At 44.5% G+C, this 57,671-nt stretch carries 54 protein-coding genes and 1 tRNA gene (1 of these 55 running past the window's edge); 19 read left to right on the top strand and 36 right to left on the bottom strand.

From position 1 onward, the window contains the following. Positions 1-1,885, top strand: partial view of a phosphoenolpyruvate synthase gene (gene ppsA / locus JC525_RS15710; protein ID WP_198816670.1) — the 3' portion only. The gene continues 488 nt to the left of window position 1, outside the view; the window shows 1,885 of its 2,373 coding nt (coding positions 489-2,373); its start codon lies off the left edge, out of view; the stop codon is at positions 1,883-1,885. 291 nt (positions 1,886-2,176) lie between these two features. Further along, a complete protein-coding gene (locus tag JC525_RS15705) occupies positions 2,177-2,326 on the top strand; it encodes a hypothetical protein (RefSeq protein ID WP_198816669.1) in 150 nt (49 codons plus the stop codon). A 668-nt stretch (positions 2,327-2,994) separates the two neighbouring features. Here JC525_RS15705 and JC525_RS15700 read toward each other — a convergent pair. From JC525_RS15700 to JC525_RS15690, 3 genes are all read right to left on the bottom strand, one after another. Beyond that, a complete protein-coding gene (locus JC525_RS15700) occupies positions 2,995-5,256 on the bottom strand; it encodes a molybdopterin cofactor-binding domain-containing protein (protein ID WP_198816668.1) in 2,262 nt (753 codons plus the stop codon). Continuing rightward, on the bottom strand, positions 5,253-5,759 hold the full coding sequence (locus tag JC525_RS15695; protein ID WP_198816667.1) for a (2Fe-2S)-binding protein: 507 nt from the start codon (positions 5,757-5,759) through the stop codon (positions 5,253-5,255). The genes JC525_RS15700 and JC525_RS15695 overlap by 4 nt, the downstream gene beginning before the upstream one ends. 380 nt (positions 5,760-6,139) lie before the next feature. Continuing rightward, complete coding sequence (locus tag JC525_RS15690) at positions 6,140-6,355, bottom strand: PGPGW domain-containing protein (protein WP_198816666.1); 216 nt, start codon at positions 6,353-6,355, stop codon at positions 6,140-6,142. A gap of 331 nt (positions 6,356-6,686) precedes the next feature. Here JC525_RS15690 and JC525_RS15685 point away from each other — a divergent pair, with 331 nt between their 5' ends. Further along, a complete protein-coding gene (locus JC525_RS15685; RefSeq protein ID WP_198816665.1) occupies positions 6,687-7,103 on the top strand; it encodes a DUF4826 family protein in 417 nt (138 codons plus the stop codon). A 48-nt stretch (positions 7,104-7,151) separates the two neighbouring features. On the opposite strand, the gene JC525_RS15680 is transcribed toward JC525_RS15685, so the two are convergent. The 7 genes from JC525_RS15680 to JC525_RS15650 form a co-directional block, all read right to left on the bottom strand. Then, the gene (locus JC525_RS15680; protein ID WP_198816664.1) at positions 7,152-7,610 is read right to left on the bottom strand and encodes a GNAT family N-acetyltransferase; all 459 of its coding nucleotides are present in this window, start codon (positions 7,608-7,610) and stop codon (positions 7,152-7,154) included. Between the two features lie 9 nt (positions 7,611-7,619). After that, positions 7,620-8,786: a cupin domain-containing protein gene (locus JC525_RS15675; RefSeq protein ID WP_198816663.1), complete on the bottom strand. Its 1,167-nt coding sequence runs from the start codon at positions 8,784-8,786 to the stop codon at positions 7,620-7,622. Between the two features lie 268 nt (positions 8,787-9,054). Next, positions 9,055-9,858: an adenylate/guanylate cyclase domain-containing protein gene (locus JC525_RS15670; protein WP_198816662.1), complete on the bottom strand. Its 804-nt coding sequence runs from the start codon at positions 9,856-9,858 to the stop codon at positions 9,055-9,057. 103 nt (positions 9,859-9,961) lie between these two features. After that, a complete protein-coding gene (purB, locus tag JC525_RS15665) occupies positions 9,962-11,329 on the bottom strand; it encodes an adenylosuccinate lyase (RefSeq protein WP_198816661.1) in 1,368 nt (455 codons plus the stop codon). Between the two features lie 13 nt (positions 11,330-11,342). Beyond that, positions 11,343-11,969, bottom strand: coding sequence for a high frequency lysogenization protein HflD (gene hflD / locus JC525_RS15660; RefSeq protein ID WP_198816660.1), 627 nt, complete (start codon positions 11,967-11,969; stop codon positions 11,343-11,345). Continuing rightward, a complete protein-coding gene (mnmA, locus tag JC525_RS15655; protein ID WP_332874123.1) occupies positions 11,969-13,078 on the bottom strand; it encodes a tRNA 2-thiouridine(34) synthase MnmA in 1,110 nt (369 codons plus the stop codon). Before mnmA ends, hflD begins: the two co-directional genes overlap by 1 nt. Before the next feature lie 427 nt (positions 13,079-13,505). Further along, positions 13,506-14,048 (bottom strand): pseudouridine synthase, encoded by a 543-nt coding sequence (locus JC525_RS15650; RefSeq protein ID WP_198816658.1) that lies wholly within the window; start codon positions 14,046-14,048, stop codon positions 13,506-13,508. A 516-nt stretch (positions 14,049-14,564) separates the two neighbouring features. Between JC525_RS15650 and JC525_RS15645 the strand changes: the two genes are divergently transcribed. Beyond that, on the top strand, positions 14,565-16,784 hold the full coding sequence (locus JC525_RS15645) for an NADP-dependent isocitrate dehydrogenase (RefSeq protein WP_198816657.1): 2,220 nt from the start codon (positions 14,565-14,567) through the stop codon (positions 16,782-16,784). A gap of 584 nt (positions 16,785-17,368) precedes the next feature. Here the strand turns inward: JC525_RS15645 and cspD are convergent. Then, positions 17,369-17,587 (bottom strand): cold shock domain-containing protein CspD, encoded by a 219-nt coding sequence (cspD, locus tag JC525_RS15640; protein ID WP_105931148.1) that lies wholly within the window; start codon positions 17,585-17,587, stop codon positions 17,369-17,371. Positions 17,588-17,806: 219 nt separating this feature from the next. On the opposite strand from cspD, the gene clpS reads away from it, so the two are divergent. Beyond that, positions 17,807-18,127 carry an ATP-dependent Clp protease adapter ClpS gene (gene clpS, locus JC525_RS15635; RefSeq protein WP_014949331.1) on the top strand — a complete coding sequence of 107 codons (321 nt, stop codon included), beginning with the start codon at positions 17,807-17,809 and terminating at the stop codon, positions 18,125-18,127. A 23-nt stretch (positions 18,128-18,150) separates the two neighbouring features. Next, positions 18,151-20,427, top strand: coding sequence for an ATP-dependent Clp protease ATP-binding subunit ClpA (clpA, locus tag JC525_RS15630; RefSeq protein WP_198816656.1), 2,277 nt, complete (start codon positions 18,151-18,153; stop codon positions 20,425-20,427). A 90-nt stretch (positions 20,428-20,517) separates the two neighbouring features. On the opposite strand, the gene infA is transcribed toward clpA, so the two are convergent. The 4 genes from infA to trxB all read right to left on the bottom strand — a co-directional run bounded on the left by infA (position 20,518) and on the right by trxB (position 23,286). Next, a complete protein-coding gene (gene infA / locus JC525_RS15625) occupies positions 20,518-20,736 on the bottom strand; it encodes a translation initiation factor IF-1 (protein ID WP_008844395.1) in 219 nt (72 codons plus the stop codon). A 75-nt stretch (positions 20,737-20,811) separates the two neighbouring features. Then, complete coding sequence (locus JC525_RS15620; protein ID WP_332874124.1) at positions 20,812-21,534, bottom strand: arginyltransferase; 723 nt, start codon at positions 21,532-21,534, stop codon at positions 20,812-20,814. Beyond that, positions 21,531-22,277, bottom strand: a complete 747-nt coding sequence (aat, locus tag JC525_RS15615; RefSeq protein WP_198816654.1) for a leucyl/phenylalanyl-tRNA--protein transferase — start codon at positions 22,275-22,277, stop codon at positions 21,531-21,533. The genes JC525_RS15620 and aat overlap by 4 nt, the downstream gene beginning before the upstream one ends. 43 nt (positions 22,278-22,320) lie before the next feature. Next, positions 22,321-23,286 (bottom strand): thioredoxin-disulfide reductase, encoded by a 966-nt coding sequence (gene trxB, locus JC525_RS15610; RefSeq protein WP_198816653.1) that lies wholly within the window; start codon positions 23,284-23,286, stop codon positions 22,321-22,323. Positions 23,287-23,950: 664 nt separating this feature from the next. On the opposite strand from trxB, the gene yfbV reads away from it, so the two are divergent. Then, positions 23,951-24,400 carry a terminus macrodomain insulation protein YfbV gene (yfbV, locus tag JC525_RS15605; RefSeq protein WP_198816652.1) on the top strand — a complete coding sequence of 150 codons (450 nt, stop codon included), beginning with the start codon at positions 23,951-23,953 and terminating at the stop codon, positions 24,398-24,400. 57 nt (positions 24,401-24,457) lie between these two features. Here yfbV and JC525_RS15600 read toward each other — a convergent pair whose 3' ends face one another. The 3 genes from JC525_RS15600 to JC525_RS15590 form a co-directional block, all read right to left on the bottom strand. Beyond that, the gene (locus JC525_RS15600) at positions 24,458-24,949 is read right to left on the bottom strand and encodes a SprT family zinc-dependent metalloprotease (RefSeq protein WP_198816681.1); all 492 of its coding nucleotides are present in this window, start codon (positions 24,947-24,949) and stop codon (positions 24,458-24,460) included. Positions 24,950-24,988: 39 nt separating this feature from the next. Further along, positions 24,989-26,854: a signal peptide peptidase SppA gene (gene sppA / locus JC525_RS15595; RefSeq protein ID WP_198816651.1), complete on the bottom strand. Its 1,866-nt coding sequence runs from the start codon at positions 26,852-26,854 to the stop codon at positions 24,989-24,991. 205 nt (positions 26,855-27,059) lie between these two features. Continuing rightward, on the bottom strand, positions 27,060-27,236 hold the full coding sequence (locus JC525_RS15590) for a hypothetical protein (protein WP_198816650.1): 177 nt from the start codon (positions 27,234-27,236) through the stop codon (positions 27,060-27,062). 43 nt (positions 27,237-27,279) lie between these two features. Between JC525_RS15590 and JC525_RS15585 the strand changes: the two genes are divergently transcribed. Both JC525_RS15585 and JC525_RS15580 read left to right on the top strand, forming a co-directional pair. Beyond that, complete coding sequence (locus tag JC525_RS15585) at positions 27,280-27,888, top strand: HvfX family Cu-binding RiPP maturation protein (protein ID WP_198816649.1); 609 nt, start codon at positions 27,280-27,282, stop codon at positions 27,886-27,888. Positions 27,889-28,071: 183 nt separating this feature from the next. Then, positions 28,072-28,623 carry an NAD(P)H nitroreductase gene (locus JC525_RS15580; RefSeq protein ID WP_198816648.1) on the top strand — a complete coding sequence of 184 codons (552 nt, stop codon included), beginning with the start codon at positions 28,072-28,074 and terminating at the stop codon, positions 28,621-28,623. Between the two features lie 80 nt (positions 28,624-28,703). Here the strand turns inward: JC525_RS15580 and JC525_RS15575 are convergent, their stop codons facing one another. From JC525_RS15575 to JC525_RS15500, 16 genes are all read right to left on the bottom strand, one after another. Next, positions 28,704-29,543, bottom strand: coding sequence for a DUF2797 domain-containing protein (locus tag JC525_RS15575; protein ID WP_198816647.1), 840 nt, complete (start codon positions 29,541-29,543; stop codon positions 28,704-28,706). A gap of 80 nt (positions 29,544-29,623) precedes the next feature. Continuing rightward, complete coding sequence (ansA, locus tag JC525_RS15570) at positions 29,624-30,631, bottom strand: asparaginase (RefSeq protein ID WP_198816646.1); 1,008 nt, start codon at positions 30,629-30,631, stop codon at positions 29,624-29,626. Positions 30,632-30,916: 285 nt separating this feature from the next. After that, a complete protein-coding gene (lipA, locus tag JC525_RS15565; protein WP_105931160.1) occupies positions 30,917-31,879 on the bottom strand; it encodes a lipoyl synthase in 963 nt (320 codons plus the stop codon). Continuing rightward, positions 31,872-32,543 carry a lipoyl(octanoyl) transferase LipB gene (gene lipB, locus JC525_RS15560; protein WP_198816645.1) on the bottom strand — a complete coding sequence of 224 codons (672 nt, stop codon included), beginning with the start codon at positions 32,541-32,543 and terminating at the stop codon, positions 31,872-31,874. Before lipB ends, lipA begins: the two co-directional genes overlap by 8 nt. Further along, positions 32,544-32,807, bottom strand: a complete 264-nt coding sequence (ybeD, locus tag JC525_RS15555; protein WP_198816644.1) for a DUF493 family protein YbeD — start codon at positions 32,805-32,807, stop codon at positions 32,544-32,546. It lies immediately after the preceding gene. A 101-nt stretch (positions 32,808-32,908) separates the two neighbouring features. Then, positions 32,909-34,093 (bottom strand): D-alanyl-D-alanine carboxypeptidase family protein, encoded by a 1,185-nt coding sequence (locus JC525_RS15550; RefSeq protein ID WP_198816643.1) that lies wholly within the window; start codon positions 34,091-34,093, stop codon positions 32,909-32,911. A gap of 392 nt (positions 34,094-34,485) precedes the next feature. Continuing rightward, positions 34,486-35,439 (bottom strand): septal ring lytic transglycosylase RlpA family protein, encoded by a 954-nt coding sequence (locus JC525_RS15545; RefSeq protein ID WP_198816642.1) that lies wholly within the window; start codon positions 35,437-35,439, stop codon positions 34,486-34,488. Between the two features lie 5 nt (positions 35,440-35,444). Further along, the gene (gene rodA, locus JC525_RS15540; RefSeq protein ID WP_198816641.1) at positions 35,445-36,560 is read right to left on the bottom strand and encodes a rod shape-determining protein RodA; all 1,116 of its coding nucleotides are present in this window, start codon (positions 36,558-36,560) and stop codon (positions 35,445-35,447) included. After that, positions 36,557-38,473, bottom strand: coding sequence for a penicillin-binding protein 2 (gene mrdA / locus JC525_RS15535; RefSeq protein ID WP_198816640.1), 1,917 nt, complete (start codon positions 38,471-38,473; stop codon positions 36,557-36,559). The genes rodA and mrdA overlap by 4 nt, the downstream gene beginning before the upstream one ends. 30 nt (positions 38,474-38,503) lie before the next feature. Continuing rightward, entirely contained in the window at positions 38,504-38,974 is a 471-nt protein-coding gene (rlmH, locus tag JC525_RS15530) for a 23S rRNA (pseudouridine(1915)-N(3))-methyltransferase RlmH (RefSeq protein ID WP_198816639.1), read from the bottom strand. A gap of 116 nt (positions 38,975-39,090) precedes the next feature. Beyond that, on the bottom strand, positions 39,091-39,408 hold the full coding sequence (rsfS, locus tag JC525_RS15525) for a ribosome silencing factor (protein ID WP_198816638.1): 318 nt from the start codon (positions 39,406-39,408) through the stop codon (positions 39,091-39,093). Positions 39,409-39,425: 17 nt separating this feature from the next. Next, on the bottom strand, positions 39,426-40,127 hold the full coding sequence (gene nadD, locus JC525_RS15520; RefSeq protein WP_332874122.1) for a nicotinate (nicotinamide) nucleotide adenylyltransferase: 702 nt from the start codon (positions 40,125-40,127) through the stop codon (positions 39,426-39,428). Positions 40,128-40,139: 12 nt separating this feature from the next. Next, complete coding sequence (gene holA, locus JC525_RS15515) at positions 40,140-41,168, bottom strand: DNA polymerase III subunit delta (RefSeq protein WP_198816637.1); 1,029 nt, start codon at positions 41,166-41,168, stop codon at positions 40,140-40,142. Between the two features lie 2 nt (positions 41,169-41,170). Beyond that, positions 41,171-41,698, bottom strand: coding sequence for an LPS-assembly lipoprotein LptE (locus tag JC525_RS15510; RefSeq protein ID WP_198816636.1), 528 nt, complete (start codon positions 41,696-41,698; stop codon positions 41,171-41,173). 11 nt (positions 41,699-41,709) lie between these two features. Then, the gene (gene leuS, locus JC525_RS15505) at positions 41,710-44,313 is read right to left on the bottom strand and encodes a leucine--tRNA ligase (protein WP_198816635.1); all 2,604 of its coding nucleotides are present in this window, start codon (positions 44,311-44,313) and stop codon (positions 41,710-41,712) included. Positions 44,314-44,592: 279 nt separating this feature from the next. Beyond that, complete coding sequence (locus tag JC525_RS15500) at positions 44,593-45,174, bottom strand: hypothetical protein (protein WP_198816634.1); 582 nt, start codon at positions 45,172-45,174, stop codon at positions 44,593-44,595. A gap of 264 nt (positions 45,175-45,438) precedes the next feature. On the opposite strand from JC525_RS15500, the gene JC525_RS15495 reads away from it, so the two are divergent. The 3 genes from JC525_RS15495 (at position 45,439) to JC525_RS15485 (ending at position 49,671) form a co-directional block, all read left to right on the top strand. Beyond that, the gene (locus JC525_RS15495; RefSeq protein ID WP_198816633.1) at positions 45,439-47,835 is read left to right on the top strand and encodes a Lon protease family protein; all 2,397 of its coding nucleotides are present in this window, start codon (positions 45,439-45,441) and stop codon (positions 47,833-47,835) included. Between the two features lie 118 nt (positions 47,836-47,953). Continuing rightward, on the top strand, positions 47,954-48,760 hold the full coding sequence (locus JC525_RS15490) for an alpha/beta fold hydrolase (RefSeq protein ID WP_198816632.1): 807 nt from the start codon (positions 47,954-47,956) through the stop codon (positions 48,758-48,760). Next, the gene (locus tag JC525_RS15485) at positions 48,757-49,671 is read left to right on the top strand and encodes a GGDEF domain-containing protein (RefSeq protein WP_198816631.1); all 915 of its coding nucleotides are present in this window, start codon (positions 48,757-48,759) and stop codon (positions 49,669-49,671) included. Before JC525_RS15490 ends, JC525_RS15485 begins: the two co-directional genes overlap by 4 nt. A 126-nt stretch (positions 49,672-49,797) precedes the next feature. Here the strand turns inward: JC525_RS15485 and JC525_RS15480 are convergent, their stop codons facing one another. Then, positions 49,798-50,574, bottom strand: coding sequence for a 3-hydroxyacyl-CoA dehydrogenase (locus tag JC525_RS15480; RefSeq protein ID WP_198816630.1), 777 nt, complete (start codon positions 50,572-50,574; stop codon positions 49,798-49,800). A 113-nt stretch (positions 50,575-50,687) separates the two neighbouring features. After that, complete coding sequence (gene yhbY, locus JC525_RS15475) at positions 50,688-50,981, bottom strand: ribosome assembly RNA-binding protein YhbY (protein WP_105931177.1); 294 nt, start codon at positions 50,979-50,981, stop codon at positions 50,688-50,690. A 95-nt stretch (positions 50,982-51,076) separates the two neighbouring features. Between yhbY and rlmE the strand changes: the two genes are divergently transcribed. From rlmE to JC525_RS15440, 7 genes are all read left to right on the top strand, one after another. Continuing rightward, a complete protein-coding gene (gene rlmE / locus JC525_RS15470; protein WP_198816629.1) occupies positions 51,077-51,706 on the top strand; it encodes a 23S rRNA (uridine(2552)-2'-O)-methyltransferase RlmE in 630 nt (209 codons plus the stop codon). 101 nt (positions 51,707-51,807) lie between these two features. After that, positions 51,808-53,754, top strand: a complete 1,947-nt coding sequence (ftsH, locus tag JC525_RS15465; RefSeq protein ID WP_198816628.1) for an ATP-dependent zinc metalloprotease FtsH — start codon at positions 51,808-51,810, stop codon at positions 53,752-53,754. A 183-nt stretch (positions 53,755-53,937) separates the two neighbouring features. Further along, the gene (gene folP, locus JC525_RS15460; protein ID WP_198816627.1) at positions 53,938-54,762 is read left to right on the top strand and encodes a dihydropteroate synthase; all 825 of its coding nucleotides are present in this window, start codon (positions 53,938-53,940) and stop codon (positions 54,760-54,762) included. Positions 54,763-54,771: 9 nt separating this feature from the next. Then, positions 54,772-56,115 carry a phosphoglucosamine mutase gene (gene glmM, locus JC525_RS15455; RefSeq protein WP_198816626.1) on the top strand — a complete coding sequence of 448 codons (1,344 nt, stop codon included), beginning with the start codon at positions 54,772-54,774 and terminating at the stop codon, positions 56,113-56,115. A gap of 95 nt (positions 56,116-56,210) precedes the next feature. Next, entirely contained in the window at positions 56,211-56,954 is a 744-nt protein-coding gene (tpiA, locus tag JC525_RS15450) for a triose-phosphate isomerase (protein ID WP_198816625.1), read from the top strand. Positions 56,955-56,964: 10 nt separating this feature from the next. Continuing rightward, positions 56,965-57,378 (top strand): preprotein translocase subunit SecG, encoded by a 414-nt coding sequence (secG, locus tag JC525_RS15445; RefSeq protein WP_198816624.1) that lies wholly within the window; start codon positions 56,965-56,967, stop codon positions 57,376-57,378. Between the two features lie 9 nt (positions 57,379-57,387). Then, a tRNA-Leu gene (locus JC525_RS15440) sits at positions 57,388-57,473 on the top strand. Positions 57,474-57,671 lie beyond the last annotated feature (198 nt).

Below are 57,671 nucleotides of genomic sequence, written 5' to 3'. Positions count from 1 at the left end.
TTTCAACGACCGCGCCATTTCTTACCGCGTACACCAAGGTTACGACCACAAAGGCGTAGCGCTCTCCGCGGGTATTCAGCGTATGGTGCGCAGTGATATCGCGTCGTCAGGCGTTATGTTCACCATTGATACAGAGTCTGGCTTTGAAGACGTAGTATTTATTACCAGCTCATTTGGACTAGGCGAAATGGTGGTGCAGGGTGCGGTTAACCCTGACGAATTCTACGTACATAAGCCAACCTTAGATAAGGGGTTACCGGCCATCGTTCGTCGCAACCTAGGTAGCAAGCTTACCAAAATGGTGTACTCAGACGATCAAGCACATGGTAAGCAAGTGTCTATCGTTGATATTGATGCCGCTGATAGCAAAACGTTCTCATTGACTGACGACGAAGTAATGGAACTAGCGAAGCAGGCACAAATTATTGAAAACCACTACAAGCGCCCTATGGACATTGAATGGGCGAAAGATGGCGCAGACGGCAAACTTTACATTGTTCAGGCTCGCCCTGAAACGGTACGTAGCCGTGAAGACTCGCAAAGCATAGAGCGTTTCCAACTGAAAGGTCAAAGCAACATCGTGTGTGAAGGCCGTGCAATTGGTCACAAGATAGGTGCTGGCGTCGCGAAAGTCTTAGACTCAATTGAAGAAATGGACAAAATTCAAGCGGGTGATGTATTGGTTACTGACATGACAGACCCAGATTGGGAGCCTATCATGAAAAAGGCATCTGCCATTGTAACCAACCGTGGCGGCCGTACGTGTCACGCGGCAATCATTGCGCGTGAACTAGGCATTCCTGCGGTTGTCGGTTGCGGTAACGCGACTGATAGCATTCAAACCGGTGACAAAATAACTGTGTCTTGCGCGGAAGGTGATACCGGTTTTATTTATGGCGATGAGCTTGAGTTTGATGTTGTGACATCACGTATTGACGCGATGCCAGACCTACCGCTTAAAGTTATGATGAATGTGGGTAATCCAGACCGCGCGTTTGATTTCGCTCGCTTACCCAACGCAGGTGTTGGTCTTGCTCGCCTTGAATTCATTATTAACCGAATGATTGGTGTTCACCCTAAAGCGCTACTTAATTTCGACAGTCAACCTGAAGAGTTGAAAGAAGAAATTAACGACATGATCGCAGGCTACGAGTCGCCAACGGAATACTATATCGAGAAATTAGTAGAAGGTATTGCGACGATTGGGGCTGCATTCTCACCTGAAAAAGTTATTGTTCGTATGTCAGATTTTAAATCGAACGAATATTTCAACTTGGTCGGTGGTTATCAGTATGAGCCTGATGAAGAAAACCCAATGTTGGGCTTTCGTGGTGCAAGCCGTTATATCTCTGAAGACTTCCGCGATTGTTTCGCACTAGAGTGTGAGGCTATCAAGCGCGTTCGTAATAAAATGGGCTTAACTAACGTTGAGATTATGATCCCGTTTGTTCGCACTTTAGAAGAAGGTCGTAGGGTTATAGAGCTACTAGAAGAGCAGGGACTTAAGAAGGGTGAAGATGGTCTTCGCGTTATTATGATGTGTGAACTACCATCGAACGCGCTACTTGCCGATCAGTTCCTAGACATTTTTGATGGCTTCTCAATTGGCTCTAACGACTTAACACAGCTGACGCTAGGATTAGACCGGGACAGTGGCTTAATTGCTCACTTGTTTGATGAACGTGATGAGGCAGTAAAAGCATTACTTTCAATGGCAATCCGAGCAGCGAAGAAACGTGGCAAGTACGTAGGTATTTGTGGTCAAGGCCCGTCTGATCACGAAGATTTCGCGGCGTGGTTGGTAGATGAAGGTATCGACTCGGTATCACTCAACCCAGACACGGTTGTAGAGACATGGCTCTACCTTGCTGAAAAGCACGGTTAACCACACGTTAGATGCCCGAATCAAACGGGCAATGATCTGACTTAGTTACAACGCGAATGCGATGATTAAAGAGACTTTTTAGTCTCTTTTTTTTTCTGGGTAACGTAACGCATTGAAGCGATTCAAAACTGTTCTGTGTCAGTAATACATTCCTTAAAAAAACTATGGTTATTTAGCAAAACTATACGATTTTTTCCACTGATGACATGACTTTATGTAATTAAAAATGTAATATTACAAAGTGACTTTCACATTGAATCTTAGATTAATAATTAACTTGGTTGAACTCTTATGGCACATAATGACAGCACAGTTTCAGTAAATACTTCTGAAGAAAATGTTATGCAATCACGCTCTGCGGCAGAGCTGCTGGCGGAAGCGCAAAAGGAAATTAACGAACTAAAAATGCAGTTGATGTGGATGGAACGCAACTACGAATAAATGCGGAGTTGATGTGCTCGGGCGCAAGTAGTCCGAGTTTTTGTGTGGGTATGAAATGATTTTTTGAAAGTTTACATTATTACTTTCATTTTCATTTTCTATGGCTTATCTACAAAGCATTGTGTTTCTTTCGCATTGCCTTCGATGTGCTAGTGTAATTACGTAACGTTAGCAGTATTTTGGGCGCAGGGAAGGAAACAAAAATTGCTTATCGATTCACGTTTTTTGACCAACCTGTAATCAGCAATATAAGAACCCTTTGTTAAGCAGCGCTAGTGTAATTCACAATCGGTCTAATATGCGCAGTTTTTACTTATGCAAGTTATGGTATTTCTATCCATTTTTTCGTTGCGTGCGTCATCATCTCCGTCGCATGTTTCTGCCTGAGTATCTACAACCGTTATTGCCTTTTCTCTCATCCTTAAAAGTTTTCAACTATTCCCTGAATCATTTGATTAGGATTTGGGTTTATTATTACTGTGAAAATAAGGGAATAAACCCAAGCCATCGTTATACTTGAAGCTGAAGATGTCACATAGGTACATTCATAAAAAAAGGGTAAACACATGTTGTGTCTACCCTTTTTTACTGAATTACAAGCACCGCTTTGACGTTTAATTTGCGGTGCTGGCAAGTGGCTCAGTTTTTAGGCCTTAGTACTTCTACCATTAGGCCTTTAGCTGGTTTCCGATAGGTAACTGACGAATACGCTTACCACATGCTGCAAATATAGCATTACAAAGTGCTGGCGCGTATACCGGTGTTGCCGGTTCGCCTACACCAGCAGGTGGTGCATCGCTTTCAACTATTTCTACTTCAACGTCTAACGGTGAATCGCTCATGCGCGGTACACGATAGTTGTGGAAGTTACTTTGCTGTACACGGCCTTTGTCGAAGGTAATACCGTCACTGATAGCGGTAGTGATACCGTACACCGAACCACCCTGGGTTTGGTTCTTAACGGTATCGGTGTTCACCACTGTACCTGCATCAATGGCAACCCAAGACTTAATAACATTAAGATCGCCAGTCTCAGTCACTTCTACTTCAACCACAGTGGCTACGTAAGTTAAGAAGCTGCGGTGTGCGGCAATGCCTAAGCCGCGCCCTTGAGGCATCTCTCGACCCCAGCCAGCCATGTCCGACACTTTTTCGATAACGTTACGTAGGCGGCCTGTGTCTAATGGATAGACCGACTTATCGCCCCAATAGTTGTTGTACTCGGCTTTCTGTTCGGTGACATCCAAAATTCGGTCAGGGCCGATAACTTCTAACAAGTAGTCTTTCGAATCTTTGCCTGCTTTGTGCGCCGCTTCATTAATGAACGACTGAACCGCAAACGCATGGAAGATGTTTGATACGGAACGCATCCATCCTATACGCGCTTTGGCGGGGGCTTCACCGCGCTCTAACTTCATGTTTGGCGTAAGAATAGGGTTGTCTGTAAAGCCCAAATCTAATTCAAAGCTGAACGGCGCGTTAGCACCTTCTTGAAAGGTAGAGGCAATCGGTGAAAACGCGGTTCTGTGGAGATAAGCGTCAATTTTTCCATTTTCATCAAGGGCTGCTTCAACGTGCTGAGCAGAGACTGCGTGATAGAAACCGTGCTGAATATCATCTTCACGGGTCCATTGAACGCGAATTGGTTTACCCGTTTTCATTGAAAGGTATGCCGCTTCAGCAGAGAAATCAGGTTTAGACTTACGTCCGAATGCACCGCCTAACATGGTAACGTGAACGTTGATTTTTTCTTTGTCCATGCCAACCATGGCGCCTACCGTTTCCATGTCAGCTTGTGGGTTTTGCGTTGCGGCCCACACGTCTACGCGGTCTTTGTAGTACATGGCTGTAGCGCATGGTGGCTCCATCGGCGCTTGAGCAAGATGCGGCACATAATAGTCAGCAACAAGCTTGTCGCTGGCCTTTTCTAAAACACTTAGCGCGTCACCTTTTTCTCTAACAAGGGCTTGGGGGGCATTTACCGTGCTAAGCAACTGCTCTTTAAAGCTTTCTGAGTTATAGTCGCCGTTTGCTCCGTCATCCCAGGTGACTTCTAGCGCTTTGCGGCCCTGCCACGCAGCCCATGTGTTGTTAGCAATGACAGCTATGCCACCTTTCGGTTGGAACTGAGGCGCACCTTTCGGCGCAGGTATTTCAATAATGTCGACGACACCTTTAACTGCTTTTGCTTTTTCTGCGTTAACGCTTTTTACCTTACCGCCCACTACAGGTGGGCGTTCAATGATTGCAACAAGCGCTTTAGGTTCACGAACATCAGCTGCAAACGTGGCTTTACCGGTAACGATATCTTGAAGGTCGATATGCGCCATACCTGTATTGATATAACGCCACTCTTTTCTGTCTTTTAGCTTCAGCTTATCTGCTTCTGGCGGCGTAATGGTAAGCGCATCGTCTATTAAGTCTTTATAGGCCAGGGTTTTACCTGATGTGTGTGTGACCACATGCTGCGCGGCAACACAGGTATTTGGCTCAACACCCCAACGTTTTGCTGCAGCGTGTTGCATCATATAGCGTACGCTTGCGCCCATTTCACGTAGACGCTGCATATTAAAGCGAATACTGCGAGAGCCATCCGTGTTTTGGTCACCGTATTTAGGGTCGCCTTTACCCTGAATAACAATCACTTTGTCCCAAGAAGCTTCCATTTCGTCTGCGACTATTTGCGCTATTGCGGTACGGATCTGTTGACCCATCTCACTGCGATGACAGGTTACTTCAACCATGCCGTCAGGGCGAAGTGCTATAAATAAGTTTGCACGCTTTGCGTTTTCAGCTGGTTTCGCCAAAACGCCAGCCATCGCTCGTGGCGCACTGCCCACAAAATAGGTGCCAAGAACCAAGGCGCCTGCCGCTGCTGTGGATTTCAAAAAGCTGCGACGATTCATATCAAAATAGGTATTCTCGCTCATGCTTCTTCTCCCATTTGGCTTGGGTCGAAGTAGCTAACACCTGCATTGCTACTCATGGACTTCGACGCAGCCTTAATAGCTTTGTGAATGCGAGGGTAGGTTCCACAACGACAGATGTTGCCAGACATGTTCTGAACAATTTCTTCGTCGCTTGGTGTTGGGTTGGTGGATAACAAACTCGCCGCCTGCATGATTTGCCCGCATTGGCAGAATCCACACTGCGGCACTTTATGCTCTACCCATGCTTTTTGAACCGGGTGGTCGCCATTCTCGCTTAGCCCTTCAATAGTGGTGATTTTCTTACCCTGAACGGCTGATACTGGCAATACGCAAGAACGCTGCGCCATACCGTCGATATGAACCGTACATGCACCGCACTGTGCCATACCGCAGCCAAACTTAGGTCCCGTAAGATTTAATTCGTCACGAAGGTACCACAACACGGGTGTTGATGGGTCACCAGAAAATTCGTGTTTGTTACCATTAACGGTAAACGTGATCATGGTCTTGTCTCCATAGGTAAGCGAAAGATATGTTTAGGACCAGATTGATTAAAATTGGCCTACCCAAACAGTGCAGCGTATTTAAACGCATAACACAAAATCATATCTATACGGTTACATTGCCTGATGATACGAACTATCAAAGATGCTGAGCATACAGAGATATACGCCACTATTTTTATTGTTAAAGGCTTCGCAATTAATACTTTAGATTACGTTAACACGCATTGCATTTTTACGCATTTACATAAGTTTAGTTGCCAACTTGCTGCGACAAAATAATGAGGAAATCTTGGTAGTTTCAAGCCAATAGCGCACTCAAGAACATGGTAGGCAAGGTCATGCTCGAAAAAGCACACGCGCGTTAGCTCAAGTGGGTATTAGCGAAGTTTTCTCATAAGAAGGAATCGGTCTATTTTACGCGCGCCTAACGTCATGGTTCGTTGGCTGTACTTTAACCATCGGCGGGCTCTAGGCCAGTCATAGCTCAATAGAACAAGTCCGGCAACAACGAAGAGAATTGAGCCAGGGAGCAATGTTAAAACAATTCCGCCAGCAAATAGTATTGCGCCAAGAGTAAGTCTTAGTATACGCATGTGTCTAAACTCGTCTTATAAGGCTAATTATTTATGTAGTGTCGCTTAACCTACTTTGTTTGCCAATAATAAAAATGTAAATGTTTGTACTGGATTTGTTTAGAGACAAAGGCACCTCGTGATTTTTACAATATTGGTGAATAAGTAATCGTTTGATTGCTAATGGGCAGACAATGATGCCTTCGCTGTGGAAAGCGCAGTAGAAATGCAGTACAAAGTAAGATAGTTGTAAGGGGTAAGATACACATGTTAATGCCCTTACAGTACAAAATTATGCGTGCATTACTAAAAAGTTCGCACAACTAAAATAACGACAAGAAAGAGAGTGAACATGGCTGAGCAACAAGAAAGACAACCTATCAGCGAAGAAGAGCGGGCTAATTGGGTAAGAGAGCAGTTTCAGAAAGCAAATAAGTTTCTAGCTGAAAATGGCGTATTGTTCGACACCGTGATTACTGAAGAAAGCCGTTACTTAATGCCTTATTTAGCCGTCTGGAAAATTAGAGCGATGGATAGCAAGCTTTATTGGGTAATCAGTGGAGATCTACCCACAGATTTTACTTCGGTAGAAAATGCTACAGACGCTAAAGAAGTATTGCGTCACTTCGCTATGCATTGGCAACTTAAGGCTGAAAACTTAATGAACGCTGAAGGGGCGGACGACAGTCAAAAGGCATTCGGGGAACTGCTAGTTAACCGTGCTGAAAGCTTATTTGCCATGCAAAACACTCCAGATTTTTGGGTTTAAACTGAGCATTAGGAAGGTAGTAAGTTTTAAACGCGCCTGTTCGAAGTACTAATGTAACTGCGTAAAGTCCGGCAGGGGAAAACGCTCTGCTGGACATTTAAGTCTTTGTCGTGGTACTCCTGCATCCATAAACACCTGACCGTCAGGGATAAATCCAAGTGAACGGTGGTATGAAACGCTTTCTAACGTGCATACGACTTTTATGATTGGGCAGTTGTTTCTCTTGGCCACATTTAATAAGGCTTCAAAGAGTAAGCGGTACACCACAAGGGTTCGATGGCTACGTTTGACGGCTATGCGGCCCAGTTCTCCTTTTTTTGTCAGCCGTCCCGTGGCGATGGGAATGTTTTTATCATCCACTATAAGCACGTGGCAAGCTGAACTGTCGTGCTCGTCGAACTCGCTTGACTCGGGTACCCGCCACTCTAGAACGAATACATGTTCCCTCAATGCCTTAAGTCGATTTTTATCCTTTTCCCAATCGACGTTGTGTACAGTAAACGCCATACGTACCTGTTATGCCTCGAACCATTCCCAATAACCGTTATTAATCAGTGTAGTCAAGGTTCTTAAAAATGTAAAAGAGGGAGCATCTTGACAGCATGTTTCATTCAAAACGCTACCTGATGCCAACACTTCAAACCACTCTTGATCGTTTTTCGCGAATTCAAATTGGCTTCCATTCACGAAGAGGGCCCGGGGAAGACCGCGTTTTCCGTCGCAAATTAGGGCACGCACGCCAGGTGCCGGCACAAAGCTAATACCTGAAGCAAACTCATTTGCAACTTGTTCTAGCGATACCTCGTTCTCTAGCGGATATTCGGGTATACCTTGTTCGCTCATAGCTTCTAAAAGTGCCAACGTAAAATCTTCGCCGTTAATGGCGTCGATAAGCTGCTGTTTTAGCGCTGAAACATCACTTGGGTTTACTACTGATCGGCTTCTTTGAAGTGTGCGTCCCGCATCAGTGAATCGATAATTATGGGCGCCTTTATCCAGCATCATGGCTAGACTTTCCGCTAACTGAAGATTGTCGGGTGCACGATAGCCAACTGAGTAAGTCAAACTATCCTCCACAGTTTCACCATCATGAGGCCAGCCTGGTGGAACATAAACCACATCGCCAGGCTCAACCACCACATCTATGACAGGGTTGAACCCTTCTATTTGTCTTAACTTCGGATGGGGAAACACTTCTTTGTATTCTGCCGGTTTACCCACTCGCCAGCGCCTTTTTCCTTTACCTTGAAGAAGAAATACATCGTATTGGTCGATATGAGCGCCCACGCCTGCACCGTTTGTGGCGAAACTCACCATCAAGTCGTCTAATCGCCAGTTAGGAATAAAAGCAAAGGGATCAAGAATTGGCGCAACGTCGGGTACGTATTTGTCTACTCCCTGAACAAGCAGCGTCCACTTACCCTGACATGCGTTATCAAAATCACTGATAGGGCCCTGTTCAACATGCCAGTTGCCTTGCACATTGCTAATGATACGCGCATCAATTTCAGATTCTTGTGCGAGACCCGCTAAATCGTTTTCATCAATGGGGTCAAAAAAATCTGGAAAAAAATGCTTTATCACCACAGGTTTTTGCTGCCAGTAGTGCTTTAAGAAGGTTTCTGCATTAAAGCCGTTACCAGTTTGTGCATCAATAAAATACGTGTTGTCGTTAGTGCGCATAGCATCTCTTTGTGTAAGGCAGTGTAATGGTGTCGACCTGCTGTTGCTGGTTTACATAGGGCACAATAAACATGCGACAAACGTAAGCTTTGAGCAAATAGCGGGGTGAAATTTTACGTTAGCATTATCGATTATTGAAAACATGATTGCTACCTTACCGCAGTAAAACCTTTATAAATTAACAGGTGAAGTCAAAGATAATTGTGCACACAAAGCGCGCTATTAGAAAATATAAGTAACCTGGACTTACTGCTAGCAGTATGAGTTCTTAGCAAATGTATGCAATTGACGATGTTGATTTGGTTTGAAGCTGAGTTCTATAAAACAATACACTCTGCGAGTATGTGTCTTTAAAGTATGTCTCGCATGTCGGTAACTTGTCGTCACGTTGTCCAGCGAGACTATTGTGCAGGGCTGCGTTGGTCCTGTTATCGGTTTCTGTAACGCCTGAGTGAAACGCGTGTTTTGAAAACAAGCCGTAGGTCTTTGCGCATACTGCAATTGTGTTTGGCGCAGTGAATTGCTCTAGCATTGCAGCTTGGTTAACCGTGCTACCCCAAATATCGAAGCCTGCGAACGAGCGGTTAGAATCTCCAGCAACCACAGAGCCCGTTGCAATACCTACCCGAAGCTGGCAGGACGACGAAAAGAGCACGGGGTTGCTACTAACAAGGTTGCGCGCTTTTAACGCAAACTCAATGGTATTCCTTACGCAGCGGGAGAGTGAAGTAGTAGAACTGGTATCGTCGGCACAAAAGCTCACGGCGATGTACTGATCGCCATTGGTTTTTAAAGGGGTAAGCTGCAAAGGTGAGGCAATGCCGTCAAACTGTGTAAATAGGCTCTCCACAATACTCGAACACGTTATGTCACCATATTGCGCTGTGAATTGTTGAAACTTAGAGAGATCGCAAAAGATAACTACGGCGGCTTTTACAGTGTGCTTGGCGCTTACACTTTTGTTTTGCTTTACCAGTGGTTTTGTTGAAATTTGTGAACATGGGGCTGATGTAGGGCGGCGATGCGCATCAAGAGCAAGGTTATATGAGCCCAATGTTTTGTGTAAATCCATCTACATGCTCCAGATCAGTATTTAATAAGCCTCTTACTAAGACCACAATAAAAAAACGCGGTCCCAGTGACCGCGTTTTTAATGTACTACAAAGCGATGATGCTTATAACTGATCGACTAGCCTGATTGCATCACCAATATACGTTGCTGGCGATAATGCTTTTAATTCAGCTTTTGCAGCATCAGGCATGTCTAAGTTATCGATAAACTCAGCAATAACCTCTGCGTTTACTTTTTTACCTCGGGTTAGCTCTTTAAGCTTCTCGTATGGCTTTTCAATACCGTAGCGACGCATAACGGTCTGAATTGGCTCTGCAAGCAGTTCCCAATTATTGTCTAGCTCGTTAAGCAGGCTTTTTTCGTTAACTTCCAATTTGCTAATGCCTTTCAATGTTGCTTGATAAGCAATCACCGCGTAGCCCACGCCTACACCTAGGTTGCGAAGTACCGTAGAGTCAGTAAGATCGCGCTGCCAGCGAGAAATAGGAAGTTTTGCAGCCAAGTGATCGAAGATAGCGTTAGCCAAACCTAAGTTACCTTCCGAGTTTTCAAAATCGATTGGGTTAACTTTATGTGGCATGGTTGAAGAGCCAATCTCACCAGCAACAGTTTTCTGCTTGAAGTGACCGAGCGCAATGTAACCCCAAACATCGCGATCGAAATCGATGAGGATGGTGTTAAAGCGAGCAATAGCGTCAAACATTTCAGCAATGTAGTCGTGGGGCTCGATTTGTGTTGTGAACGGGTTCCAAGTAAGACCCAGTGAGGTAACAAATTCTTCTGAAACCTTGTGCCAATCTACATCTTTGTAAGCTGACAAATGCGCATTGTAGTTACCTACAGCGCCGTTAATCTTACCAAGCAGTTCAACGCCAGCTATTTGACTACGCTGACGCTTTAAGCGCACCGCCACGTTAGCCATTTCTTTACCCATGGTGGTGGGTGATGCAGGCTGACCATGTGTTCTTGCCATCATAGGCACGTTTTGATAACGCTTAGCAAGTTCTATAAGCGCATCAATAAGCTTATCACAGTAAGGAAGGATAACTGTCTCGCGAGCTTCGCGGAGCATTAAACCGTGAGAAAGGTTGTTAATGTCTTCAGACGTGCAAGCAAAGTGGATGAACTCGTTTACCGCTGAAAGCTCACTGTTGTCGGCGACTTTCTCTTTCAAGAAATACTCAACGGCTTTTACATCATGGTTTGTAGTACGCTCAATTTCTTTGATGCGCATGGCATCTTCAACGCTAAATTCAGCGACTATTGTGTCAAGCAGTGCGTTTGACTTATCTGTAAAGGCAGGAACTTCTTCAATTTGTGGGTTAGCAGAAAGCATTTGTAACCAACGTACTTCTACTTCTACACGGTATTTTAATAAGCCGTACTCACTGAAAATACTGCGTAGTTCTACGCTTTTGCCAGCATATCGACCGTCGACAGGGGAAATTGCAGTTAACTGACTCAGTTCCACCTTAAGCTCCTCACTAGTTTATTAATCGTAGTGCTTTAACAGCACTGTTAAGAATGTGTTTGCGTTTAAATAAAATGTTTCTTCGTTTGCCGCCCATTTGACGCCACATTACCGCCGCCCTAACGCCTGCTAGTAATAGTGCGCGGACTTTGTGCTGAGTAGCAGGTTGGCTTAAATAATCTGGGTTGCCTGCAACTTGAATACGAGGGGCGAGAGGGCTGATGATATCGCTGTAAATACTCGCCAATGAGGCAACAATTTGTGGATTTTGAAAATCGACATGAGCAAGCTGGCGCTGAACATGAGAAATGCGTTCGCCAAGCTCTTGCATAGCTTTTGGTTTTCTCGCGAGCTTTCTTTCTAGGCCAAGAATGCTGGCAATGTAACGGGTAAGTTCTGTATCTTTCGTCGCTTGCTTATCTGACAATTGCGCCGCAAGCGTGGTGTAACCTGTTTTCAGGTTGCTCAGTTGTCCAAATACCTGCTGTGGCGTCTCTGGATCGGTAACAAGTATGCTTGATAAGCTGGACTCAATGGCCTCATTGTCTGCTGAGCCTCTTCGTGCAAGCTGCTGAACTAAGGCAGCAGCTTGGCATACCCCAGCTAGGGCGAGATTATTTTCTATGTCGGTATCTAGCATTAGCGAATGTAACTCTCAATAATACCGCCACCTAGGCATACTTCATCCTTGTAAAACACCGCCGACTGACCTGGTGTCACCGCTTTTTGCGGTTCATCGAACACAACTTCTATAGTGTCATTGTCCGTCGGCGTAATGGTACAAGGTATATCAGCCTGTCGATAACGGGTTTTAACTACAGCGCGCATAGGTTCAGTGATGCTCTTTCTATCTACCCAGTGTAGCTGCTTGGCTACCAAACCTTTTGAGTAAAGGCGAGGGTGGTCGGCTCCTTGACCCACAATGAGCACATTGCGAGCAACATCTTTATCTACCACATACCAAGGCTCGTCACCATATTTTGCCATACCACCAATGTGTAGGCCTTTACGCTGGCCCAATGTGTGATACATCAAGCCTTCATGTTGGCCAATTTCTTCGCCCTCTGCGGTTTCTATAACGCCTGGTTGAGCTGGAAGATAGCGCGCTAGGAAATCCTTAAATTTACGCTCGCCAATAAAACAGATCCCCGTAGAGTCTTTCTTATCATGCGTAATAAGACCTTGCTCTTCAGCAATTTTGCGAACCAGTGGCTTTTCAATGTCGCCTACAGGAAAGAGCGTTTTAGCTACGTGCTCTTCACCTAACGTGTAAAGGAAGTAGCTTTGGTCTTTGTTGTTATCCAGACCTCGAAGCATCTGCCACTTACCATCCACTTCACGTCGGCGCACATAGTGGCCGGTAGCGATATAGTCAGCGCCAAGATCTTCTGCTGCAAATTCGAGAAATGCTTTAAACTTGATTTCTTTGTTGCACATAATATCGGGGTTTGGTGTACGGCCTGCTTTGTATTCTTCTAGAAAATACTCAAACACGTTATCCCAGTATTCAGCAGCAAAGTTGATAGTGTGTAATTCAATGCCAAGTTTATCAGCAACCGCTTGCGCATCTTTTAAGTCATCTGCTGCTGCACAGTATTCATCGTTATCGTCTTCTTCCCAGTTTTTCATGAAAAGACCTTCAACCTGATAACCTTGCTGTTGAAGTAGGTAAGCTGAAACAGACGAATCGACACCGCCGGACATACCGACGATTACTTTTTTGCTGGCGTTAGATTCAATATCACTCACTGCGGTTTGCACACTCATTTATTTAGTAAAAAAGAAGCCAGTATTGTCGGAAACCTTTATGTTGTATTGGCATAAATAACACTCACTCATAGCGTCGCACAGCGCATATCAAATGGAGCAAGTATCTAAGACCAATCGCAGATGGATTTCGATTTAAGACATTACTTGGTCGGCCCGATTTCGAGGACGCGGATTTTATCAGATTACGATAGCTAATTCACATTTAATCCTTATCTGAATAAGTAATTAAATATGTATGGGTAGATTCGCGTCCCACAGTAGAGTTGAAAGTAAGGCCTTGAAAAGCAAATTCAAGTAAGAACCACGGTGTTGTAGTATCGTCATGTGCCATTTTTATCAACGCTTGCGGGGTGCGCTAGTTTAGCGCTCCCCTAGAGTTTTATGTCGCTGATTATGGACTTAAACATTAAAAGCTTATGTACTTACCGTTCTCAATACCATCGATTGTCCAGTTACCAACTCGGTATCTTATGAGCCGAAGAGTAGGGTAGCCAACATGTGCGGTCATGCGACGAACTTGTCGATTTCTCCCTTCAGTAATGGTTATAGAGACCCAGCTCGTAGGAATAGACTGCCTGAAACGCACGGGGGGATTTCGTTCCCATACATTAGGTTCATTCATGGACTTAACTTTGGCAGGTAACGTCATTCCATCTTTTAATTCGACCCCCTCGCGCAAAGATTGCATAGCCTTCTCGTCCATTACCCCTTCAACTTGTACCCAGTAGGTCTTGCTTGTTTTCGCCTCGGGATTAGCAAGTTTGTGTTGTAATTTACCGTCGTTGGTTAACACAAGTAGGCCTTCAGAATCTCTGTCTAATCGTCCGGCGGCGTAAACATTAGGTATATCGATATAGTCTTTGAGGGTTTCTCTTCCATCAGCGTCGGTAAACTGTGAGAGTACTTGGAAAGGCTTATTGAAAAGCACGACTTTAGCGTTCGATGACATGAGAAGTTCGCTTGATTGGGTTAATAAAATTTCAGCACAAGTTTACGATAAACGAAGCGCTTACGCTTAAGAAAATGTCTGCCATTTTATGATATGGGGCGCCAACTTTGCCGATAATTTCATTGATCTTATGTGTTAAGACAATGGTATGACTTGTAAGTCTAACTTTCGACCCTATACTATTGAACGCTCCCAATTTTATAAGAGAGTATACCTGCATAATTATTAGACAGTTTTAGCAGTGATAAGCCGGCTTGCTTGTACATCGCACTTTAATGTAGTTATTGGCTTAATAGTCAGCAAACACGACGTTGAAATGTATATTGCTAACATAGGGAATTGAATAATATGTGGGGAAGAAAACAGCAAGTGGCCTTGTGCTTTTTATAAGCAAAAGGTGGAAAACATCAAATACGTTTCGCAATGACTGTGGGCGCGACATTAAAATTTGTTGCGGGTCATTGCGACCTAATGGACTAAAACGGCAGTACCCTGTCGAAAAAATTGAGGTATATAATGACCAAGTCTAAGATCATTTACACGAAGACTGATGAAGCGCCAATGCTGGCGACTTATTCATTGCTTCCAATCATCCAGAAGTTCGCTGCAGCGGCAGATATCGACGTAGAGCTAAGCGATATCTCACTTGCTGCGCGTGTTTTGGCAAATTTCCCAGAGTATCTTTCTGAAGAACAAAGAGTGCCAGATGCGTTAGCTGAACTGGGTGAGATGACCCAAGACCCGAACGCTAACATTATCAAGCTTCCAAACATCAGTGCCTCAATTCCCCAACTTCGCGAAACCATCAAAGAACTTAATGCAAAGGGTTTCAACGTTCCTGCATTCCCAGATTCACCAAAGAGCGCGGAAGACGAAGAAATTCGCGAACGTTATGGTAAGGTATTAGGTAGTGCAGTAAACCCTGTATTGCGTGAAGGTAACTCAGACCGTCGTGCCCCAACAGCGGTTAAGAACTATGCGCGTAAACACCCTCATTCAATGGGCGAGTGGTCACAAGCTTCTCGTACACATGTCGCGCACATGCGTGGTGGTGATTTCTATTCAGGTGAAAAATCGGTAACGGTAGAAAAAGACGGTTACGTTAGCATTGAATTTACTGGCAAAGATGGTAGTAAGAAAACCCTTAAGCCGCGTGTAGATCTGCTTGCTGGCGAAGTTATCGACGGCATGTTCATGAGCAAAAAGGCACTGTGTAAGTTCTTCGAAGAGCAAATCGAAGATGCGAAAAATACCGGTATTCTTTTCTCTCTACACGTGAAAGCAACCATGATGAAGGTGTCTCACCCAATCGTGTTCGGTCACTGTGTAAAAGTGTTCTATAAAGACCTATTCGACAAATGGGGTGACCTTTTCGAAGAGTTAGGCGTTAACCCTAACAACGGTCTTGGTAGTGTTTACGACAAAATTTCAACCCTACCTGAAAGCCAGCGCTCTGAAATTCAAAAGGACATTAACGCATGCTATGCAGACCGTCCACCAATTGCGATGGTTAACTCTGACAAAGGTATTTCTAACCTACACGTACCAAGTGACGTGATCGTCGATGCGTCTATGCCAGCTATGATCCGAAACTCTGGCCAGATGTGGGGACCAGATGGAAAGGCACACGATACTAAAGCAGTTATTCCTGAAAGTACTTACGCCACCATTTACCAAGAAGTTGTTAACTTCTGTAAAACGCATGGTGCATTCGACCCAACAACTATGGGTACGGTACCTAATGTTGGTCTAATGGCGCAAAAAGCAGAAGAGTACGGTTCACACGATAAAACGTTTGAGCTAGAAGCAGACGGCGCGGTATCAATTGTTGACCAAGACGGTAACGTTCTTATTTCTCACGATGTTGAAGAGGGCGATATCTGGCGCATGTGTCAGGTGAAAGATGCACCTATTCAAGATTGGGTTAAGCTAGCGGTAACTCGTTCTCGTCAATCTGGTATGCCTGCGGTATTCTGGCTAGATGACGAACGTGCTCACGATGCGCAACTTATCAAGAAAGTTGAAAAGTATCTTCAGGATCACGATACAAATGGTTTAGACATTCAAATTATGTCTCCTGTACGCGCTATCCGTTACAGCATGGAAAGAGCAATTCGTGGCCTTGATACCATTTCAGTAACCGGTAACGTTCTTCGTGACTACCTAACTGATTTGTTCCCAATTCTTGAGCTTGGTACTAGTGCTAAAATGCTCTCAATTGTTCCGTTAATGGCGGGAGGCGGTCTTTACGAGACAGGCGCGGGCGGCAGTGCACCGAAGCACGTTCAGCAGTTTGTTGAAGAAGGTCACTTGCGCTGGGACTCACTCGGTGAGTTCTTGGCACTTGCGGTATCGCTTGAAGATGTTGCTATCAAGCACAGCAACACCAAAGCAAAAGTTATTGCTACAGCCCTTGATAAAGCAACGGAGAAGTTGCTTAACAATGGTAAGTCTCCGCTACGTAAAGCGGGCCAGCTAGACAACCGTGGTAGCCATGTTTACCTGGGTCTATACTGGGCTGAAGAAGTAGCGAACCAAACTGAAGATGCAGATCTTGCAGCGCAGTTTAAGCCAGTTTATGAAGAGCTATCAGCGAAAATTGATGATATCTTGGCTGAGATTGATGCGACCCAAGGCAGCGCACAAGAAATTGGCGGTTACTACTACCCAGACGAAGATAAGCTTTTTGCAACGATGTCTCCAAGTAAGACACTTAAAACAATCTTAGACGCGTAATCTTACGAAAAAATGCGTTAGTGCCAAGCAACTAACGCGATGCGATGCCATTGGATAATGGGTCGCCAATATTGAAGAGCCCGCTCACCGGTTGAGCGGGTTTTTTTATAGTTCTTTATCAGTTAGATCTAAATCAGCGGCGTATTGTATATTTCAAACTTATGGAAATACCAAGAAGACTTAAACGATTAGTAATCTTCCACCTGAAAATGACGTGTTTCAATTTTTATTGAAAGGCAAATAAAAGAAGTGGATTAATGAGCATCATCGCAAGTACTTCAAACTTAATGGTTCAGAAGGGTTTAAACATAAACTGCTATTAATACGGAATACAGAATAACTCAGAGGGAAGGGGACGGCCGGGAGCCGCTATGAAGATTGTAATACCAAACTACAGGAATTTGATGAGCGTTCACCCAACACATACGGTTAGCGCTTTTTTGCTTAAGAATATTTAAGCATTTGTTTGCTACTAGCAGAATTTAAGACGCCAAATCCCACACGCAACAGCGTGTTTTTAAAAAGCAAGAATCAATAAAAAGAAAAAGCCTGACTTTTTAATTCAGGCTTAATGAATTCTTTTATTAGCGCTCTGGTTCTTCTTTGAAGCCTATATTTTCAGCGTGAAGCCCCTTGGGCCCTTGCTGTACCTCATAAGTCACTTCCTGACCTGCTTTGAGTGAACGATAGCCTTCCATTTGAATTGTGGAGTAATGCGCGAAAATATCCTCGCCGCCATCCTCAGGTACAATAAATCCAAAACCCTTTGCGTTGTTAAACCATTTAACTTTGCCAACCGCCATACTTCGACTTCCTCTTAATCCTTGAACTCACGAGTATATGCCCCCATTATAGATCCGGAGACGCAGTGAATAGAGTATTGAATACAGTAATACTGTTCAGTACTTAAATTCACTTTACAAAATGTAGATTTTTTAACCATATTATGTCAAGGGCAAAAGTGAATAAATTTATTCGAAAGTTTGTACACATATATGCCAGTTAACCACTATTATTAAGTTATGAGTAAAGACAACGCTATTAGTATCGAAAAGGAAAAACAAAAAGACGCGCAGCGACAGAAGCCGCAGCCGCCTCCCATGTATAAAGTGTTGTTGAACAATGACGACTATACACCGATGGATTTTGTCATTGAGGTACTCATGCAGTTTTTCAATATGGACGCTGAGAAAGCCAACCAACTTATGCTGACCGTTCATTATCAAGGAAAAGCCGTGTGTGGCATTTTTACTGCTGAAATAGCAGAGACAAAAGTGATGCAGGTTAATCAGTACGCACGCAAACATCAGCACCCGTTGATGTGCACGATGGAGCAGGCATAAGGTTTTTTTAGAGGGCGAGCAATATGTTAAATAAAGAATTAGAACAAACGTTAAATGATGCGTTTGTATTTGCCAGAGAGCACCGTCATGAATTTATGACAGTGGAGCACTTGTTGTTGGCATTGCTTGATAACTCAGCTGCTCGCGACGCGCTTAAAGCATGTGGTGCCGATATTGAGGCGATTAAGAGCGAATTGCTATCGTTTGTTAAAGATACCACGCCTCTCATTCTTGACGACCAACTGAATGAACGTGAGACGCAGCCCACATTGGGTTTCCAACGTGTGCTGCAAAGAGCGGTTTTCCATGTACAGTCATCGGGCAAAGACGAAGTAACGGGCGCAAATGTACTCGTTGCAATCTTTAGTGAGCAAGAATCGCAAGCTGTTTATATCCTTAAAAAGTCTGACGTAACACGATTAGACGTCGTGAATTTTATCAGTCATGGAGTGAGTAAAGCAGAGGATGATACGTCTGTTAATCCTGAAGCTTCAGAAGAGGGTGAAGTTGGCGAAGAGAGTGGATCAGCGTTAAGTAAATACGCTACAGATCTTAATCGCCAGGCGAAAGAAGGTAAAATTGACCCGCTCATTGGCCGTGACGCTGAAGTTGAGCGCACGATCCAGATTCTGTGTCGTCGTCGCAAAAACAATCCATTGTTAGTCGGTGAAGCGGGTGTAGGTAAGACTGCCATTGCTGAAGGTTTAGCTTACCGCATTGTGAACGATGACGTACCTGAAGTTATTGCTGAAAGCACGGTTTATTCTCTTGATTTAGGCGGCCTGCTTGCCGGCACGAAATATCGTGGCGATTTTGAAAAGCGTTTGAAAGCGATTCTAAAAGAGCTGGGTAAAGATGAGCACGCCATCTTGTTCATCGATGAGATTCACACCATTATTGGTGCGGGTGCTGCGTCTGGTGGCGTTATGGATGCGTCGAACCTTCTCAAGCCTAAGTTGTCAAGCGGTGAGCTTCGCTGCATCGGTTCTACGACGTACCAAGAGTATCAAGGCATATTCGAGAAAGATCGCGCTTTAGCTCGTCGTTTCCAAAAAGTGGACGTAACCGAGCCAAGTGTGAGCGATACCACAAAAATTTTGTTGGGCCTGAAAAGTCGGTACGAAGAGCACCACAATGTGCGTTTCACCCAAAAAGCGATTCAAGCAGCAGCAGAGTTATCGGCGAAATACATTAATGAGCGTCACTTGCCTGACAAGGCGATCGACGTGATGGACGAAGCAGGCGCAAGTCAGCGTTTGTTAGCACCTTCGAAGCGTAAGAAAACGATTGGTGTGGGTGACATTGAGCAGATAATTGCGAAGATGGCGCGTATTCCTGAGAAGTCTGTATCGGCTTCTGACAAAGAAGTCCTTAAGAACCTAGGGCGAAACCTCAAGATGGTTGTATTTGGCCAAGACAAGGCCATAGAGACGCTCAACGATGCGATTTTGTTGTCTCGTTCTGGACTTGGTGCAGAAACTAAGCCAATAGGTAGCTTTTTGTTTGCAGGCCCAACGGGGGTAGGTAAAACTGAGGTTACACAGCAACTCGCTAAAATAATGGGCGTAGAGCTGGTGCGCTTCGATATGTCTGAATACATGGAGCGTCATGCCGTCAGCCGGTTAATTGGGGCCCCCCCTGGTTATGTTGGCTTCGATCAAGGTGGGTTATTAACTGATGCTGTGATTAAAAATCCTTACTCGGTGGTTCTGTTAGATGAAATTGAGAAAGCGCATAGCGATATCTACAATATTCTTCTGCAGGTTATGGATCATGGCACCTTGACGGATAACAATGGCAGAAAGGTCGATTTCAGAAATGTGGTGTTGGTAATGACGACAAACGCAGGTGTTCAAGAAACGGTGCGTAAGTCTATTGGGTTTAAGCAACAAGACCATAGTCATGATGCGATGTCTGAGATAAATAAAATCTTTACACCTGAATTTAGAAACCGTCTAGACGGCATTATTTGGTTCAATCACCTTGATCCTGAGATCATCTTGCAAGTGGTTGATAAATTCATTATCGAGCTACAGGCACAGCTTGATGTTAAAGGCGTTTCGCTAGAAGTCACCAGCTCAGCTCGTGCTTATATGGCTGAGAAAGGTTATGACAAGGCAATGGGTGCAAGACCAATGGCACGCCTTATCAAAGACGAGCTTAAGAAGGAATTGGCCAACGAACTGTTGTTTGGTGAGTTGTCTAAAGGCGGAAATGTCAAGGTTGACTATGTAGATGACAAGCTTACTTTTCAATACACGGGCGTTGACGCCACGTCTGCAGAGGCTGAGCCTAGCTAGCCAGACTTATAAAGTGGCGCCTGAGGCAGTAAAATGAAAAAGCCCGATATTAATCGGGCTTTTTTAATGCGTTACCGCTTAAATGGCTCATTATCTTGCGCGATAAATGATACGACCTTTAGTCAAATCATACGGAGTCATCTCAACGGTGACCTTATCGCCAGTAAGAATACGGATATAGTTCTTACGCATTTTACCAGAGATGTGCGCAGTCACTACGTGACCGTTTTCCAGTTCAACGCGGAACATAGTGTTAGGTAGTGTGTCTAACACAGTACCTTCCATTTCAATACAATCTTCTTTTGCCATGTAAAGCAGTTACCTCAGTAATTCAAAATTTTTGCCGCGCAGACCTTACCCAATCTTGGGTTCTCTGTAAAGCAATTAAGTGGGTATTTTACTATTTTTACTAAATAGATGCCATTGATTGTCACTAAATTGCTCGAATGGCAAAAACTTTTGTTTGTACGACATCTTATTACAGCCCTCTACGTAATAGCCTAAGTAGAGATAACGATAGCCTAACTGCTTCGCCTGCATAATTTGCATTAAGATCATCCAGGTGCCTAATGATGCTGAAGCATAGTCTGGGTCGAAAAACGTATAAAGGGCTGATAGGGAGCTCATTGGAACGTTTGCATCTACTATATCAGTCACAGCCACAGCAATTAGCTTATCGCCATCATAGGCCTCAAGGTAATGCGTCTTCATCCAGTCAGATTGTACAAAATTGTCAAACTGTGTCTGAGAGGCGGGATACATGCTGCCGTCAGAGTGACGTTCATTGATGTAACGCTCGTAGAGTGGAAAGTAGGTTTCCTTGATATTATCTGAAAACTGAACCTTAAAACCTCCGTTTACTTTAAGTATCCGTTTTTGACTCCGAGATGCAGTGAAATTGTCTACGGGAATTCGGATAGATTTACACGCATTACAATTCGGGCAGTGCGGACGGTATATTTGTTCGCCGCTGCGCCGAAAGCCCGCCTGAATAAGTTGTGAGTAGCGCAGACTATGAAGCTCACTATCCTCTGCGTAAACAAGCAGTTGCTCTTGTTCGTCGGGCAAATAGCTGCATGAAAAAGACTGGGTAATACCAAACTTCACGGTGTAATCACTCTTGGTTTCCATCGATCTAGATAGTCTTCTAGAAGACGCCCTTCGTTCGTTAAAGTTTGGTTGTTATTTTCTAATTTTTCAATAAATTCTGGCCTTGAAACAACCTTTGCACCCAGTGAAGCTAGGTGAACAGTAGGTAGCTGGCAATCAATGAATGCCATGTTCTGAGACTTCATGTGTTCAACTAACGCTAGCATCGCAAGCTTAGAGGTGTTGCTTTCAAGATGAAACATAGATTCGCCACAGTATACGTTGCCAATACCGACGCCATATAGACCACCGACTAATTCATCCCCGTTCCACACTTCTACAGAGTGAGCCAGCCCAATACCATTTAACTGTCGATAGGCGGCTATCATGTCGTCAGTTATCCACGTATCAATGCAAACACTGCCTGAAGTTGGATTTTTCCGGGGCGTGCTTGAACATGCCTTTATCACTCGGTCAAACGCATAGTTGAGGGTAACTTTATACTTTTGTTTACGAGCGAGCTTTTTGAGGCTCTTTGATGCAACAAAATCGTCGAGCTCTATTATCGCTCTTGGATCAGGTGACCACCACAATAACGGCTCTTCATCGCTAAACCAAGGAAATATGCCCTGAGAGTAAGCAGAATATAAACGCGCCGGACTGAGGTCGCCACCAAAAGCTAGCAGACCATTTGGGTCTTCTAGTGCAGTATCTACAGCAGGGAAGGGGGCGCCTTCTTCAATATAATGCAACGCTATCATAAATAAAAAGCCCTACCGAAAAGTAGGGCTGACAGGTCTGTTATCAACCTTGTTCAGGCATAGTACCGTCTAAGTACTTTTCAGCGTCGAGGGCTGCCATACAGCCTGTACCCGCAGAAGTGATAGCCTGACGATAGATGTGGTCGCTTACATCGCCAGCGGCAAAAACACCTTCAACACTGGTTTGCGTGGCATTGCCGTTGGTGCCGCTATTTACAACGATATAGCCGTCTTTCATCTCAAGCTGGCCGTCGAAAATATCCGTGTTCGGCTTGTGACCAATGGCGACGAATAGGCCCATTACGTCAAGCTCCTCTGTTGCTTCACCGTTGGTATCCTTAATGCGAATTTTAGTCACACCCATTTCGTCACCAAGCACTTCGTCTAACGTGCGATTAAGGTGTAATACAACGTTACCGTTTTCCGCTTTATCACGAAGGCGCTGCTCAAGAATTTTTTCACTTCTGAAGCTGTCTCTTCTGTGAACAACATGCACTTCTGACGCAATATTTGAAAGGTAAAGCGCTTCTTCAACTGCTGTATTACCACCACCGATAACCGCTACTTTCTGGTTGCGATAGAAGAAACCATCACAGGTTGCACAGGCAGAAACACCTTTACCCATGAATGCTTGCTCAGATTCAAGGCCTAAATATTTTGCAGATGCACCCGTTGCGATGATTAACGCGTCGCAGGTGTATGTTCCGCTGTCGCCATATAGAGTGAAAGGACGCTTGGTAAGGTCTGTTTTATTGATATGGTCGAAAATGATTTCAGTATCAAATTTTTCTGCATGCTTTTGCATACGAACCATTAAATCAGGACCAGTGAGACCTTCAGGGTCACCTGGCCAGTTCTCTACTTCTGTCGTGGTAGTAAGCTGTCCGCCTTGTTGAATACCAGTTAGTAATACAGGTTTGAGATTCGCACGTGCAGCATAAACCGCCGCTGAGTATCCTGCAGGTCCAGAACCTAAAATAAGTAGACGGACGTGTCTGCTTTCTGCCATTTTCCTCTCCAAATAATTCACCCGTATGGGCTACTTATATAATTTCTCTTAGAAGGCTAGGTAGGGGCGAAAATTTTTAAATCAAGCACAACACCTAGTTACTTTTATAATGGTTATCTGCCAGTGACATAGAAATGGTGTACAGGCCCTAAATCGTTCCTATAAAACGATGGGCTCTCGGGTTCGATATCACTCAGGCTTAGACGCATATGATGCCTCCAAGCGAAGAAAATGTCACTTAAAGATAGCGATAGCTTACATCATTTACTTCTATGCTTTACCCGCCGATGTATATGTAAACACTAGCTCTAATCGTATTGAAATAGAAATGCCACTTTAGTTAAATCTATTTTAATTGTGCGGATAAACCAATTGAACTAGCCCAAATAGTGAAAAGTGGCTTTTGCACAGAGAGTTTGTCAGGTCTGAAAATCACAAAGTGCACTGAAAACACCTTGCTACGACTATTTTTGAACATTAAACGATTTCAGCTTGTTTTAGTCGAAATGATTATTACAATTTAACTACGCGTGACTCATACTATTTGCGTACACTGTGAAAAAAGCATGAGCGCCGTTGAACGGGCACTCAGCTAGATACGTACTATAAAATATGAGCAGCGCTCCTAAATTTTAAAAGTAAACGGGTTAAAGAGAGGTGGACCATGTCTCAATCAGTAATGACGATGTTGAAAAACGGTCAGCAGTACATGAAGACATGGCCTGTGAGAAAAGAACTTTATGCATTTTTCCCTGAGTGCCGCGTTGTTTCTGCTACAAAATTTGCAATAAAAACTATGCCTCCCGTGGCACTGGTTTCCTGCGCACTGTTATTTCAAAACTTGGGTCCCGATTATTTGCCTCAAACTCTCGCGATAGGTGCATTTTTTTTAAGCTTGCCAATGCAAGGTTTATTGTGGTTAGGGCATCGCTCTGACCAGTACTTACCGCCGCAGCTAAAAAGCTGGTATCAAGAAATTCATTCTAAAATGCGCTCACAAGGTGCGAACATTGCCAATGCTAAGTCAAAACCCAAATATAAAGAGTTAGCACAGCTTCTTAAAACTGCATTTAACGACCTCGATAATGTGTTTACTAAGCACTGGTTTAACTAAAGACGCCCATTGTTGCTGAATAACATGTACGAGTGATTTCAATTTATCGGATTTAGTCTAAGCCATACGCAGAACGGCATTACACTTTTTACATTTATATTGTGCACCTTTTGAGATGTTGTTGTGCCTACGGGTACTTAACGCATGGGAATCGCAGTTACATTGGTATAGAAACGAGCGAGTGACGCGTTTTACGTCGAATTGGTGTGTAGCGTCAGGTTTGCGGCCAAACACATCAATCATAATTGACTGCCATTCCTTTCCATGAGGCTGCACTCTTCCAAAAAGCGCCCAAACCAAAAGATGGCTAACCTCATGTGGCACCACATCATCTAAAAACGCGTTTGTGTTTTCTTTGTACAAAATAGGGTGAAAATTGAGACGATTCTGCTGCAAGAAAGCGGTCCCCGCATTTCTTCCAGAACGTCGAAAGGTAACGGAAGGGTATGAGAAGGTTCGCGAAAAGTATTTTTCTGCTTGCTTATAGTAACGAAAAACAGCGTCGGTAACTACACGACGCTGTTCTTGGGTTAAATCATGTGTAGCGATATTACTATCTCTGAGACTTTATCTTGATCTTGCCAACTGCTATTTAACATCACAGGGCAAACACAGAACATACGTACCTTTAGGATCATTAAGCTTATTTACTATGTTTATTTCTCTTAGCACACGCTTAAACTCATTTACAAGCGCAGAGTCAGCGTGGGCGAACTGCCACTTTCCAACCACTGTCATTGCTTTCCCAAAAAATTCTTTCCAGAAAATTTCCTGGGCAGTCAACGTGCGCTTAACATAGAAAGTATCGTATTTTTCAAGTTCAGCCATCTCTGCTGCTGCAACAACGGCGTCATCAATCGTACCAAGTTGATCAACTAGACCCAGTTCAATAGCATCCGCACCAATCCACACGCGACCCTGTGCAACGCTATCTACTTGCTCTATCGACATTTCTCTTGCTTGAGAAACCAGCGACAAGAAATTGCCGTAGGTGTTTTCTACATTGCGCTGAAGAATTTGACCGAACTCAGGGGCTAGCGGACGAACAGCAGAAAACCCAGCAAGTTCGGTTGAGCCTACACCGTCACTGTGAATGCCTAAATAATCCAATGAGTTTTCATAGGTCATAAACATACCGAACACACCAATAGAGCCGGTGATAGTGCTTGGACTAGCAATAATCTTATCCGTACTCGCCGCTATCCAGTAACCGCCTGAAGCCGCATAGGTGCTCATTGATGCGATAACAGGCTTACCTGCTTGCTGAAGCTGCAATACTTCCTGACGGATTACCTCAGACGCAAAGGCACTGCCTCCTGGTGAATCTATCTGTAGCACTACTGCTTTTACCTTGTCATCTAAACGCGCCTTTCTCAAAAGTCGAGCTGTACTGTCACCACCAATGGTTCCCGCTTTTTGATTGCCGTATAAGATAGTGCCTTTTGCTACAACAATAGCCACTTTATCCATATCAGACTCAATCACAGGCATAGGTGGATTAACGACTTTTAGATAGCTATTAAATGACGTTAAATTAACGCCAAGCTCGTTGTCATCTTCACCCACCAGTTCAACAAGCTCAAGGCGCACTTCTTCGCGAGTTTTAAGTGCGTCTACCCAATTATTCTGAAGCGCATACTGAGCGAAATCACCACCTGCGGCTTCAAACTTAGACAGCAAACCTTCAAGCGTTTCATCGAAGTTAGATTCGTCGATGCCGCGAGCGGCTGCTACATCAGATTTGTATTGTGCCCAGTATCCATCTAGCCATTTTTTCTCAGCTTCTTTGGCTTCTTCTGACATGTCGTTGCGCATGATAGGTTCAACGGCTGACTTGTAGGTTCCCACGCGGAAGATGTGCGTGGTTACTTTTAGCTTCTCAAGCATGTCTTTAAAGTACATACCATAGCGGCCGTAACCTTCGAACATTAAGCCACCCATTGGGTTTAGGTAGATGTTATCGGCATGCGCGGCTAGGTAGTATTGATCTTGTGAAAAGTAATCACCAATGGCGTATACAGGCTTTTCAGATTCTTTAAATGCGTCGATAGCATTAGCAACCGTGCGAAGTTTATCTAAACCACCCCCGGTTAAACCTTGAAGGTCAAGCACCAATGCTTTTATACGACGGTCTTTCTTGGCGTTTTCCAGTACCTTTACCACATCGCGAACAAGTACTTCAGGATTTTCTGGTTCACTGCCCAGTGATTCTTGTAAGAACTGCTCAAACGGGTCAACACTCTCTTTTTCGATAACCAGTTTACCGTTCAAGGTAAGGAATAACGCACTGTCTTTGTTAACGGAGAGTTTTTCGTCATCCTGTCCCGATATCGCGATGATCAATCCAACAAAAATTACGATGAAAATTAAATTAAAGAAAAGTTTGCGGGTAAAGTTAAGCACCGTCCACAAGCCAATAAACAAGGATTTGGTCCAATTTCCTTTGGCTGCCATGTTGTCACTACCTTTTTTAATTAACTGATAAGAGCAAGGCGATTTTGACTTAGCTTACTCAATGTACTGCGTTCTATTATGTTACCTAAAACGTATAAGATCGCTAACTTAATTGTAATTTTTTGTGAGCGAGAAATTATTTTGGAAAATCTAATCGCGTCTACACGCATTATATACCATGTCAATGAAAGTGAGGTCACTACGCTTAAGCGCTGTTTTCGAGCCATTTACTGATCAATCTGGCTATTCGCTTATGATCATCTTCACTCATGCACATGAGCAACTCGCCGTTTCTTACCTTATAGCCAGTTTTCTGATGTCCGTTTCGCATGATCCTAGAAAATGGAGACGAGCTATTTTTCGGTGATGAAATTTTTTTCATGAAGTCTCGTTCTTTTTAGTAATCACAATAACCAGAGAATACCATGTTTCAGCTTTATCATCAGTGTGCGGCGCGGCTGTATTTAGTCGACGGTTTACCCTTACTTTTGTTGCGCTTATATTTGGCGCCAGTCATGGTTCAAGCAGGATGGAACAAGACAACGAGTTTTGACAATATTGTCGATTGGTTTGGCAATGAAGATTATGGTTTGGGTTTACCAGCACCTTTAGTAATGGCATTTTTGGCCACTGCTGCCGAATTGGTAGGCGGAATATTTCTTCTGTTTGGGGCACTTACTCGCCTTGTGAGTATACCTTTGCTAATAACCATGCTCGTAGCCATGTTTAGTGTGCATGCAAAAAACGGTTGGCTAGCCATTGCTGATGCATCATCTTGGCTAGCTGATGGTACAATTTTCTATAACCAAAGCGTTATGGAAGCTCCACAAAAGCTGAATGCAGCAAAATCGCTGCTACAAGAACATGGCTATTACGATTGGCTGACTTCGAGTGGAAACCTGGTCATTTTAAATAACGGCACTGAGTTCGCCGCTACTTATTTTATTATGCTTTTGGTCTTGCTAGTTTATGGAGGAGGGCGCTTTGTCAGCGTCGATTACTTCGTGAGCAAATGGTGTTCCTATCAAAAATAGTAGAAAAATAACAGTAATTTATCTTTGATAAGCTTTGCTAAAAAGCCGGAATATTCTGGTCTTTTTTGTTTGCGAACCGTAAGATCTTCACGTTACTCTGAGCGAGTTTTAAACATGATAATGGTTAGCGACAACACGATTATTGTGTTCGCGACCGTGTCATTCATAAAAGTAGGGACGTAAATGGACGCATTAACACTATTACTGAATCGAAGCTCTCAGCCACGTTTAGAATCTCCGGCGCCTAGCGGTGATGCGCTAGAAAATATTATGCAGGCAGCCTTGCGTGCTCCTGATCATGCATGTCTAACACCGTGGCGATTTATTGTTTGTACTGGAAAGGGGCTAGATAAGCTTGGTGCTTTGTACGAGCAATCTGCCATTGAAAACGATAAAACGCAGAAAGAGATTGAGAGGGCTGTTCAACTTCCCCATCGTGCTCCTATGGTTATCGTTGCCATCGCAAAACATATTGAACATGAAAAGGTTCCAAGGGTTGAACAGATAGCGTCAGCAAGCTGCGGCGTTATGGCAATGCAAATGGCAGCAGTCGCACAAGGGTTTAACGGTATGTGGCGCACCGGCAGCTACGCACAATGTGATACTGTAAGAAACGGATTAGGGTTAAGCGAAGAAGACGAATTAGTCGGGTTCTTGTACATTGGTACACCTACATTCGAACCGGCACCGAAGCCACAAAGAAATTCAAGCGATTACTTTGAGTTTTGGCAATAGCATCACTCATCATAGTTTCGCCGTTATTCTGCGTAGCCTGCTACTAGATAGAAAGTAGCAGGCCATGACATATGAGCATCTTAAAATGCTATTTGAACGTTGTATCCGGCAAATTTTCGAATATTAATAACGCGGTCTTCGTCTAGCATCCAATACTGCCCTTTCACGCCTTGTAAGATGCCTGAAAACGCTGGTGTCTTATCCAAATTAAGTGATTTAATTTTGACTGGGTAGTCTTCAACAGGGTAGTGAATATCGTGAACAGTACTGTTCACTTCTGATACGGCCTGAAGCCCTTTTTCCTGTTTCAATGCGTCTAAATCGTTTTCGATTTTTTCCATTAGTTCAGTTTTTACCTGCTCTAAGTCAACCTCATCAGGTTTGCCTTTAAGCATGGTACGCCAATTCGTTTTATCAGCGATATGGTCTTTACACAAAGTTTCAACCAATCCACTGGTAAGCCTATCAGGCACACGCAGCATAACAGTGGCTTGGGTTGCGCCTTGATCCATCCAGCGCGTTGAAACACCATCAGTAACCTGACGAGTGATGCCCACCTTTACTGTGCCAGTGTTTGCTAAGTAAACAAAGTGCTCACTAAAACAATGTGCTTCTCCCCACTCAGGCTCTCTGCATGTGCCCTCGTGATAATGGCATTTTTCAGGCTTAATGATACAACTGTCGCATTGGGCAAGTGAAATAAGGCAAGGATAGCAATAACCCTGGTTAAAGCTTTTTTTGGTTTTTCTGTCACAGTGCACACAATTTATTTCGCCGGAATAGGTCACGGTTATTTCTTTGCCGATAAGCGCGTTTATATCTATCAGCTCATCGCCAATTGGCAGTGTGTAGTTTACGGTATTATTTTCATCGGCAGAGGTGCGCATCTTTTTTAGCGCACCTGAGTATATAGTTGTCACGGTTATAACCTTTTCTCAAATTAACGTTATTTAAATCAAAACGTTTAAGACTGAATTGCGTGTCGTGAATAATCCAGGGATTAGTCGCTCAACTCACCGCGCAGGCTCTGAGTAAGCAATCGACACATCTCTTCAAAGGGAAGGCCTTTACTTAATAAATAATGAAGCTTGGCAAGCGCTGCCTCTGGGGTCATATCACTTCCAGAAAGTACTCCCACTTCTTGAAGGCCATGCCCTGTTGCATAACCGCCCATGTTAACCCGACCTCGCATACACTGCGTGCAATTCAATACAGGGATTTCCCGAGATTTAGCATATTTAAGCTGGGCGATAAGTTCAGGGTTTTGCGGCGCATTGCCTACACCGTAGCTTAAAAGGATGAGCGCATTAACCGGTTGCTGAAGGGTATTCTTTATCACCTCAGGTGCTATACCCGGGTACAGGCTTACCATCCCAATGGGCTGGGCTTTAACATTTGATACTGTTAAGGCGTTGTCAGGCGTGCTTGCCATCGTACCCGCCTTGAGACGAATGTTTATCCCTGCTTCTAAAAGCGGAGGGAAGTTCGGTGAATCAAAAGCACTAAAGCCGTCAGCATCGACTTTTCGACTGCGGTTTCCGCGCAGTAGCCTGTTGTTAAAGAAAAGTCCCACTTCAGCAATAGGAAAGTTGGCGGCGACATAAAGAGCGTTAAGTAAATTAACTTGGCCATCAGAACGAAGCTCAGCCAATGGAATTTGAGAGCCTGTGACAATAACCGGCTTTGACAAATTTTCCAGCATGAAACTTAGTGCTGAGGCGGTGTAAGCCATCGTGTCAGTGCCATGTAGAATGATAAAACCGTCATACTTATCGTAGTTGGCGGCGATATCATCTGCAATGCGTTGCCAATCAGAGGGGTCCATATCTGATGAGTCGATAAGGTTGTCGTACTCATGCAATGTGAAAAGAGGCATCTCAGTTCGATGAAACTCTGGCATCTTTTTCAATGTATCTGACAAGAAGCCGGCAGCAGGCACATAGCCTTGCTTGGAAGGCTTCATACCAATTGTTCCACCGGTATAGGCAATGTAGATATGTTTGCGCATTACGTGACCTTTAACACCTGTTTGAAAAAAATTTCAAAGGAGATAGCGAATTTGAGGGGCATTCTATCAATACCCACGGCGTTGTCACCCCGTTATACTTACTTAAAGTTCGTCGAGTAAGTGGATATACAACCCACTAACGACTGATGAAAGCTAGTATTTCGTGATCTCTAAGAAGAACTAAATACAAAAAAAGCGGTGATGATCACCGCTTTAGAGAGTATCGATTGTTTTCAGAGGCCACGTTTTTTATAGAAACACTAGCGACCTTGATAAAACCTATCGTTATTTAACTTCTTTGCCTGCTGCTTGCTGGTCGGCATGATAGCTTGAACGAACCATGGGACCACATGCTGCATGTTTAAACCCGATTTCTTTTGCATAGTCACCTAGGGCATCAAACTCCTTAGGGTGCACATAGCGTTTTACCGGATAGTGGTGGCGACTAGGTTGCAAATACTGTCCGAGCGTAAGCATATCAACGTCGTGAGCGCGAAGATCATCAAGTACACCTTGAATCTCTTCGTTTTCTTCACCCATGCCCATCATAAGACCTGATTTGGTCATTACGTTAGGATGTTGCGCCTTGAACTTTTTAAGCAAGTCTAGTGACCATTGGTAGTTAGCACCCGGACGACATTCTCGGTACAAGCGAGGGATGGTTTCTAAGTTGTGGTTAAACACGTCTGGAACACCGTTTTTGAAAATTTCCAACGCTCGGTCCATACGTCCACGGAAGTCAGGCACTAATACTTCGATAGTCGTGGTTGGGCTGTGTTCACGAATTGCATTGATACAGTCTACAAAATGCTGTGCACCACCGTCGCGTAAGTCATCACGGTCAACAGATGTGATAACCACATAACGTAGCTTCATTTCTGCAATGGTTTTTGCTAGTTTTTCTGGCTCTTCAGCGCTTGGAGGCAGGGGCTTACCGTGCGCAACATCACAAAACGGACAACGACGGGTACAGATATCACCTAAGATCATAAAGGTGGCAGTACCGTGGTTAAAACACTCAGCAAGGTTAGGGCAGCTTGCTTCCTCGCAAACCGAGTGAAGGTTGTTTTTGCGAAGCGTTTGCTTTATGTGATCAATTTTCTCGGTAGTACGAGGTAGTTTGATTTTTATCCATTCAGGCTTACGCAGCATCTCTTCTTTTTCAGAAGGGATAATAGTGACTGGAATGTGTTTTACTTTTTCATCATCACGGAGTTTTACCCCCGCTTGAGGTCGTGCGTTACTCATCAAAACCTTCTTTGTATGTTGGTTCCGCAATAGAAAGTGCTTCTAGTAATAAATGCGTTAATTCATTACCTGCAGTTTCAAGCGTAGTTGGACCATTGAGTCGTGCGGTATCTATCATTTCCATACCGGCATAACCACAGGGGTTAATACGCTGAAACGGTGATAGGTCCATATTAACATTTAATGCCAAGCCGTGAAACGAGCAGCCATTACGTATTCTTAAACCTAGCGAACAAACTTTTCTTTCATCAACGTAAACACCCGGTGCATCAGGCTTGGGATAGGCTTTTACGCCATACTTTGCAAGTAGTCCGACCACAGCCTCTTCCATAGCAGTGACCAAATGGCGAACCCCTAGCTTTCTACGTTTAATATTGAGTAAAAGATAGATGACTTGCTGGCCTGGCCCGTGGTAGGTAACTTGACCGCCACGGTCGACCTGTACTACCGGGATGTCACCAGGCATGAGTATATGCTCAGCTTTTCCCGCCTGTCCTTGAGTGAAAACGGCGTCGTGTTCCACCAGCCAAATCTCGTCTAACGTGGCTTCTCCACGTTCATCTGTAAAGCGTTTCATCGCTTCAAAGATGGGCTCATACGGCTGACGTCCTAGCTGACGAATAACAACGCCATTGGTGTCAGCTAACGTCGACTGCTCATTCACTTAAAGTACAACCCTAACAAGCTCTAATTTAGCCAGTTCCGTGTAAATAGTTTCCATGTGCTCCTTGCTCGTCACACGCACACTAACTGAAACCGAGTGATAAGTACCTTTACTACTTGGTTTTACATTAGGTGAATAGTCGCCAGGAGCATGTTGCTGAAGACAACTTACCACTTGTTCAGGTAGTTTCTCATGGGCAACGCCCATTACTTTAAACGTTTGGTGAGTTGGAAAATCTAGTAATTCGTCGAAACGGGTATCCATGCGATATCCTTGGTACTTAAAATATCATATAAAAAAACGGCCAGATTGTAACAAATCTGGCCGCTTCACAACTAGCTTTTTAACGTTTTCAGTGTATGAACTTACTCGTCGTCAAATCCTAGCTGAAGCATAATGTAATCTTTAGCGCGGTTAAAGAAGCTCCCCTCTTTAACTTCTTGAAGGGTGACTAGTGGGTAACTAGCTACATCTTCACCGTCTAGCTGTAGGTAGAGTTTTCCAACAACCTGACCTTTTGCCAGAGGCGCTTCAAGTTTGTCGTCAAGCTCAAAGTTAGCTTCTAAATTAGCAGCTTGTCCACGGGGAATAGTAATGGGGGTAGATTGATTAATTCCAAGGTCTACCGTTTCTCTATCACCCATGTAAATGCGGTGTGCAACAAAGCTATGCCCCGCCTGATAAGGAGTAAGCGTTTCATAAAAACGGAAACCGTATTTAAGCAGCTTTTTGTTTTCCACTTTTCGTGCACGTTCGCTGTCAGTGCCCATGACTACAGAAATAAGACGCATACCGCCTTGCTCTGCTGAAGTAATCAGGCTGTAACCTGCATCTGAAGTATGGCCTGTCTTTATACCGTCCACGTTAAGGCTTTTATCCCACAACAGGCTGTTGCGGTTGTACTGCTTGATACCGTTATACGTAAATTCTTTTTCGCTGTAAATTTTGTACATTTCCGGCGTTTCTGCAATAAGCGCGCGAGACAAAATAGCCATGTCACGTGGAGTAGTGTAATGGTCTGGATCGTGTAATCCATGTGCATTTACCCAGTGTGAACCTGTCATGCCAAGAGATGCACTATGTGCATTCATCATACTAGCAAATGCAGACTCTGACCCCGCAACGTGTTCGGCCATAGCAACGCATGCATCGTTGCCCGACTGCACCACAATGCCTCGCAGTAAATCTCTTACTGAAACCTGTGTGCCTACTTCGATAAACATTTTTGAAGAGTCGGGGAATTTTTTCGCCCATGCATTTTCAGAAATGGTAACTTCGTCATCCAAACTGATATTGCCCGCCTGAAGTTCTTTACCGATAACATAAATAGTCATAATTTTGGTTAAGCTTGCCGGCGCAAGCTGCATGTCCGCATTGTTTGACGCGATGACATTGCCTGTTTCATAGTCGGTAAGTAAAAAACCTCCAGCAGCAACTGATGGTGCAGGCGGTGTGACTACTGCAGCGTTCGCTGTTTGTAGTAAAGTGCCCATCACCAAAAAGGCAAATGAAAGTAATGACGGTTTAGCGCGTTGAATTATTCTGAGCATGGTTCTAATTTCTTTGACCGTTTTATCCGTGTGAGTTAAAGCTTACCCTATTGTTGCGGAGACCGCGAAGCGAATACCGCAAAACATGGCTACCCAAATTTAGCTTTTGTCCAGTTCGTAACCGAATCATTAATGCCAACCCTGATTTATCAAAGGGCTAAGTTAGATCCTAACGAAAGGCTACCTATAAGACTAGGTTTTATCAAAAAAGTTTACGTCTTAGTAGGTGTTAGACGAAGAAACCGTGATATTGCCTGCTGAATGACACAAAAATGCCATAATGTAGATGATTTAGTGAACAACCTGAAGTTTGCCGCAGAAATGGAAGAGGGAATGTGCTACTAGACTTGCGCTTCTCACGTTCGCATGTTGGTAAAGAGCCCGTGTTTTGCTTATAGCATTTGGGTGATAGCGTAGGCGTTCGGGTAGCCATTCTGTTTTAGCTGTTGCAACACTTCTGCAACCACAGCCTCGTCATGGATAGGGCCCAGTTGAAGTTTATAAACGTTATCGGCAACAGGGAGGTGAGCCGGAATTTGATATAGCGCAGATAAAACATTAGAAATAGATTTTGCTTTTTCAGCGTTAGACAATGCTGCGACCTGTATGTAGATACCGTTACCGACTTCACTACTGCTTTCTGTCGCCGCTTCAGGAGCGCTTGCATTCACTGCAACTTCAGGTGACGGCGCTACATCAATACCAAGATATTCGTCATAAGACACCGTGGGGCCATTACCTACGGTAACATTGTTGTGTTCGTCAAAATGGATAACCTCTAATTTGACCTTGGCCGTGCCTTTGCTGTGATAGCCTAATTTGACTGCTGCTGCATACGAAAGATCAATAATTCGATTGTCGTGAAACGGGCCGCGGTCGTTAACGCGCACAATTGCCTGCTTATTATTCTCCAAGTTAGTCACGCGAACGTAGGAGGGAAGGGGCAGGGTTTTATGAGCGGCGCTCATGGCGAACATATTGTAAGTTTCGCCATTTGAGGTTAAATGGCCGTGGAATTTTTGACCGTACCAACTCGCATAGCCTACTTCTTCATAACCTTTACCGCTGTTCATCGGCGTATAGTGTTTACCTAGCACTTTGTAAGGCCTGCTGTTAAACATGCGATACGCCTCATACTTAGGCACGGCATCCAATGTTTCTGGTGTCTTGGCTACGTGTTTTGGCGCAGAGTCTTTATGCTGTGTATAGCGGCTACTTTGTGTTGGCGCGCTCTGGCACCCGCTTAGCAGTAACCCTACTAGAAGTGCTGCACCATACTTAAAGTACTTCCGGTTTACCGGTTTTTCGATAAGCATTACAAGTACTGAGATAAGAGGTTGCAGCATACAGTTTATCTAGACATTAATCGTTTCTGTGTGGCTATTGCCATTAGAATGCCAAATCCGGCCATCAAAGTCACCATAGATGTACCACCAAAACTCACCAAAGGTAGGGGAACACCTACAACAGGTAGTAACCCCGATACCATGCCCATGTTCACAAACACGTATACAAAGAAAGTCAGGGTTATACTGCCGCCTAGTAATTTTGCATAGGCGTCTTGTGCTCTGCTTGAAATAATCAGGCCGCGCAAAATAATGAAGAGATAAATAGCCATTAAACACATTACGCCTGTAAGGCCGAATTCTTCACTAAATACAGAAAATATAAAGTCGGTGTGTCGCTCAGGCAAAAACTCTAATTGAGATTGGGTGCCCTGTAGCCAACCTTTACCATCAACGCCACCCGAGCCGATGGCAATCTTCGATTGAATAATATGATAGCCTGAGCCAAGGGGATCGCTTTCGGGGTTTAAAAAAGTTAATACCCGCTGTTTCTGATAATCCTTCATTAGAAAGAACCACATGACCGGCGCAAACGCGCCAACAAGGGCACCGACAAAGGAAATAAGCCGCCAACTCATGCCTGCAAGAAAGATAGCGAATACCCCTGAACTAGCTATAAGCAGTGATGTACCTAAGTCTGGCTGCTTAGCAATAAGGATTGTGGGTACAACCACAAGAGCAAACCCCAACATGATGTGGGTGCTGCGAGGCGGTAGAGTAAACTTACTAATGTACCAAGCTACCATCATGGGTACGGCTAATTTCATTAATTCTGAAGGTTGAAACCGTATAAAGCCTAAATCCAACCATCGTTGTGCACCTTTACCCATGTCGCCAAACAGCAAAACGGCGATAAGCATGAGTAGGCCACCGGCATAGGCATAGGTAGAGAAAAATCGATAAACGCCGAGGGGGAATTGGGCTAACACAAACATAACAATGAAGCTGAAACCAAGGCGAATGAACTGTCGTTCCATTTGTTCCATGTCTTGGCCAGATGCTGAATACAGTGTAAATAGACCAACGCCACTTAAAACAAGCAAGCCAACCAGCAGCCATCCATCAATATGAATTCGCTGCAGTAAACCAATTTTGTTGGGGTTTATAGTCGTTCTTTTCACTGCGATACCCCTAACATTAAATCATTTTGTACGGTTTCTTCATTATTTGTGTCGAAGACACGGTCTCGAAAATAAAAGTCCATGATTTGACGGGCTACCGGAGCCGCATTCTTACTTCCGCCCCCTACATTTTCTAACACCACAGTCACAGATATTTCAGGGTCATCAAAGGGTGCGAAACCAACGTACATTGCATTGTCTCTAAGTCGCTCGTCTATCTTACTCGCGTCGTATTTTTCATTTTGTCCCACGGTGAATAGCTGAGCCGTCCCTGTTTTTCCCGCTGAGTCGTAGGGTGTATCGGCAAAGGCATGTCTAGCGCCGCCTTCTTCACCACTTACTACGTCTCGCATTGCGTTTAATACTACATCCAAATTGTCGCGGTTTTTAATCTCGATAGGACGAAGCGATTTTAGGGGAATAAGGTCAACCGACGTATCGGAATTCATATATCCTCTTATTATTTGCGGGATATACCGTTCGCCGGCGTTTATCAGTGCGTTGACGGACGTGTTTAGCTGAATAGGGGTGGTAGTCCAGTAGCTTTGCCCTATACCAACAGGAATGGTATCACCGATATACCATGGTTGGTTAAAGCGTGCTCGCTTCCATCCTCGACTGGGCATGTTAGCGTCTGACTCTTCGTACAAATCAATACCGGTGAAATCGCCGAATCCAAATTCATACATGGCCTCACTAATTTTATCGATACCAAGTTTGTAGGCCAGTTCATAGTAATAGGTATCACACGACACTTCTATCGCTTTCGATACGTCAACTTTACCGTGCCCCCATCTGCGCCAGTCACGCCACACGTGAGATACGTTAGGTAGCTTATAGCGACCTGTGTCAGTAATGGTGTAATCTTTTGTGATTACACCTTCTTCCAAGCCTACAAAGCCTAGATGTGGCTTTATCGTTGATGCTGGAGGGTATTGTCCTTGGGTGGCGCGATTAATAAGCGGGCGGTCTGGTGAGTTTAAAAGGGCAGAATAGTTTTTACTGCTGATACCGTGGACGAATAAGTTTGGATCGTAACTGGGGTTTGAATAAAGGGCGAGTACACCACCGGTTTTGATGTCAGTCACTACGACCGCGCCTCGCATGCCGTCGATAATACGCTGCGCTTCTAACTGAAGTTCTAAATCGAGATTCAGCACGATATCTTTGCCAGGTGTTGGCGGTTCTACACTCAAGACGCGAATAATACGCCCCTGATTATTCACCTCTACCTGCTGATAACCCACCTCTCCATGCAGTAATTCTTCGTGATACTTTTCTATGCCCAACTTACCAATATCATGCGTAGCCGCGTAGTTATCTTCTTGGCCAGCTTCAACCAATTTTTGTAAATCTCGCTTGTTGATACGCGCAACGTATCCTAGTGCATGGGTGAGTGTTTCTTTATAGGGGTAGTGACGGGCCAAGCGGGCTTCAATTTGTACACCTGGAAATTTGTGTTTACTCGCCGAAAATAACGCAACTTCTTCTTCCGTAAGCTGAGTACGCAACGCCACGGGTTTGAATCGACGAGTACCTTTTAGCGTTGACTGAAAACGCTCTAATTCATCGCTTGTTATTCCCATTAGAGCGGTTAGATCGGCAAGTGTTTTGTCGATATCTTCGACTTCTTCAGGGATAACTTCCAAGCTAAAAACAGGGCGATTTTCAGCCAGAAGAACACCATTGCGATCGTAAATTAGCCCTCGGTTTGGCGCTATAGGAAGAACTTTTATCCTATTGCCGTTTGAGCGGGTTTGATAATCTTCGAACTGGGTAACTTGCAAAGAATATAGATTGTTTAGCACAATCCCTAACATTGCTACGACGATAATAAATGCTATGGTGGCGCGACGTGCGAATAAATTTGCTTCAGCAGAGTGGTCGCGTATTGCCTGGCGTTTTCGTTGCATTGACTTCCTTTGCATTAGCGGAACAACACCTTACTCACGGTGATAAGGGTGGTTTTGCGTCACCGACCAAGCACGATATAAGCTCTCTGTTAGGATAATCCTAACAAGAGGGTGTGGAAGGGTTAGGGCCGACAACGACCATTTTTGTTCTGACGCGGAAATACACTCTGGAGCAAGCCCCTCAGGCCCGCCGATGAGGAGACTGACGTCCCTTCCGTCCATTTTCCAGTTATCGAGTTGCTTAGCAAGTGTCGGTGTATCCCAGGGTTTTCCTGTAACTTCTAACGTTACAATGCGGTTACCTTTTGGAATGGCGGCAAGCATAAGCTCACCTTCTTTTTCTAAGATGCGTTTAATGTCGGCGTTTTTGCCCCGTTTGCCCGCAGGGATTTCCGTAAATGAAACCGGCATATCACTAGGAAAACGGCGTATGAATTCATCAACACCCGCATTAACCCAGTTCGGCATCTTTGTGCCAACTGCGACAATTTGTATACGCACTTAACTTTACCTTACTTCAGGATTTACTGTTTCACTTACGCAATAAAGGCCATACACAACTAAGTATGGCCTTTACCGACCGTGCTACTACTTGTGACAAGCGGCAGGTTAAACCGCTATGACCACAGTTTTTCTAACTGGTAGAAATCACGGGTTTCGTCTTGCATAACGTGCAAAATAACATCGCCAAAGTCGACAAGTACCCATTCGCCGGTTTCCTTACCTTCCACACTTCCGGGGGCGTGGCCTGCATTTTTTGCTTCTACCATTACATTTTCTGCAATAGAAGATACATGGCGCTTCGAATTACCAGAACAAATGATCATGGTGTCGGTAATGCTAGATTTGCCGCGAACGTCTAGTTCAACTACATCACGGCCTTTCATATCGTCAATTTTGTCTTTAACAAACTGTTTGAGCTGTTGACTCTCCAAGAGTTTTCCTCACTTACTTAACTTTTATATAACTGATGTTCGTTGATGTACTTAAGTACATCCTCTTCTAGCCATCCATTGACAGAGGAAGCGTTTGAATCATTTAACACGTTGGCCTTTTCAGGCTTTGCTATACCAGATAGCACATCTCGAATTTCAGTTGATGAAACACTATAAAGTGGTGTGTCGATTAATAACACGTGACCAGCGGGCTTTGTGTATATAACACTTTTGTCGCGAGTCATATGACAATCTAACCACGTTTGTACTGCGGGGGGAGGCGAGAATATTTCATCGTCTCTACGCATTACCACTAAGTGACAATAATCGAGCAGGTGTTCCCACTCGTACCATTTATCTAGATTATACAGCGAATCTGCGCCAATGAAAAAACAGATTGTGTCAGCGCTTTTTTCCTTTAATGCGCGCAGCGTTTTTACCGTGTAAGACGGCGACGGTAATGACAGTTCGATCAATTCTGGGATAAGTCTTTCATTGGTTTGAGCGCACAGTTCAATCATTTTAACCCGGTGAGTCTCTGACACGCCAACGGACTTATGAGGTGCAAGCTTACAGGGCATCAGGTGTACATGCGTAATCCCAATTTCATCCGCAGCTTTTAAGGCAGCAAATATATGGCCTTTATGTGGAGGATTAAATGTTCCGCCAAGAATGGCTTTCACAGTGGACGTAAATCGGGGTTGTGTTGTCTCGCGCACTACATACTGCCTTTATGCTTGAAGCAGCGGAATGTTGCGTAAGTCCATCCCCATGAACATCATGCAAAGATGACACATTTCAACGTATGGGCGAGCAACCACATTTTGCTTAAACGCATGGTCTGATTTCGTGAGCGCTGTTTGAATATCTTCTAGCTGAGCAAGGCTAAGCCGATTTAAAGCACTTTGGTAAAAACCCTGTCTGTTACGCCATATACCGAACTTCTGCCATTGAATAGGTGTACCGCTTTGCTGTGCTAACTTTAACTTCCAAAGCTGTTCCCATTCTCTGATGAGCGCCCAGATAATTATGTTGGGCTCTAGACCTTCACTTTCTAACCGATAAAGCATCTTTATACAGCGCGTGCTATCACCGCTTAGCATTACGTCAACTAGCTGAAATACGCTAAAGCGTGACTGGTCTACCATGGCTTTTTCGATCTGCTCTTCAGTGATTGACTGTTGAGGATAGAGCAGGGCGAGTTTGTCAATTTCCTGTTTGGCAGCCAGCATGTTTCCTTCGCAAAAATCGGCAATCATTTTAGCGCCAGACGCTGATACTGTGAGGTTGTGCGACTTAAGCTGCTGGTTTAGCCACGCGTTAAGCTGTTTGCCCTCAAGGGGATAGCACAAGACTGACGCACCAATATCGTCCAATACTTTGAACCATTTGCCACGCTGTACGTCTTTACCAATTTTAGGGCCGTGTACCAGCAACAAGATATCCGAGTTAAGCGACGCGGCAACCTCTTGCAGCATTTTACTGCCCTCAGTACCTGGCTTCCCAGTAGGCAACTCTAATTCAATGAACTGCTGGCTTGAAAAAAGCGACATACTTTGTGTCGCTTCAATAAGTTGGTTCCAATTAAACCCGGTTTCTGCAACCAGCACAGTACGCTCTTCAAAGCCGTTGGCCTTCGCTTTAGCGCGAATTTGCTCGATAACGTCAAACTTTTGCTGGGGTTCATCACCAAACACTAAATACGCTGGACGGAGTGCTTTTGCGATATCTTGGCTAAATTGGTTCGGATAGATTTGCATGCTTATGGCTGATTTGATGACAAAGCAGGCGCAGCAGTGGCTTGGCTCGAAAGACGTCTGATCATGATGTCTGCTGCTTCATCACGCATTTCACTTAGCATTAAGTCAAGTTCTCGAGATTTCGCAAGTACTTGGTCAGGATCGTCCTGGTAATCTCTCACTACCTCAAATTGGGTCATAACGGCTTCTTTGCCGGGAAACTGAACGCGGTAGCGAACAACGTAGATAAGCTCGTATTCTGCAACTTGCCCTGAAGGATAAACAGAAAGAAGTTGCCGATCTAACTTCTCAGGTAGCAGGTAAATGTTGATATTTTGATTTGACGGCGTGGAATCGTCCACACGACTCAACCCATAAACATTTAACCGTTTGTTGAGAGCACGCGCCAACGGCGCGTGTGCTCTAGCACTTTCAATGACAACTGTGTTGACGTCATCTGGCAGGCTAGGGCTACTTCTTAAGTGAAAGCCACAGCCTGTTACCAGTACCATAATCATTACAACTGCTGCGCATTGTAAGTGCTTTTTCATAATATGCAGACCTAGTTAGCTACAATATTCACAAGCTTGCCAGGAACAACAATTACCTTGCGAATGGTTTTACCTTCGATGAATTGTTGAACATTTGGCTGCGCTTTAGCAGAAGCTTCAATGGTCTCTTTGGTTGCATCAGCGGCTATTGTCATTTTAGCGCGAACCTTGCCATTAACCTGAACAATGATAAGTTTTTCATCTTCAACCAGCGCATCTTTGTCAGCTTTTGGCCATGGAGCTAAATCGATATCTTCGCTATGACCCAATACCTTCCAAAGCTCGTGAGCAATGTGTGGCGTAATTGGGTTAAGAAGCAACAAGATTGATTCACAAGCTTCGCGCATAATAGCGGTGTCCTGTGCGTTTTCTTGTGGCGCTTTTTGAAGGTGGTTTAGCAATTCCATTACCGCTGCAACAGCAGTGTTAAAGGTTTGACGACGACCTAAGTCATCAGACACTTTCTCAATGGTCTTGTGCACTTCGCGGCGAAGGGCCTGCTGATCTTTCGACAGCGCCTTAACGTCAATAGCTTCAGGCGTACCTTTTTCAACGTGTTCAGTTACCAGTTTCCATACACGACGCAAGAAACGATTGGCGCCTTCAACACCAGAGTCTACCCATTCAAGAGTTTGCTCAGGTGGCGCGGCAAACATGGTAAACAAACGCACAGTATCAGCACCATACTGGTCGATAACTTCTTGCGGATCGATACCGTTGTTCTTCGATTTAGACATTTTGGTCATGCCGCCGTGAATGACTTCTTCACCGTCAGCAGTCAGCCATGCTTTAACAATACGACCTTTGTCGTCTTTTTCTGTGCTTACTTCGGTAGGCGAGAACCAGGTTTTCTTACCAGACGCGTCTTCACGATAGTAAGAATCGGCCAGCACCATGCCTTGACACAATAAGCGCTTGAACGGCTCGTCAGACTTTACGAGGCCTTCATCACGAAGAAGCTTGTGGAAAAAGCGCGAGTAAAGTAAATGCAAAATGGCGTGCTCGATACCACCAATATACTGGTCTACTGGTAGCCAATAGTTGGCAGAGGTGGGATCTAGCATGGCGTCATTCGTCGTGGCACTTGAGTAGCGTGCGTAGTACCATGACGATTCCATAAAGGTATCGAAGGTGTCGGTCTCGCGCAACGCAGGTTCACCGTTGTAAGTGGTTTTTGCCCACTCGGGATCCGCTTTAATTGGCGACGTTACGCCGTTCATTTCCACGTCTTCGGGTAGGACAACAGGCAGTTGGTCTTCAGGTACAGGAACAGATTCACCATTTTCCAAGTTCAGCATTGGAATAGGTGCGCCCCAATAGCGCTGACGGCTTACGCCCCAATCTCTTAGGCGATAGTTTACTTTACGCTTGCCGCAGCCTTTGCCCTCTAGTTCGTCAGCAATGCCGTTAAATGCCGCCTCGAAATCAAGACCGTTGAACTTATCTGAATTTATTAAGCAACCTTTTTCAGTGTAAGCAGAAGCAGATAAATCGCACTTCTCCTCATCACCTGCGTTTGGCGCGATAACCTGTTGAATTGGAAGGTCGTATTTAGTCGCAAATTCCCAATCGCGCTGATCGTGACCTGGAACTGCCATAACGGCACCAGAACCGTAGTCCATCAATACAAAGTTAGCTACCCAAATTGGAAGCTTCTCGCCCGTTAATGGGTGTACTACTTCAAACCCTGTGGCGAAGCCTTTCTTCTCCATCGTTGCTAATTCAGCTTCAGCAACTTTTGTGTTTTTGCATTCGTCGATAAAGGCAGCTAAATCTGGGTTAGTCCGTGCTGCAAACTCAGCCAGCGGATGCTGCGCTGCTACCGCAACGTAGGTCACACCGTAGAAAGTGTCTGGCCGTGTGGTGTAGACCGTTAAATCGGCAATGTCGTTAACCGCTGACGCTAAATCGAAGGTAATTTCAACACCTTCAGAGCGCCCAATCCAGTTTGCTTGCATTGCACGAACTTGGTCTGGCCATTCTTCAAGTTGTTCTAGGTCTTGCAACAACTCTTCAGCGTAATCGGTAATCTTAATAAACCACTGTGGAATTTCTTTTTGCTCTACAAGCGCACCTGAACGCCATCCGCGACCGTCAATTACCTGCTCGTTAGCCAGAACAGTTTGATCTACAGGGTCCCAGTTCACGGTAGAGTTTTTCTTGTAAACAAGACCTTTTTCGTAAAGGCGCGTGAAGAACCACTGTTCCCAGCGATAGTAATCTGATTTACACGTTGTTACTTCGCGGTCCCAGTCGTAGCCAAAACCTAACGAGCGAAGCTGGTTTTTCATGTAATCAATATTTGAATATGTCCATTTCGCCGGTGCGGTGTTGTTGTTGATCGCCGCGTTTTCAGCCGGAAGACCGAAAGCGTCCCAACCCATAGGCTGCAATACATTTTTACCCTGCATGCGCTGAAAACGGCTAATTACATCACCGATGGTGTAGTTGCGCACGTGACCCATGTGAAGTCGGCCACTTGGATATGGGAACATAGACAGACAGTAGAACTTTTCTTTTTCTACTTCGTCATTTGCTTTAAAAGATTGGTTATCTTCCCAATATTGCTGAACGCGTTGTTCAATGTCTTTCGGATTGTACTGATTATCGGCCATGAAACTTAGGCTTCCGCATTAAAAGTTAGAACGTTTATGGGTCGGTGTGAGGCGAATTTGTTGCAAATACTCTGATGGGTAATTTCGCAATATTGCCGGCTAACCGAGCGTGGGATATTCCCACATTACACATATATAGCCCAATAGAATAACCCAGCGCTAAGCTATGCCTCAATAGCTTAACACCGAACTAGGCGAATTTTATTGTCGCTTGCTTGAAAAGTGAGCATTAATTAATATGTTAGTATGCAACCAGCGAAGTAAACTGCTACTTTTTCACTAATTCGTATCGCTAAATGTAGTCAATGCATTAAGTTGCTGCGCCTGCACCTTATCAACTACATTAACCAACTTAGCTGCATCCTCATTTGACGCCTTTTTTCCGTCAAAATGGACGTTACCCGACGCGTGATAGGTAAGGGTAACTTTTGTTTTGGGCGTGTTTCCCTCTATGGTGCTAAATTCCCACGTTAACGCACCTGTTACCCCCATTTCTTGAAGCGGTCCTAAACCACCGGTCATTATTACTTTTTTTTGAGGCTCAACGTAGCTTATGAGCATATGCACAGCGCTTGCATTATCGGTGGTCTCGCAGAAACAACCGCCAGCTTGCTCATCAATTCTCAGGGAGCCTTTCCACCACGTATGATCTTTAGGCCACCACATATCAACATGTTCAATAAAATGAGAATAAACCACTTCGATAGGGGCATGGCTTTCACTGACGTTGGTAATTGAAAAACCAGAACTGTCTGCATAGTTGACGTTTGCGATACTGGTTGGTGAAAAAACGGCACTGATGAGCAGTGTTAAAAGAGGAGCAAAGCGTACCTGCGATGTTGAAGTCGTTATTTTTGTCATTATGAGTACTCTGATTCTCTGTTGCTTGTTTTCGCTATTGTGTTGCTACTGCAGCACATTAATATTACCCGATAAGAGTAAAGTGACTCTTAGCAGAGCATGCACGGTAAGTGGCGCACCACCAAAAACAAAATATACCATATCTATATAAAGCTGGTTGTTTGTTGTGCAATTGGCGGTGCAAAGGTGCTTAATTACGGATAAGCGTTTGACACTAATGTTAATTAGGGTTTCACTTAAGTAAAGTAACGAATATAGAACAACATGTCAGTAGACAGTAAACCATTTGCGTTAGACGTAGACGCGTTATCACCTACCATTAACCGCCGCGCGATTAATAGCGCCCTAAAAGATGAGGAAGCGCTTAATGCAACCTTTATTGGACAAGAGCGTGCCCGTGAAGCGCTAACTTTTGGATTAGGCATTAATACAAAGGGCTATAACCTTTATGTTATGGGCGAGCCTGCGACCGGTCGTTTTACCCTAGTCAAAGACTATATAGAGCGCCAGGTATCTCAACTTTCTGCACCTGACGACTGGTGTTATATCAATAATTTTGAGGAAGAGCGTGAGCCTGTAGCGCTAAAATTCCCTCCTGGTGGCGGCAAAGCGTTTCACAAAGATATGGCTGCACTTATCGATGATGTCTTGGACTCATTGCCCATTGCATTCGACAACCCGGGTTATCAACGCCGTCGTGCTTCGATATCAAGAGAGTTTGAACAAAAATATGATGCCGCCATTGACGCCGTTGAGCGTTACGCACAAGCAAACGACGTTGCGCTTTATGAAGAGGGCGGTTCAATCACCTTTTCACCTATTGTAAACGGCAAGCCTATAAGCGATACCGAGTTTGCCACGTTAACAGATGAGCAAAGAGAAGGCTTTTACACGCTTATCGACGAACTAGAAAACAGATTAAGTGAAAGCTTATTAAGCCTACCAACGTGGAAGCGCGAAAACTCGGAGCGATTGCGTGAACTTGATAAAAAGACCGCAGAACAGGGTATCAAGCCGCTTCTAAAAGTGCTTGAACACAAGTACGCGTCTGAACTCGGCGTAATGAAGTACCTCAAACAGCTCAAAACGGCCTTGGTCAACGCTATCTTAGTTATTCATAGCGAAGAGCAAAAAGAAGAGAAGAGCGACGACTTTGACAAAAAGATATTCTTAGAAGAACAGTTTCTTGCCAACGTATTGGTGTCGAATAAACTTGATGATGCGGCCCCCGTTATCTACGAGCCAAACCCAACCTATCAAAACTTGTTTGGTAAAATCGAGTACACCAATATTCATGGTAGTGTATTTACCAATTACCGGATGATACAGCCTGGTGCTATGCACCGAGCAAACGGCGGCTATCTATTGTTAGATGTAGACCAACTCATTGAACAGCCTTTCGTATGGGATACCTTAAAGCTCGCCATTAAATCTCAGCGCTTACGCATGGATTTACCACAGCAAGACGTGGGTATGGTCAATAACATTACGCTAAACCCACAGCCTATAGATTTAAATGTGAAAATCGTTTTGTTAGGCTCCCGCGATTTGTACTACACGCTGCAAGATTATGATGACGAGTTTGACGAACTGTTCAGAGTGTTGGTGGATTTTGACTTGGAGATTCCGGTCACAAGGCAGGCGCTTTTCGATTTCGTGGGTAAAGTACGTGCGCATATCATTCAGCTAGGTCTTAAAGGTATTACAGCTAATGCTATGTGCAGGCTTGTAGAATACTCGCTAAGAATGGCAGAGCATAAAGAAAAGCTTTCAGCGCATTTCGCTGAAGTGATCGAACTGGTCAATGAAGCCTATTATTTCTGTCAGAAATCCAATGCCGACACACTAGAACTCGATCATTTGAAAACCGCGTTAAGTGCCAAAAAGCGTCGCACCGGCCGGGTAAGTCAAACCCTTTTAAACGATATTAAAGAAGGGCACGTTCTTATTGCCACTGAAGGCAAAGCGGTAGGTAAGGTTAATGGTCTGACGGTGTTAGATATTGGCGATACAGCATTTGGTACACCTGCACGCATAACGTCTACCGTTTTTGCCGGGGCAAGTGGTGTGGTTGATATTGAGCGGGAAGTCGAGCTTGGACAGCCTATCCACTCTAAAGGCGTTATGTTGCTCAACGGTTATTTAGGCAACAAGTATGCGCAACATTTCCCTTTAACGCTTTCCGCGAATATCGCCCTCGAGCAATCTTACGGGCATATTGATGGCGACAGTGCCTCTCTTGGTGAACTGGTTGCACTTATTTCTGCGCTTACTGAAATCCCATGCTTACAAACTTTGGCCATCACAGGTTCGATTAACCAGTATGGCGAAGTGCAAGCGGTTGGCGGTGTTAATGAAAAGATAGAAGGCTTTTTCGACTTGTGTCAGCACCGCGGTTTAACCGGTACACAGGGCGTAATTATTCCTAAATCGAATGCGATTAATCTGGTGTTAGATGCCACCGTTATCGATGCAGTGAAAAAAGGGCTGTTCCATATTTACACTGTTGAAACCGTTGACGACGCGCTTACTATTTTGATGGAACAGGAAGCGGGTAAAATTAGCAGTAAAGGCCGCTATCCCAAAAATTCTATAAACTACCACGCAGTGAATCGTCTATATAATATTGCTTTAATTGTGAATGGCGGGGAAAGTGACTAAACTCGGCGTGTATCTTTTTTGCTAAATAATCGTGGTACCTTAAACTGAACAAATGCATTGAGTAATACCGGTGTTTGTATTGCTATGCTCAAATTGACAAGAATATAGAGGCAATACTATGGAACCTTCGCATAGTGTAGTGGCAAGGAATAATGTCACGATTAATGGTTCAGGAAGTACCGTATTAATGCTGGCTCACGGGTTTGGCTGTGATCAAAACATGTGGCGACATCTGCTACCCTATTTCGATGAGCAATATACAGTCATCTTGTTCGACTATGTGGGGTGCGGTGCCTCTGATTACTCAGCTTACGATAAGGACCGTTATTCTTCTCTCACTGGCTATGCTCAAGACGTGTTAGAGATTTGCGAGGCACTCAGTCTTAAAGATGTAACCTTTATTGGTCATTCTGTGAGTAGCATGATTGGCATGCATGCCGCCATTCAGTCTCCCCATATTTTTTCAAAGCTTGCTATGATATGTCCCTCTCCCTGTTTTCTTAACTTTCCTCCTGAATATGAAGGTGGCTTCGACAAGGAAGATTTAGAAGAATTAATTAATTTAATGGATAAAAACTATGTAGGTTGGGCTAACTATTTGGCACCTCTTGTCATGGGTCAAGCCACTGATGCAGCATTAACTCAAGAGCTTGAAACCAGTTTTTGCTCTACCGACCCTAAGTATGCAAAACCCTTCGCAAAAGCCACGTTTTTCTCTGACGACAGGGCGATGCTTGCTAAACTGTCCCTTCCTACACTCATTATACAAAGTAAGCACGACAATTTAGCCTCGACAGCGGTGGGGGAATACATGGCTCAATTGATTCCTAATTCCCAGCTTGAAGTTGTTGATGCGCATGGTCACTGTTTACATATGACGAACCCCTCTATTGTTTTTTCTTACCTACGGGAGTTTGTCAGTTGAATGAGTGGATAGAAGAGGATTTTCCGTGCTTATTGTTGAAGTCTGATATTGAGACAACGAAAATAGTTTGGCTGAACCCGTTTGCTCATCACTATCTTGGTTTAAAAAAACCTGTAGAAGCAAAAATAACCAATATTCTGTCTAAAGCGAGTTTGATATTTTACGAAAGTTATATAAAACCGATAATTCTCGCCAACGGAAAGTATTTAGAAGTTCAAATTACGTTAATTTCTGAAGAGGGAAAACGGGTTCCGTCTGTGGCGAATTTAACGCTGTCAGACAATACCGTGTATTGGGCCATTTATGTAGCGGAAGAACGAGACAAACTTTATCAAGAATTGTTAGAAGCAAGAGATCTGCTTGAAAAAAAGACGGAAGAGCTTACCGCGGTTAGTCGCAAAGATTCGCTAACGCCCTTACTTAATCGACGCGCAGCGAAAGACGACATTGAGGCACTGTTAGTCCAATCGTCCCGCAATTTTTTCCCCCTATCTTTTCTCCTTTTAGACGTTGATTTTTTTAAAAATATTAACGATGCCTTTGGGCATGACGAAGGCGATAGGGTACTGATAAAGCTATCTGACGTAATACTTAAGCAGGTGCGTGAGACGGATGTGGTTGCTCGATGGGGCGGAGAAGAGTTTTTGATTGTTCTCTACAATACCAATATAGAAGCTATCAAGTTTTTTAGTGACAGGCTACACAATGCTATTAAAACCATTGTGCTTCCAGATGGTAAGCCATTAACCGTAAGCATTGGCGGTGCAGTATTAGAAGAGGATGAAGTTACACAGTCAGACGTGATCGCTTCGCAGTTATTAAAAGCCGATAAAGCGCTATATTCAGCCAAAGAAAATCATAGAGCGCACACGCGGGTTTTTGATAAGAAAAACGGGTTTGTGAAACTCTGAGCGGTTCGAAGCGCTTCAAAGGCTGACAGTTGCTTAAAGCGTTAAATATTTGCAGTATTTACCTAGCGGTCACCTTCCAAAAAGGGGAGCGAAGTACTGCTCCCTCTCAAACTTGACGCTTATACGTTACTTAGGCGGCATACGCAATCCGCCATCCAGGCGTATTGTTTCACCATTCAAGTAGCTGTTGCTCGCCATATGGATGACTAATTTAGCGAATTCCTCTGGCAGCCCCAGGCGCTTCGGGAATTGAACGTTGGCAGACAGGGCATCTTGCACTTTTTCAGGCATGGCAAGCAGCATAGGTGTGCCCATTACGCCGGGCGCTATTGTGTTTACTCTTATACCTAATGGCGCCAAATCTCGCGCCATTGGAAGCGTTAACCCGATAATGCCGCCTTTACTGGCAGCATAAGCCGTTTGACCTATTTGACCTTCATAACCGGCAACGGAGGCGGTGTTCACGATAAGACCGCGTTCACCTTCTTCGTTAATTGGTGATTGTTTTGCCATGGCGGCAGCCACCAAGCGAGATACATTAAAGCTGCCCACTAAATTGATATCGATAGTTTTTTGGAAATCACCAAGCGGGGCTGGATTACCTTCTTTGTCAAGTAAGCGCTTTGCGGGTGCAATGCCTGCGCAATTGACGACTAAAGAAATAGCGCCGAATTTTTCTGTGGTTGCGTCAATGGCCGTTTGAACAGATGCTTCGTCGCGAACATCTACTTTGGTGAAAATGGTGTTGTCTTTACCTAATTCTTCAACGCGTTGTGCGCCAATTTCGTCGTTAAGATCGAAAAGACTGACGTTGGCACCTTCGCCGCGAAGGGCGATAGCGGTAGCATGACCAAGTCCGGAGCAACCACCGGTAACAATGGCAGTAAGATTATTTAGCGTCATAATTTTCCCTTAAACCCTATTTATCACTATTATTAATATGATGTTAACGGTAAGAAAGAGAAAAGACTATGGTGCCGATGTGAATCGGCACCTTTAATTCAGTTATTTCGCAGCTACCTTGGCAACTGAATTTTACAGTCTTCACTTTGACGGTAGATAATTAGCGTGTGGCCGATTACTTGAAGCTTAACTGAGTTAGTTTCACGAACAATGGCGTCCATGATAAGCGCTTTTTCTTCGCGATCATCGGTAGGCACCTTAACTTTAATTAATTCGTGGTGATTGAGGGCGTTGTCAATTTCTGCAACCACCCCTTCGGTAAGGCCGTTTGCGCCTAGCTGCACAACAGGTTTCAGCGGGTGTGCAAGGCCTTTAAGAAATTGTTTCTGTTTGTTTGAAAGTTTCATGTATTAATAATTCTTACAATTAATCTGTTAGTTTATGCTTGAAATAACGTATTCTAACGCCATCTTCTCTACAATCCTAATGACATTGTATTGGAATGACAAAAAAGAAACACTCCGCCAGCAGTAAGCGCTGGCTCACAGAACACGTTAACGACCATTATGTGCAAAAAGCGCAGAAGGAAGGTTGGCGATCGCGGGCTATCTACAAATTGGAAGAAATCCATAAAAAAGATAAGCTTATTAAACCAGGAATGACACTTGTAGACCTTGGCGCTGCTCCAGGTGGCTGGTCGCAGTTGGCGGCTCAGCTTGTTGGCGAGAATGGTCAAGTTATCGCGTGCGATATTTTGCCCATGGACCCCATAGTTGGCGTTGACTTTTTACAAGGTGATTTCAGAGAGGACGCTGTTCTCGACGCACTATTGAACAGAATCGGCGGGAACACCGTAGATATAGTGTTGTCTGATATGGCACCGAACCTTGCAGGAAATGCCTCAGTTGATCAATCGCGCTCTATGTATCTTTGCGAACTTGCGCTCGATATGTGTCATCAGGTTTTAAAGCCTGGCGGTTCGTTTGTCATAAAGGTGTTCCAAGGAGAAGGGTTTGTTGAGTTCATGAACTCACTCAAACAATCTTTCACCACCATTAAGACACGTAAGCCTGACTCGTCCAGATCACGGTCGCGTGAGGTGTATTTGGTGGCTTGTGGGTATAAAGTGTAGTACGCTTTGGGTTAAGCGGTTTTCGTTGCGAATTGTGTCGTTTATTCAGTGAACAACTTGCTGATTATACAAGCAATTCGGGTTTATAGAGGTTATTAGCATTGAGCGACATGGCAAAAAATTTAATCTTATGGTTAGTCATCGCCGTTGTTTTGATGTCGGTTTTCCAGAGCTTTTCACCGAGTGAATCGTCTCGTTCGCAAACTGACTATACAACGTTTTTGAGAGAAGCAGAGCAGGGAAATATTCGTGAAGTTCGCATTAACAATAGTGGCGAAATTCGCGGTACTAAGCGTTCAGGCGAAACTTTCCAAACTTTCGTACCTTACTTCGATGACAAGTTGGTCTCTGACTTAGTTAAGAATGACGTAAGGGTTTATGGTGAGCCACCAGAAGAGCAGTCTCTTCTCACATCAATTTTTATTTCATGGTTCCCCATGTTATTGCTGATCGGTGTATGGATATTCTTTATGCGCCAGATGCAAGGTGGTGGCGGCCGTGGCGCCATGTCATTTGGAAAAAGCAAAGCGCGCTTACTTGGTGAAGATCAAATTAAGACAACATTTGCTGACGTAGCTGGCTGTGACGAAGCGAAAGAGGATGTATCTGAACTGGTAGATTTCTTACGCGACCCGTCGAAGTTCCAAAAACTGGGTGGTAAAATTCCGAAGGGCGTATTGATGGTAGGCCCTCCAGGTACGGGTAAAACCCTGCTTGCCAAAGCGATTGCAGGTGAAGCAAAAGTACCCTTCTTCACTATCTCTGGTTCTGATTTCGTTGAAATGTTCGTTGGTGTTGGTGCGTCACGCGTACGCGACATGTTCGAACAGGCGAAGAAGGCGGCGCCTTGCATCATCTTTATCGATGAAATTGACGCGGTAGGCCGCCAGCGTGGTGCCGGTTTAGGCGGTGGTCACGACGAGCGTGAACAAACGCTTAACCAAATGCTTGTTGAAATGGATGGCTTTGAAGGTCACGAAGGTATCATTGTAATTGCTGCGACAAACCGTCCTGACGTGCTAGATCCAGCGCTTCTTCGTCCTGGTCGTTTCGACCGTCAAGTAGTGGTAGGTCTTCCAGATATTCGTGGTCGTGAGCAAATCCTTAAAGTCCACATTCGCAAAGTGCCAGTGGCTGACAACGTAGAACCATCAGTTATCGCTCGTGGTACACCAGGCTTCTCAGGTGCTGATCTTGCTAACCTGGTAAATGAGGCTGCGCTGTTTGCTGCACGCGGTAACAAGCGTCTTGTTTCAATGGAAGAGTTTGAAAAAGCGAAAGACAAAATCATGATGGGCTCTGAGCGCAAGTCGATGGTAATGTCTGAGTCTGAAAAAGAAATGACCGCCTATCATGAAGCTGGTCACGCTATTGTAGGCCGCTTGGTGCCAGAGCACGATCCTGTTTATAAGGTGTCTATCATTCCACGTGGTCGTGCATTAGGTGTGACTATGTATTTGCCTGAACAAGACCGCGTAAGCCACTCTAAACAGCATTTAGAGAGCATGATTTCTAGTTTGTTTGGTGGACGAATTGCCGAAGCCGTTATATACGGTGACGACAAGGTTACGACGGGTGCATCTAATGACATCGAGCGCGCGACAGAGATAGCTCGCAAGATGGTAACTCAGTGGGGTCTATCGTCTAAGATGGGACCAATGCTTTACGCTGAAGACGAAGGTGAGGTGTTCTTAGGTAAGTCTATGTCTAAGGCAACCAATATGTCTGATGATACGGCGCGTGCTATCGATGCGGAAATTAAGTCATTGATTGATCGTAACTACGAGCGTGCTCAGAAGATCCTTGAGGACAACATCGATATCTTACATTCAATGAAAGACGCACTAATGAAGTACGAAACCATTGATGCGAAGCAGATTGATGATCTTATGAACCGTACCGAGGTTCGTCCTCCGGCAGATTGGGATGACAGCAAGCCATCTGGCGGCGACAAGCCAAGTGGTGGTGCGCCAGTGCGCGAAGGTGAAATTAAAAATGACGGTGTAGACAAACCGTCAGTGGGCAAGCCGGGCGATATCCCAAGCTAAGTCCATATTCATATTAAAAAAACGCCAGTATATCTGGCGTTTTTTATTGGAGCGCGGTGAGCGTAATCTGCGCACTTTGTAGGTACGAATCCAACTTAAGCTCCCACGTGGACTAGTGCAGAAAGATTAAATCCGTCCGCTTTTATGCTCTCGGTTAAGTAAAAATAATAGTGCAGGTAATTCATGCAGTTTGGTAATCAATTTATCGATCTTTCACAGCCCAAAGTGATGGGTATTTTAAATGTAACGCCCGATTCATTTTCTGATGGCGGAAAACATGCGGATGTTAATCAGGCGCTGGAACACGCACTTCAAATGGTCGATGAAGGAGCAAGCTTCATTGATATTGGTGGCGAGTCTACACGACCAGGTGCGCCAGAAGTATCTTTACAGGAAGAGCTAGATCGCACTATACCCGTAATAGAAGCGGTAGCGAAAAATGCAAAGTGCGTAATTTCTATAGATACAAGTAAAGCTGAAGTAATGCGAGAGGCGGTCAGTGCAGGAGCTGGATTAATCAATGACGTTAGGGCTTTACAGGAGCCAGGTGCATTAGAGGCTGCATCCGAAGCTGGCGTACCAGTTTGTCTTATGCATATGCAAGGTCAACCTCGCACCATGCAAAACAACCCTTCATATGATGATGTGGTTGAAAACGTTGCCCAGTTTTTATTAGAACGAGCGAAAGCGTGTAAAGCATCAGGTATTGCGCAGGAAAAAATATTGTTTGACCCCGGCTATGGGTTTGGAAAGTCACTAGAACATAATTATGCGCTGGTGAAGCATTTACCTAAACTGATGGACCTCGGTTATCCTGTGCTTGTGGGTATGTCTCGAAAGTCAATGATTGGCACTTTACTCAATAGAAAAGTAGATGAGCGCTTGGCGGGAAGCATAAGCCTCGCTACAATTGTCGCACAAATGGGCGCACAGATTATTCGGGTTCACGACGTTAAAGAAACAGCGGATGCTGTCAATATTGTGAAAATGCTGAATACGATAAAATAAGGAATAATAATGACGCAGCGCAAATATTTTGGAACAGATGGCATTCGCGGAAAGGTCGGCGAGAGTAACATTAACCCTGAATTTGTGATCAAGTTAGGCTGGGCAGCCGGAAAGGTTTTGGCAGGTCGCGGTACAAATAAGGTACTCATCGGCAAAGATACGCGTATTTCAGGATATATGCTTGAGTCTTCATTAGAGGCCGGGTTGTCAGCAGCGGGTATTGATATCGGTTTGCTAGGTCCAATGCCAACGCCAGCTATTGCTTACCTGACAAAAACATTCCGTTCTGAAGCCGGTATTGTGATTAGCGCGTCGCACAATCCTTTTTATGATAACGGCATTAAGTTCTTCTCTGCACAAGGCTTTAAACTCGACGATGACATAGAACTGGCCATTGAGCACATGCTTGAGCAACCCATGACCTGTGTCGCGTCGGACAAGCTGGGCAAGGCAACAAGAATTAACGACGCCGCTGGCCGCTATATTGAATTTTGTAAGGGTACATTCCCTTCTGAGCTTTCACTTACTGGTCTGAAAATCGTGGTGGATTGTGCTCATGGAGCGACCTATCACATCGCACCTAACGTGCTACGGGAACTGGGTGCTACCGTTATAGAACTTGGTACCGCGCCGAATGGTTTGAATATTAACGATGGCGTTGGTGCAACGTCGATGAACGCAATCGTTGAAAAAGTTAAAGAAACAGGCGCAGACTTGGGTTTTGCGCTAGACGGTGATGGTGACCGATTAATGATGGTTGACCACTTGGGTAACGTGCTAGATGGCGATCAGATTGTTTATATCATTGCTCGCGACGCGCTTAAAAACGGCAAAATGCAGGGTGGCGTTGTTGGCACATTAATGAGTAACCTTGGCTTGGAAAACGCGTTATCTAAGCTTGGCGTTCCTTTCGCGCGCAGTAATGTTGGTGACCGATACGTAATGGAGCTTTTGCAACAAAAAGGTTGGTCTATTGGCGGTGAAAACTCAGGGCACGTACTTAACCTTAATATGAGTTCTACTGGCGATGGTATCGTAGCGGGATTACAAGTTTTAGCAGCGATGCTTCGTTCTCATATGGATCTGCACGATCTGGCAAGCGGTTTTGATATGTATCCACAAACCTTGATCAACGTTCGCTATGCAAACCAAGAGCAGGATTATCTCGCTCATAGTGAAGTGCAAGGTGCTAAACAAGAAGCTGAGTCAGCGTTAGGGAAAACGGGTAGGGTGCTACTACGAAAAAGCGGTACTGAACCACTTATTCGTGTGATGGTTGAGTCTAATGATGAATCTCAATCGCAAAAATGGGCTGAGCATATTGCTGAAACTGTTCGTAAACTCGCCAATTAGTTGGCGTAGCTGGAAATTTTGCTTTTTGTGCTTGTATCTTCTTAATTAAATAGTTAATATCACGCCCGCTTTAAGACAGGGCTAAGGTCTACGTTGTGAGTGATAATTTAAGAAAGCCGTTTGTGGCTGGTAATTGGAAAATGAACGGGAATTTAGCGCTAGTCGCTGAATTCAATCACAAACTAGCGGGTTTAAAAGCAAAAGCTGAAGTTGTTGTTTGTGCACCTTCATTGCTTTTATATGCGTTTGAAACGGGTTCATTTTCAATTGGTACTCAAAACGTTAGTCACCTTGATAATGGGGCCCACACCGGTGAATTGTCGGTAGACCTTCTCAAGGAAGCGGGCTGCAGTTATGCTATCGTTGGGCATTCAGAAAGACGTGAAGACCAAGGCGAGTCAAGCAGACTTGTTGCTCTTAAGGCAAAAAAATGTGTCGCTGCCGGTATTGTTCCTATTATCTGTGTAGGCGAGCCTCTTGAAGTGAGAGAAGCCGAGAACGTTGATGCATTTGTAGGCGAGCAGTTAGACGCTTTAGTAGGCGTTATGTCTATAGAAGAGCTGAGCAAAGCAGTTATTGCCTATGAGCCTATTTGGGCTATCGGGACCGGCAAAACTGCGAGCCCTGAGCAAGCGCAAGAAGTACATGAATTTATTCGCACTTACTTTTCAAAAGTAGATGCGCATCTGGCTCGAGGTCTTCGTATTGTATACGGTGGTAGTGTGAAGCCAGATAACGCTGAAACCTTATTTGCTCAAAAAGATGTAGATGGTGGTTTAATCGGCGGGGCCAGCTTAAAAGCTGAAGATTTTATTTCAATTTGCCAAGCGGCAAACTGACGAGGTATTTATGATTTACGAAGTGCTTTTAGTAGCATACCTAATTGTTGCTCTTTTATTGATTGGATTTGTTTTGATCCAACAGGGTAAAGGTGCGGACATGGGCGCTTCATTTGGTTCAGGTGGTTCAAACACAGTGTTTGGTTCGTCAGGCTCTGGCAACTTCATGACACGTACCACAGGTATTTTAGCGGGTCTATTCTTCTTAATCAGCTTAACGCTTGGCGCAATAACGGCAAATCGTGAGAGCGCTGACGATGAATGGAACAACCTTGAAGTTCCTGCTGGAGTTGAGCAGGAAGTTGAGCGTCCCGCTGACCAAGACGTACCGGTTATCGAAGAAGCGGCTCAAAACGATGTGCCTGCTATCGAGGCTGAAGGTGTAGATGTTCCAGCGTCCGATGACGTTGAGGGTTCAAACTAAAAAGTTTTCGCGGAAGTGGTGGAATTGGTAGACACGCCATCTTGAGGGGGTGGTGAGCATAGCTCGTGCGGGTTCAAGTCCCGCTTTCCGCACCAAACATAGAAAAGCCAGCATCTTTGCTGGCTTTTTTCATTTCAGTAATTGACGTTTTTTTGAGATGTTGTGCGTCTTTCAATGCGTTTAATAGTTCAATTGTAACAAAGCGTTAAATTCTAAAATATACAGCGTGTTACCCCTGTTATACCAATTGCATTAATTAATTGACCAAATTTATCCACTCTCTCCAACAGAGA

Source organism: Alteromonas sp. IB21 (genome assembly GCF_016405965.1).
Taxonomy (GTDB): domain Bacteria; phylum Pseudomonadota; class Gammaproteobacteria; order Enterobacterales; family Alteromonadaceae; genus Alteromonas.
Note: the sequence above shows the minus strand (reverse complement) of the source record. Positions and strands in the feature narration are given on the sequence as shown.

Bases quoted from the DNA above. Each gene is read 5' to 3' on its own strand.
- glmM (WP_198816626.1), top strand. From the start codon at position 54,772: ATGACGCAGCGCAAATATTTTGGAACAGATGGCATTCGCGGAAAGGTC.
- JC525_RS15495 (WP_198816633.1), top strand. From the start codon at position 45,439: ATGTCAGTAGACAGTAAACCATTTGCGTTAGACGTAGACGCGTTATCA.
- JC525_RS15490 (WP_198816632.1), top strand. From the start codon at position 47,954: ATGGAACCTTCGCATAGTGTAGTGGCAAGGAATAATGTCACGATTAAT.
- JC525_RS15580 (WP_198816648.1), top strand. From the start codon at position 28,072: ATGGACGCATTAACACTATTACTGAATCGAAGCTCTCAGCCACGTTTA.
- JC525_RS15685 (WP_198816665.1), top strand. From the start codon at position 6,687: ATGGCTGAGCAACAAGAAAGACAACCTATCAGCGAAGAAGAGCGGGCT.
- clpA (WP_198816656.1), top strand. From the start codon at position 18,151: ATGTTAAATAAAGAATTAGAACAAACGTTAAATGATGCGTTTGTATTT.
- JC525_RS15480 (WP_198816630.1), bottom strand. From the start codon at position 50,574: ATGACGCTAAATAATCTTACTGCCATTGTTACCGGTGGTTGCTCCGGA.
- ybeD (WP_198816644.1), bottom strand. From the start codon at position 32,807: ATGGATACCCGTTTCGACGAATTACTAGATTTTCCAACTCACCAAACG.
- JC525_RS15500 (WP_198816634.1), bottom strand. From the start codon at position 45,174: ATGACAAAAATAACGACTTCAACATCGCAGGTACGCTTTGCTCCTCTT.
- JC525_RS15585 (WP_198816649.1), top strand. From the start codon at position 27,280: ATGTTTCAGCTTTATCATCAGTGTGCGGCGCGGCTGTATTTAGTCGAC.
- cspD (WP_105931148.1), bottom strand. From the start codon at position 17,587: ATGGCGGTTGGCAAAGTTAAATGGTTTAACAACGCAAAGGGTTTTGGA.
- aat (WP_198816654.1), bottom strand. From the start codon at position 22,277: ATGATAGCGTTGCATTATATTGAAGAAGGCGCCCCCTTCCCTGCTGTA.
- JC525_RS15645 (WP_198816657.1), top strand. From the start codon at position 14,565: ATGACCAAGTCTAAGATCATTTACACGAAGACTGATGAAGCGCCAATG.
- ansA (WP_198816646.1), bottom strand. From the start codon at position 30,631: ATGCGCAAACATATCTACATTGCCTATACCGGTGGAACAATTGGTATG.
- rlmE (WP_198816629.1), top strand. From the start codon at position 51,077: ATGACAAAAAAGAAACACTCCGCCAGCAGTAAGCGCTGGCTCACAGAA.
- lipA (WP_105931160.1), bottom strand. From the start codon at position 31,879: ATGAGTAACGCACGACCTCAAGCGGGGGTAAAACTCCGTGATGATGAA.
- folP (WP_198816627.1), top strand. From the start codon at position 53,938: ATGCAGTTTGGTAATCAATTTATCGATCTTTCACAGCCCAAAGTGATG.
- infA (WP_008844395.1), bottom strand. From the start codon at position 20,736: ATGGCAAAAGAAGATTGTATTGAAATGGAAGGTACTGTGTTAGACACA.
- JC525_RS15650 (WP_198816658.1), bottom strand. From the start codon at position 14,048: ATGTCATCGAACGCTAAAGTCGTGCTTTTCAATAAGCCTTTCCAAGTA.
- secG (WP_198816624.1), top strand. From the start codon at position 56,965: ATGATTTACGAAGTGCTTTTAGTAGCATACCTAATTGTTGCTCTTTTA.
- mrdA (WP_198816640.1), bottom strand. From the start codon at position 38,473: ATGCAACGAAAACGCCAGGCAATACGCGACCACTCTGCTGAAGCAAAT.
- JC525_RS15590 (WP_198816650.1), bottom strand. From the start codon at position 27,236: ATGAAAAAAATTTCATCACCGAAAAATAGCTCGTCTCCATTTTCTAGG.
- JC525_RS15510 (WP_198816636.1), bottom strand. From the start codon at position 41,698: ATGAAAAAGCACTTACAATGCGCAGCAGTTGTAATGATTATGGTACTG.
- JC525_RS15670 (WP_198816662.1), bottom strand. From the start codon at position 9,858: ATGGATTTACACAAAACATTGGGCTCATATAACCTTGCTCTTGATGCG.
- JC525_RS15695 (WP_198816667.1), bottom strand. From the start codon at position 5,759: ATGATCACGTTTACCGTTAATGGTAACAAACACGAATTTTCTGGTGAC.
- yhbY (WP_105931177.1), bottom strand. From the start codon at position 50,981: ATGAAACTTTCAAACAAACAGAAACAATTTCTTAAAGGCCTTGCACAC.
- leuS (WP_198816635.1), bottom strand. From the start codon at position 44,313: ATGGCCGATAATCAGTACAATCCGAAAGACATTGAACAACGCGTTCAG.
- JC525_RS15705 (WP_198816669.1), top strand. From the start codon at position 2,177: ATGGCACATAATGACAGCACAGTTTCAGTAAATACTTCTGAAGAAAAT.
- trxB (WP_198816653.1), bottom strand. From the start codon at position 23,286: ATGGCAGAAAGCAGACACGTCCGTCTACTTATTTTAGGTTCTGGACCT.
- JC525_RS15690 (WP_198816666.1), bottom strand. From the start codon at position 6,355: ATGCGTATACTAAGACTTACTCTTGGCGCAATACTATTTGCTGGCGGA.
- JC525_RS15680 (WP_198816664.1), bottom strand. From the start codon at position 7,610: ATGGCGTTTACTGTACACAACGTCGATTGGGAAAAGGATAAAAATCGA.
- JC525_RS15550 (WP_198816643.1), bottom strand. From the start codon at position 34,093: ATGCTCAGAATAATTCAACGCGCTAAACCGTCATTACTTTCATTTGCC.
- yfbV (WP_198816652.1), top strand. From the start codon at position 23,951: ATGTCTCAATCAGTAATGACGATGTTGAAAAACGGTCAGCAGTACATG.
- hflD (WP_198816660.1), bottom strand. From the start codon at position 11,969: ATGCTAGATACCGACATAGAAAATAATCTCGCCCTAGCTGGGGTATGC.
- holA (WP_198816637.1), bottom strand. From the start codon at position 41,168: ATGCAAATCTATCCGAACCAATTTAGCCAAGATATCGCAAAAGCACTC.
- clpS (WP_014949331.1), top strand. From the start codon at position 17,807: ATGAGTAAAGACAACGCTATTAGTATCGAAAAGGAAAAACAAAAAGAC.
- JC525_RS15675 (WP_198816663.1), bottom strand. From the start codon at position 8,786: ATGCGCACTAACGACAACACGTATTTTATTGATGCACAAACTGGTAAC.
- sppA (WP_198816651.1), bottom strand. From the start codon at position 26,854: ATGGCAGCCAAAGGAAATTGGACCAAATCCTTGTTTATTGGCTTGTGG.
- JC525_RS15545 (WP_198816642.1), bottom strand. From the start codon at position 35,439: ATGCTGCAACCTCTTATCTCAGTACTTGTAATGCTTATCGAAAAACCG.
- JC525_RS15700 (WP_198816668.1), bottom strand. From the start codon at position 5,256: ATGAGCGAGAATACCTATTTTGATATGAATCGTCGCAGCTTTTTGAAA.